Annotated in this window: 49 protein-coding genes (2 of these 49 cut by a window edge); 22 read left to right on the top strand and 27 right to left on the bottom strand. The window is 73.5% G+C overall.

Annotated elements, in window-relative coordinates; genetic code table 11:
- Together ABZ576_RS20610 and ABZ576_RS20605 are read left to right on the top strand one after the other, a co-directional pair.
- Positions 1-840 carry the 3' portion of an XdhC/CoxI family protein gene (locus ABZ576_RS20610; RefSeq protein ID WP_360742387.1) on the top strand. Its footprint begins 312 nt before the window's first position, so 840 of the gene's 1,152 nt are visible here — the last part of the coding sequence; the start codon falls outside the window, past its left edge; its stop codon occupies positions 838-840.
- A 163-nt stretch (positions 841-1,003) separates the two neighbouring features.
- On the top strand, positions 1,004-1,642 hold the full coding sequence (locus tag ABZ576_RS20605; protein ID WP_360742385.1) for a LysE family translocator: 639 nt from the start codon (positions 1,004-1,006) through the stop codon (positions 1,640-1,642).
- Between the two features lie 21 nt (positions 1,643-1,663).
- Here ABZ576_RS20605 and ABZ576_RS20600 read toward each other — a convergent pair whose 3' ends face one another.
- Positions 1,664-2,104, bottom strand: a complete 441-nt coding sequence (locus ABZ576_RS20600; protein ID WP_360742382.1) for an SRPBCC family protein — start codon at positions 2,102-2,104, stop codon at positions 1,664-1,666.
- A gap of 194 nt (positions 2,105-2,298) precedes the next feature.
- On the opposite strand from ABZ576_RS20600, the gene ABZ576_RS20595 reads away from it, so the two are divergent.
- Entirely contained in the window at positions 2,299-3,312 is a 1,014-nt protein-coding gene (locus ABZ576_RS20595; protein ID WP_360742379.1) for a DUF2278 family protein, read from the top strand.
- Positions 3,313-3,334: 22 nt separating this feature from the next.
- On the opposite strand, the gene ABZ576_RS20590 is transcribed toward ABZ576_RS20595, so the two are convergent.
- Positions 3,335-4,102, bottom strand: coding sequence for a polysaccharide deacetylase family protein (locus ABZ576_RS20590; RefSeq protein ID WP_360742700.1), 768 nt, complete (start codon positions 4,100-4,102; stop codon positions 3,335-3,337).
- 233 nt (positions 4,103-4,335) lie between these two features.
- On the opposite strand from ABZ576_RS20590, the gene ABZ576_RS20585 reads away from it, so the two are divergent.
- From ABZ576_RS20585 to ABZ576_RS20560, 6 genes are all read left to right on the top strand, one after another.
- Positions 4,336-6,027, top strand: coding sequence for a trypsin-like peptidase domain-containing protein (locus tag ABZ576_RS20585; protein ID WP_360742376.1), 1,692 nt, complete (start codon positions 4,336-4,338; stop codon positions 6,025-6,027).
- Positions 6,024-8,285, top strand: a complete 2,262-nt coding sequence (locus tag ABZ576_RS20580) for a tetratricopeptide repeat protein (RefSeq protein ID WP_360742373.1) — start codon at positions 6,024-6,026, stop codon at positions 8,283-8,285. The genes ABZ576_RS20585 and ABZ576_RS20580 overlap by 4 nt, the downstream gene beginning before the upstream one ends.
- Before the next feature lie 32 nt (positions 8,286-8,317).
- Positions 8,318-9,943, top strand: a complete 1,626-nt coding sequence (locus tag ABZ576_RS20575; protein ID WP_360742370.1) for a VWA domain-containing protein — start codon at positions 8,318-8,320, stop codon at positions 9,941-9,943.
- A complete protein-coding gene (locus tag ABZ576_RS20570) occupies positions 9,940-11,142 on the top strand; it encodes a hypothetical protein (RefSeq protein WP_360742367.1) in 1,203 nt (400 codons plus the stop codon). The genes ABZ576_RS20575 and ABZ576_RS20570 overlap by 4 nt, the downstream gene beginning before the upstream one ends.
- Complete coding sequence (locus ABZ576_RS20565) at positions 11,139-12,500, top strand: ABC transporter substrate-binding protein (RefSeq protein WP_360742365.1); 1,362 nt, start codon at positions 11,139-11,141, stop codon at positions 12,498-12,500. The genes ABZ576_RS20570 and ABZ576_RS20565 overlap by 4 nt, the downstream gene beginning before the upstream one ends.
- A 118-nt stretch (positions 12,501-12,618) precedes the next feature.
- The gene (locus ABZ576_RS20560; protein ID WP_360742362.1) at positions 12,619-13,308 is read left to right on the top strand and encodes a DUF5701 family protein; all 690 of its coding nucleotides are present in this window, start codon (positions 12,619-12,621) and stop codon (positions 13,306-13,308) included.
- Positions 13,309-13,386: 78 nt separating this feature from the next.
- Here the strand turns inward: ABZ576_RS20560 and ABZ576_RS20555 are convergent, their stop codons facing one another.
- The 3 genes from ABZ576_RS20555 to ABZ576_RS20545 form a co-directional block, all read right to left on the bottom strand.
- Entirely contained in the window at positions 13,387-14,178 is a 792-nt protein-coding gene (locus ABZ576_RS20555; RefSeq protein ID WP_360742359.1) for a serine protease, read from the bottom strand.
- Between the two features lie 234 nt (positions 14,179-14,412).
- Positions 14,413-17,232 carry an AAA family ATPase gene (locus tag ABZ576_RS20550; protein ID WP_360742357.1) on the bottom strand — a complete coding sequence of 940 codons (2,820 nt, stop codon included), beginning with the start codon at positions 17,230-17,232 and terminating at the stop codon, positions 14,413-14,415.
- Positions 17,233-17,383: 151 nt separating this feature from the next.
- Positions 17,384-18,214 carry a helix-turn-helix transcriptional regulator gene (locus tag ABZ576_RS20545; protein WP_360742354.1) on the bottom strand — a complete coding sequence of 277 codons (831 nt, stop codon included), beginning with the start codon at positions 18,212-18,214 and terminating at the stop codon, positions 17,384-17,386.
- Positions 18,215-18,383: 169 nt separating this feature from the next.
- Here ABZ576_RS20545 and ABZ576_RS20540 point away from each other — a divergent pair, with 169 nt between their 5' ends.
- Both ABZ576_RS20540 and ABZ576_RS20535 read left to right on the top strand, forming a co-directional pair.
- Positions 18,384-20,054: an AMP-binding protein gene (locus tag ABZ576_RS20540; RefSeq protein ID WP_360742351.1), complete on the top strand. Its 1,671-nt coding sequence runs from the start codon at positions 18,384-18,386 to the stop codon at positions 20,052-20,054.
- The gene (locus ABZ576_RS20535; protein ID WP_360742348.1) at positions 20,051-21,643 is read left to right on the top strand and encodes an AMP-binding protein; all 1,593 of its coding nucleotides are present in this window, start codon (positions 20,051-20,053) and stop codon (positions 21,641-21,643) included. Before ABZ576_RS20540 ends, ABZ576_RS20535 begins: the two co-directional genes overlap by 4 nt.
- A gap of 117 nt (positions 21,644-21,760) precedes the next feature.
- On the opposite strand, the gene ABZ576_RS20530 is transcribed toward ABZ576_RS20535, so the two are convergent.
- Complete coding sequence (locus ABZ576_RS20530; protein ID WP_360742345.1) at positions 21,761-22,552, bottom strand: hypothetical protein; 792 nt, start codon at positions 22,550-22,552, stop codon at positions 21,761-21,763.
- 246 nt (positions 22,553-22,798) lie between these two features.
- On the opposite strand from ABZ576_RS20530, the gene gcl reads away from it, so the two are divergent.
- Positions 22,799-24,586 carry a glyoxylate carboligase gene (gene gcl, locus ABZ576_RS20525; RefSeq protein WP_360742343.1) on the top strand — a complete coding sequence of 596 codons (1,788 nt, stop codon included), beginning with the start codon at positions 22,799-22,801 and terminating at the stop codon, positions 24,584-24,586.
- 69 nt (positions 24,587-24,655) lie between these two features.
- On the opposite strand, the gene ABZ576_RS20520 is transcribed toward gcl, so the two are convergent.
- The 5 genes from ABZ576_RS20520 to ABZ576_RS20500 all read right to left on the bottom strand — a co-directional run bounded on the left by ABZ576_RS20520 (position 24,656) and on the right by ABZ576_RS20500 (position 29,590).
- Positions 24,656-25,384 carry a TIGR04222 domain-containing membrane protein gene (locus tag ABZ576_RS20520; protein WP_360742340.1) on the bottom strand — a complete coding sequence of 243 codons (729 nt, stop codon included), beginning with the start codon at positions 25,382-25,384 and terminating at the stop codon, positions 24,656-24,658.
- 159 nt (positions 25,385-25,543) lie between these two features.
- Positions 25,544-25,777 (bottom strand): hypothetical protein, encoded by a 234-nt coding sequence (locus ABZ576_RS20515; RefSeq protein WP_360742337.1) that lies wholly within the window; start codon positions 25,775-25,777, stop codon positions 25,544-25,546.
- Between the two features lie 408 nt (positions 25,778-26,185).
- On the bottom strand, positions 26,186-27,649 hold the full coding sequence (locus ABZ576_RS20510) for a catalase (RefSeq protein WP_360742334.1): 1,464 nt from the start codon (positions 27,647-27,649) through the stop codon (positions 26,186-26,188).
- Between the two features lie 173 nt (positions 27,650-27,822).
- Positions 27,823-28,713 (bottom strand): 2-hydroxy-3-oxopropionate reductase, encoded by an 891-nt coding sequence (locus tag ABZ576_RS20505; protein WP_360742331.1) that lies wholly within the window; start codon positions 28,711-28,713, stop codon positions 27,823-27,825.
- Between the two features lie 46 nt (positions 28,714-28,759).
- A complete protein-coding gene (locus ABZ576_RS20500) occupies positions 28,760-29,590 on the bottom strand; it encodes a TIM barrel protein (RefSeq protein ID WP_360742327.1) in 831 nt (276 codons plus the stop codon).
- Between the two features lie 149 nt (positions 29,591-29,739).
- On the opposite strand from ABZ576_RS20500, the gene ABZ576_RS20495 reads away from it, so the two are divergent.
- From ABZ576_RS20495 to ABZ576_RS20460, 8 genes are all read left to right on the top strand, one after another.
- A complete protein-coding gene (locus tag ABZ576_RS20495; protein ID WP_360742324.1) occupies positions 29,740-30,003 on the top strand; it encodes a thiamine-binding protein in 264 nt (87 codons plus the stop codon).
- Positions 30,000-30,362: a helix-turn-helix domain-containing protein gene (locus tag ABZ576_RS20490; RefSeq protein WP_360742321.1), complete on the top strand. Its 363-nt coding sequence runs from the start codon at positions 30,000-30,002 to the stop codon at positions 30,360-30,362. The genes ABZ576_RS20495 and ABZ576_RS20490 overlap by 4 nt, the downstream gene beginning before the upstream one ends.
- Positions 30,363-30,644: 282 nt before the next feature.
- Entirely contained in the window at positions 30,645-31,157 is a 513-nt protein-coding gene (uraD, locus tag ABZ576_RS20485) for a 2-oxo-4-hydroxy-4-carboxy-5-ureidoimidazoline decarboxylase (RefSeq protein WP_360742318.1), read from the top strand.
- A gap of 4 nt (positions 31,158-31,161) precedes the next feature.
- The gene (uraH, locus tag ABZ576_RS20480) at positions 31,162-31,572 is read left to right on the top strand and encodes a hydroxyisourate hydrolase (protein WP_360742315.1); all 411 of its coding nucleotides are present in this window, start codon (positions 31,162-31,164) and stop codon (positions 31,570-31,572) included.
- 4 nt (positions 31,573-31,576) lie between these two features.
- Complete coding sequence (gene pucL, locus ABZ576_RS20475) at positions 31,577-32,524, top strand: factor-independent urate hydroxylase (RefSeq protein WP_360742312.1); 948 nt, start codon at positions 31,577-31,579, stop codon at positions 32,522-32,524.
- Between the two features lie 64 nt (positions 32,525-32,588).
- On the top strand, positions 32,589-34,001 hold the full coding sequence (locus tag ABZ576_RS20470) for a nucleobase:cation symporter-2 family protein (RefSeq protein WP_360742309.1): 1,413 nt from the start codon (positions 32,589-32,591) through the stop codon (positions 33,999-34,001).
- 78 nt (positions 34,002-34,079) lie between these two features.
- The gene (locus tag ABZ576_RS20465) at positions 34,080-35,465 is read left to right on the top strand and encodes an 8-oxoguanine deaminase (protein WP_360742306.1); all 1,386 of its coding nucleotides are present in this window, start codon (positions 34,080-34,082) and stop codon (positions 35,463-35,465) included.
- Positions 35,466-35,704: 239 nt separating this feature from the next.
- A complete protein-coding gene (locus tag ABZ576_RS20460) occupies positions 35,705-37,072 on the top strand; it encodes a nucleobase:cation symporter-2 family protein (protein WP_360742303.1) in 1,368 nt (455 codons plus the stop codon).
- Between the two features lie 176 nt (positions 37,073-37,248).
- Here the strand turns inward: ABZ576_RS20460 and ABZ576_RS20455 are convergent, their stop codons facing one another.
- The 5 genes from ABZ576_RS20455 to ABZ576_RS20435 form a co-directional block, all read right to left on the bottom strand.
- A complete protein-coding gene (locus ABZ576_RS20455) occupies positions 37,249-37,671 on the bottom strand; it encodes a thioesterase family protein (protein WP_360742300.1) in 423 nt (140 codons plus the stop codon).
- Positions 37,672-37,723: 52 nt separating this feature from the next.
- Positions 37,724-38,344, bottom strand: a complete 621-nt coding sequence (locus ABZ576_RS20450; protein WP_360742297.1) for a hypothetical protein — start codon at positions 38,342-38,344, stop codon at positions 37,724-37,726.
- Between the two features lie 184 nt (positions 38,345-38,528).
- A complete protein-coding gene (locus ABZ576_RS20445) occupies positions 38,529-39,128 on the bottom strand; it encodes a histidine phosphatase family protein (RefSeq protein WP_360742294.1) in 600 nt (199 codons plus the stop codon).
- Positions 39,129-39,243: 115 nt separating this feature from the next.
- Positions 39,244-40,944 carry a trypsin-like serine protease gene (locus ABZ576_RS20440; protein ID WP_360742291.1) on the bottom strand — a complete coding sequence of 567 codons (1,701 nt, stop codon included), beginning with the start codon at positions 40,942-40,944 and terminating at the stop codon, positions 39,244-39,246.
- A 352-nt stretch (positions 40,945-41,296) separates the two neighbouring features.
- Entirely contained in the window at positions 41,297-42,505 is a 1,209-nt protein-coding gene (locus ABZ576_RS20435) for a pyridoxal phosphate-dependent aminotransferase (RefSeq protein WP_360742288.1), read from the bottom strand.
- A gap of 81 nt (positions 42,506-42,586) precedes the next feature.
- On the opposite strand from ABZ576_RS20435, the gene ABZ576_RS20430 reads away from it, so the two are divergent.
- Entirely contained in the window at positions 42,587-43,213 is a 627-nt protein-coding gene (locus tag ABZ576_RS20430; protein ID WP_360742285.1) for a winged helix-turn-helix transcriptional regulator, read from the top strand.
- A gap of 298 nt (positions 43,214-43,511) precedes the next feature.
- Here ABZ576_RS20430 and ABZ576_RS20425 read toward each other — a convergent pair whose 3' ends face one another.
- Genes ABZ576_RS20425 through ABZ576_RS20415 form a run of 3 tightly spaced genes read right to left on the bottom strand, consistent with a single transcriptional unit; the run spans position 43,512 to position 47,143 of the window.
- On the bottom strand, positions 43,512-44,294 hold the full coding sequence (locus ABZ576_RS20425) for a hypothetical protein (RefSeq protein WP_360742282.1): 783 nt from the start codon (positions 44,292-44,294) through the stop codon (positions 43,512-43,514).
- Complete coding sequence (locus ABZ576_RS20420; RefSeq protein ID WP_360742279.1) at positions 44,294-45,556, bottom strand: VWA domain-containing protein; 1,263 nt, start codon at positions 45,554-45,556, stop codon at positions 44,294-44,296. Before ABZ576_RS20420 ends, ABZ576_RS20425 begins: the two co-directional genes overlap by 1 nt.
- A gap of 9 nt (positions 45,557-45,565) precedes the next feature.
- A complete protein-coding gene (locus ABZ576_RS20415; RefSeq protein WP_360742697.1) occupies positions 45,566-47,143 on the bottom strand; it encodes an IucA/IucC family siderophore biosynthesis protein in 1,578 nt (525 codons plus the stop codon).
- Between the two features lie 128 nt (positions 47,144-47,271).
- On the opposite strand from ABZ576_RS20415, the gene ABZ576_RS20410 reads away from it, so the two are divergent.
- The gene (locus tag ABZ576_RS20410; RefSeq protein ID WP_360742694.1) at positions 47,272-48,816 is read left to right on the top strand and encodes an IucA/IucC family protein; all 1,545 of its coding nucleotides are present in this window, start codon (positions 47,272-47,274) and stop codon (positions 48,814-48,816) included.
- Here ABZ576_RS20410 and ABZ576_RS20405 read toward each other — a convergent pair.
- The 8 genes from ABZ576_RS20405 to ABZ576_RS20370 form a co-directional block, all read right to left on the bottom strand.
- On the bottom strand, positions 48,783-49,565 hold the full coding sequence (locus tag ABZ576_RS20405; RefSeq protein WP_360742276.1) for a CAP domain-containing protein: 783 nt from the start codon (positions 49,563-49,565) through the stop codon (positions 48,783-48,785). The genes ABZ576_RS20410 and ABZ576_RS20405 overlap by 34 nt on opposite strands.
- Positions 49,566-49,997: 432 nt before the next feature.
- On the bottom strand, positions 49,998-51,269 hold the full coding sequence (ccrA, locus tag ABZ576_RS20400; RefSeq protein ID WP_360742273.1) for a crotonyl-CoA carboxylase/reductase: 1,272 nt from the start codon (positions 51,267-51,269) through the stop codon (positions 49,998-50,000).
- A gap of 94 nt (positions 51,270-51,363) precedes the next feature.
- Positions 51,364-54,018: an amino acid adenylation domain-containing protein gene (locus tag ABZ576_RS20395; protein ID WP_360742270.1), complete on the bottom strand. Its 2,655-nt coding sequence runs from the start codon at positions 54,016-54,018 to the stop codon at positions 51,364-51,366.
- A gap of 12 nt (positions 54,019-54,030) precedes the next feature.
- Positions 54,031-54,855, bottom strand: a complete 825-nt coding sequence (locus ABZ576_RS20390; protein ID WP_360742266.1) for an SDR family oxidoreductase — start codon at positions 54,853-54,855, stop codon at positions 54,031-54,033.
- A gap of 10 nt (positions 54,856-54,865) precedes the next feature.
- Positions 54,866-55,558, bottom strand: coding sequence for an alpha/beta fold hydrolase (locus tag ABZ576_RS20385; RefSeq protein ID WP_360742263.1), 693 nt, complete (start codon positions 55,556-55,558; stop codon positions 54,866-54,868).
- An 11-nt stretch (positions 55,559-55,569) separates the two neighbouring features.
- Positions 55,570-56,271 (bottom strand): SDR family oxidoreductase, encoded by a 702-nt coding sequence (locus ABZ576_RS20380; protein ID WP_360742260.1) that lies wholly within the window; start codon positions 56,269-56,271, stop codon positions 55,570-55,572.
- Positions 56,272-56,334: 63 nt separating this feature from the next.
- Positions 56,335-57,585 (bottom strand): cytochrome P450, encoded by a 1,251-nt coding sequence (locus ABZ576_RS20375; protein ID WP_360742257.1) that lies wholly within the window; start codon positions 57,583-57,585, stop codon positions 56,335-56,337.
- A 20-nt stretch (positions 57,586-57,605) separates the two neighbouring features.
- Positions 57,606-57,671 carry the 3' end of an MFS transporter gene (locus ABZ576_RS20370; protein WP_360742254.1) on the bottom strand. 1,302 nt of this gene lie beyond the right edge of the window, so the window shows 66 of its 1,368 coding nt (coding positions 1,303-1,368); its start codon lies beyond the right edge, outside the window — the gene reads right to left on this strand; its stop codon occupies positions 57,606-57,608.

The following is a 57,671-nucleotide window of genomic DNA, read 5'->3' as shown; positions in this document are numbered from 1 at the left end:
GACGGTCCCGCCCGGCCGGTGGTCGCGGCCGCGCTGGCCGCCGCCGCTCGTGGGGAGGCGGCGGCGGTCGCGCGGATCGCCGAGGGTCCGGCACAGCTGCGGGGCCGGGCCCTCCTCGTCCGCCCCGACGGGTCCTGCGCCGGCGGCTTCGGCGCCCACCCCGAGCTGGACCGCACGGTCGCCGCCGAGGCCGCCGCCCTCCTGGACGCGGGCCGTACCGGCACCGTGGAGATCGGCGAGCAGGGCTCCCGCTGCGGCGCGCCGCTCACCGTCCTGGTGGAGTCCTCGGTCCCCGCCCCCCGGATGATCGTCTTCGGCGCGATCGACTTCGCGTCGGCGCTGGTCCGGGTGGGCAAGTTCCTCGGCTACCACGTGACGGTGTGCGACGCCCGCCCGGTGTTCGCCACCGCGGCCCGCTTCCCCGAGGCCGACGAGATCGTCGTCGAGTGGCCCCACACGTACCTGGAGCGCACCGAGGTCGACGGCCGTACGGTTCTCTGCGTCCTCACCCACGACGCCAAGTTCGACGTGCCGCTGCTGCGGCTGGCGCTGCGGCTGCCGGTCGCCTACGTCGGTGCGATGGGCTCCCGCCGCACCCACCTGGACCGCAACGAGCGGCTCCGGGCGGTCGGTGTCACCGAGCTGGAGCTGGCCCGGCTGCGCTCCCCGATCGGCCTGGACCTGGGCGCCCGCACGCCCGAGGAGACGGCGCTGTCGATCGCGGCGGAGATCGTCGCCGCCCGGCGCGGCGGCAGCGGGGTGTCGCTGACCGGCGCGCACACGCCGATCCACCACGACCCGGCCACCCGGCCCGCGGGCCGCATCGACTCGGTGGCCTGAGGCCCGGAGCCCGCGGGAGGAGCGCCGGCCTGGGGCCCGGAGCCCGCGGGAGGAGCGCCGGCCTGGGGCCCGGGTCCGGGCGGGACGCGCGGCCCGGCCCGACGCCCGGCCCCGCCGGAAAAGCGGTTGCCGGCCGGTGGCGTGCGCGTGCTTGCATGGGGCCATGGTGTCGTCCGACCGGCTGGCCGCCTTCGCCCTGCTGTCCTTCCTGCTGATCCTCGTGCCCGGCCCCAGCGTGCTGTTCGTGATCGGACGGGCCCTGGCGCACGGGCGCCGGGCCGCGCTGACCACCGTCGTCGGCAACACGCTCGGCGCGTACCTGCTCGTCGTCGCCGTGGCGTTCGGCATCGGTCCGGTCGTCGAGCGCTCGGTCCTCCTCTTCACCGCGCTGAAGCTCGCGGGCGCCGGCTACCTGGTGTACCTCGGCGCCAAGGCGTGGCGGCAGCGCGGCTCGCTGCGGGCCGCGGCCGGGGAGTCCGGCCCCGCCCACGGCGGCCTGCGCACCCTCGGGGAGGGCTTCGCGGTCGGCGTGGCCAACCCCAAGACGATGGTGTTCTTCGCCGCGGTGCTGCCGCAGTTCGTGGACCGGGAGCAGGGCCACGTGCCGGTGCAGATGCTGCTGCTCGGGCTGGTCTTCAACGCCATCGCGGTGGTCTCCGACAGCGTCTGGGGCCTGGCCGCCTCGGCCGCCCGCGACTGGTTCGCCCGCTCGCCCCGGCGCCTGGCCGCGGTCGGCGGGGCGGGCGGCCTGACGATGATCGGCCTGGGCGTGACGGTCGCCGCGACCGGCCGCACGGACTGAAACACCGCCCGTGGCGGGCGCTCAGCCCTGCCTGAGCAGGCGGTTCGCCGCCCGCCCGAACATGCGGAGGGACACCGACCTCACGGCCCCGTCGAAGGCGCGGGGCAGGAAGCGGACGCGGAGTTCCTCCCGCCACACCACCCGGCTACGGCCCCCGGGCCCCGGCAGGACCTCGATCTCCGCCCAGCCCAGGATCACCCGGCCGCGCTTCTCCAGCCGGCACAGGCCGCCCTCGTCCCCGGCGGGCGGCCGCCAGACCGTCACCTCCATGACGTCGTCGAAGGCGAACGGACCCAGCCCGGAGCGGGCCACGAAGCGCGTGCCCTCGCGGGTCGGCGCGGGCGTGAGCACCCTGATCCGGGTCAGCGGGACGGCGTCGGCGTGGCGGGACCACTCCGTGAGCCGGCGCCATGTCTCGTCGAGCGGGAGAGGCGCCGTACGTGCGAAGGAGAAGGTGGGCACGGCCCGATCGTAGGCAATGAGCGCCGGTCACCTGCGCGTTCGGCGCTCCGTCTCACCCCGCTCGCGTAGCAGGCGTCCGTGAGGAGTCGTATCCTGAAACAGTCGGTGCGCGGGGCGGCGTGTCGGTCCTCCCACTTCTAGGCTTCCTGCCATGGGCCGGGCAACCCGCCCGCCTCCAGGGGGAGTTGATCGACATGCCGTTGAAGAACTACGGCGTCCTGATCGCCCGCGCCGTCGAAACCCGGCGTGAGGGCGCGAAAGACACACCGCACTACCAGATCCACCTCACGGATGACCAGGGCACCCACTACCGCGCCGCGGTCAACGTGCTCTCGCAGGAGCGCCCCTCCGAGCTGCTGTACCTGGTCGCCGACGACTTCCGGCACCCGCTGACCGCCCGCCTGGAGGGCCTGCCGAGCGGCTGGAACACCCTGCCGGCCGGTCCCGGCGGCCCCACCCTCGACTTCGTGCGCGGCAACCTCTTCGACCCGGCCGGGATGCGCCCGCTCCCGCCGGACGTCGCGGGCCCGGACAACGACCTGGCCGACCTCCTCGACCACTACGTGCAGCGCGCGGTCGCCGACCGCGACGCCCGGCTGTACATCTACGGCGCCCGTTTCGGCCCCGAACCCGCCCGCAAGGACAAGGTGTTCGGGTTCCTGCCCGGCAACGGCGTGCACGACGTCCACATGAACCAGGGCAACAGCCGCCGGTTCACCGGCGACGACGGCGTCTGGCAGGACGGCGGCCTGCTGCTGTACTTCCCCGCGCAGTCCCGCTGGGTCGGCATCTTCCTGGCCTTCCAGAGCCAGTCCTGGCACACCGACGACACCACCGGGCACAGCCTGGACGACGTCGACGGCAGCCGGCCCGAGCCCGGTACGCAGCCGGTGCGGATCGTCGCGGCGATGGTGAACCCGAAGGGACCGGCCCCCGAGGCGGAGACCGTGACCCTCATCAACGCCTCACCGGACCCGGTGGACCTGACCGGCTGGCGCGTCGTCGGCCGCCTCGGCGAGGGCTCGCCGGTCCCGGCCGCGGCACCGCTCGCGGCCGGCGCCTGGCTCACCGTGCCCCTCACCGCCGACGGACAGCTCGGCAATCAGGGCGGTGAGATCACACTGCTCGACGCGGCCGGTCTGAAGGTCCACGGCGTGTCGTACACCGGCGAACAGGCCGGGCGCGAGGGCTGGTCGGTGGTCTTCTGAGCGGCGCGCGGGCAGCGGTGCCTCAGGGGCGGTACACCTTGCCGGGCTCGGCCTTGCCGGGCGCCAGCAGCTGAGGCACCGTCACGAACACGTAGCCGCGGGCCTTGAGTGCGTCGATGATGCCGGGCACGGCCGGCACGGTCCCGGGATAGATGTCGTGCAGCAGGATGATCCCGTCCCGGGACGACTGGTCGAGGACGCGCTCGGTGATGAGCGCCGGGTCGTTCGTCGTGTAGTCCTTGGCGGTCACGCTCCACAGCACCTCCGCCAGGCCGAGCTCCTTGCAGATCTCGTGCACGTTGGCGTCGGTACGGCCCTGCGGCGGGCGCATCAGCGTCGGCTTGCGCCCGGTGAGCCGTTCGATCGCGTCGTTGGGCCGCGTCAGCTCCTCGCGTATCTCGGCGTCGGATATCCGGGTGAGGATCTTGTGGTCCCAGGTGTGGCTCGCGACCTCGTGGCCCTCGGCCGCCATCCGCTCGACCAGCTCCGGGTACTTCTCGATGTGCCGCTTGCCCAGGAGGAAGAAGGTGGCCGGGACCTTCTTCTCCTTGAGGATGTCGAGCAGCCGCGCCGAGTTCTCGCTGGGGCCCGCGTCGAAGGTCAGGGCGATGCACTTGGCCTTGCGGCAGTCGACGGAACCGAAGGCGGCCGGTGCCCCGTGGGCCGCCTCGGCACGCGCGGTGCTGGGCGTGGTCGTGTCGACCCGCGCGCACCCGGACAGCGTGAGCGTGAGGCAGGCCGCGGCGGCGGCGAGCGCCCAGCCGCGCAACCTTCGGCCCGTTCCAGGCATCTTCCTGGTCGCGGGCGTCGGCGTCGGGATCGTTTCCGTCGATGGAGGCATGCCGGGACTATACACTGAGTGTATAGCTCAGGTGTTCGGGACCTCGGGGGCGGCGGGACCGCGGTGCCGCCGGCGCGCCATCCCGCACCTCACCGCCCCCACGCGCCCCGGAGCCCGGCTCTCCGCAACAACACCGTGCACACCAGTGGTACCGGACGGGTACGCGGAGTAACCTCGCAACCATGACGCGCACGGGGGAGCGAGTCGGCACGGTGCGGTTACGGACACCGTCCTGGATCGCGCGCATCGAGACGCCGGACGGACAGGTCCTGGGCGCGGGCGTGCTGCTCGCGCCCGAGCGGGTGCTCACCGCGGCCCACGTCGTCCGTCCCGGCCACCGCTACGCCGTGCGCCTGGTCGGCGTCCCCGGCCTGGCCGCCGTGGCCGGCACCGTCCGCCCCGACGAGCACGTCCCCCAGCGCGAGGACGCCTTCGGCGACCGCAGCGGCGACCTCGCCCTGCTGCGCCTGGCCGCACCGCTGCCCGCGGAGCACGCCACCCGGCTCTACCGGCTCGCCGCCCCGCACGGCCCCGTCAGCATGTACGGCTTCCCGGACGGCGACGACGGCGGGCGCTGGCACGGCGCCACCCTGGTCGCGGCGCGCGGCCGGGACAGCCAGGTGCAGCTGCGCCCGCTCACCCCCGGCGAACTCGCCGCCCCCGGCTTCAGCGGCGGCGGGGTCGTGGACCACGCCACCGACCAGGTCATCGGCATCGTCCTCAGCGTCGACGAGGGGCCGGGCTCCGCGTTCAGCTACATGAGCCCCACCGAGACGATCCTCAGCCACCTGCCGCAGGTGGCAGCCTGGAGCGACGGCGCCGAGGCCGTCGACCCGCGGCTGCGCACCGGCACCGGCCCCGCCGCCGGCCGGCTCGACGTGCCGTTCGCCACCGAACTCGCCTCCTGGTTCCGCGGCGCCGGCTGGCCGGTCCTCGTCACGGTCGTCCCCGCCCGCGGCGACCGCGCCTGGACCCTCCAGCGGGCCGTCACCCTCGCCGACCGCGAGCTGCGCACCCACCGCAACACCAGCGCCGTCAGCCACGACCCGCCCGAGACCGTGCCGCCCGCGGGCGCACACGACCTCGCCCTGGACGTCAAGGGACTGACGTGCGCCGAGGTCATGGACCGGATCGCCGAACGCCTCGGCATCCGCGACGACCCCCGGCCCGAACGGCTGGGCGCCCTGCGCGTCCCGCTCGCCGCCGTCCTGGTCGCCGTGGACCAGGCGGCCGAACCCGAGGCGCTCCTCGGCCTCCTGGACCGGCTCGCCCGGCAGGGCGCCCGGCTGCTGCTGGTGTTCCGCGCTCCGGGCGAGCGCGCCGCCCAGGCCACCGAGACCCTCGTCCACCGCCCGCTGCGCGCCCGCTGGACCCGGCTGCACGGCCAGCTGCGGCACGTGACCGACGAGTTGGGGCCCGCCCTGGACGCCCGCCGGGACCGCGTACTGCCCGGGCCCGGCACCCGGCCGCTGCTGGACCGGGCCGAGGCCGGCGTACGGCGCACCCGCATGCTGCGCGCCTGGGTGGCCCACATCCCCGACCAGGAACGCGAACCGGGCCGGGCCGACCTGCTGTTCACCTTCGAGGACGCCGTCGGCCGGCGCCGGCGGCGGCTGGAGCGGGCCATCGGCATGCTCGACGCCCGGCTGCGCCGCCGCGAGGAGCTCCTCGGCCGGGTCGGTGCCGAGTGGCCGCTGTGCCGGCAGCGGGCGGCCGACCAGGGCGACCGGGTCATGGCCGCCTACCGGTTCTACGAGGAAGCCCTGTCGCTGCTGCGGCAGACCCCCTGCGACATCGAGCGGGCCGAGGCCGCCGTGGAGCGGTTCGTCGGCTTCTGCTCCGCCACCGCACCCGAAGAGGAGGGCGCGTCGTGACCTCGTGCATCCGCCCCGGCTGCGCGGGCCGCATCATGGGCACCGGCTACTGCGACACCTGCGGCCACCGGCACGCCGAGTCGCGCTCCGAACCGCGGGCCCGGCCCCCGGCCGCCGCCACCGAGGACACCCCGGGCCCCGCCGCCGTCCACGCCGTCGCCGGCATCGGCGGACTCGACCAGCACGGACTCGTCGTCCTGCCCGAGGTCCCGGTCCCCGACGACGTGGTGCTCGAGGACCCGCGACCGCCCACCGGCGGCCGCCGCTGCGGGGCGAACGGCTGCACCATGACCATCGGCATCGGCTACGGCGGCCAGCCCGCCCGCCCCACCGGACGCTGCCCCCGCTGCGGCACGCCCTACTCCTTTCTGCCCACCCTGGCCAAGGACGACGTCGTCGCCGACCACTACCGGGTCCTCGGCTGCATCGCCCACGGCGGTCTCGGCTGGATCCACCTCGCCGAGGACACCCGCGCCGACGGCCACCGGGTCGCCCTCAAGGGCCAGATCAACGTGCACGACGCGCTCGCCCGCCGCTCGGCCGTGGAGGAGCGCCGCTCGCTCACCGACCTGCACCACCCCGACATCGTCCGGATCATCACCTACGCCGAACACCGGGTCCCCGGCGGCCCGGCCACCGGCTACCTCGTCATGGACTACATCGGCGGACGCTCCCTCCAGCAGCTCTTCGACGCCGACGACGTCGAGCGGATCTTCCACGGCCGCCCCCGTCTCGACCACGTCCTCACCTACGGCTGCAAGATCCTCGGCGCCCTCCAGTACATGCACGAGCGCGGCCTGCTGTACTGCGACATGAAGCCCGCCAACGTCATCCACTTCGGCCGGGCGATCAAGGTCATCGACCTCGGTGCCGTCCGCGCCATCGGCGACCGCACCTCCGCCTACGTCTACACGGCCGGCTTCGCACCTCCCCAGGCGGAGATCGACGACCGGGGCTGGCACGTCGACAGCGACCTCTACACCGTCGGCACGACCCTCCAGTCCCTGGCCCGCGCCACCGAACCCGCCCGCGGACTCGCCTCCGACTCCTTCCGCCGCCTCATCGCCCGCGCCACCCACCCCGAACCCCGCGCCCGGTTCCGCTCGGCGGCCGAGATGTCCCGGCAACTGTGGGAGGTGCTGCGCGAGTTCCGCTCACTGCAGTTCGGCGAGCAGCTGCCGGAGAGCTCCACCCGGTTCCGCGCCTCCGGCGCCAGCCTGGACGCCGGACTCGGCGCGATCCCGGCCCTGGACCACTGGACGGGCCGCTCCGGCGAGCACCCCGCCGGCCTGGACGTCTCCCCGCCGGCCGCCGCCGAGGTGGCCGGCGCCCTGCCGGAGCCGGTCCCCGATCCCGACGACGGCGCCGCCCTGCTGCTGGACGCCTTCCCGCCCGACGCACCCGACCGGGTCGCCGAGGAGTGGCCCCGCGAGAACCGTCTCGCCACCCCCGAGACCGCGCTGTGGCTGTGCCGCGCCTATCTCAGGAAGGGCGAGCAGCGCGCGGCGGAGAGCTGGCTCGCCGAGGCCGAGACCCAGCTCGGCGAACGCGCCGCCGCCCACGACTGGCGCATCGCCTGGCACCGGGGCGTCCTCCTGCTCAGCATGGGCCGGGTGCGGGAGGCCGGCACCCGGTTCGACGCCGTCTACCGGGCCCTGCCCGGCGAGTACGTGCCCAAGCTCGCCCTCGGCTACTGCGCCGAACACACCACCGAACACACCACCGAGGCGGACCGGACCCGGGCCATGCGGTACTACGAAGCCGTGTGGCGACGGGACTCCGCGCACACCGCCGCCGCGTTCGGCCTGGCCCGGGGCCACCTGACCGCCGGCGACCGGGACGCCGCCGTCCACGTCCTCGACGAGGTGCCCGCCACCTCCCGGCACTACGACGCCGCCCGCACCGCGGCCGTACGCATCCGCGCCGGCATCCTGCACGGCGGCCCGCCCACCCCGGACGGGCTGCGGGACGCGGCCCGGCGGCTGCCCGAACTGCGCCTGGACGGCGGCGCCGCGGCCGGCGAGTCCCGGGCCCGGCTGGTCGCCGAGGTCCGCGAGAACGCCCTGCACAGCCGCCCCGCCCAGGGCTGGGGGCCCGGCCTCCCGGCCGGGGACCTCTTCGGGCCCGGGGACGAGGACGGCCTGCGCACCCGGCTGGAGAACTCCTTCCGGCAGCTGGCCGCGCAGGCCCGCACCGCCGGGGAGCACGGCCGGCTGCTCGACCTGGCCCACGCGGTCCGGCCGATGACCACCTTCTGACCAGATCACGACCCCCGGGGAAAGAGGCAGCGATGACCGTGGCCGAGGAGACCGAGGTGACGCTCGCGGTCGGCCAGCAGAAGGAACTGCCCGCCGTACCCGACGCGGCCGGGCGCCGCACCGAGCGGGAGATGCACGCCATCCTGGAGATCGGGGTCAGGAGCCGGGGCGGCGCGCACCACGCCGGCGCGCCCGCGCCCGGCACCGGGCCGGCGCTCGCCGAGGTGCTGATCGTCGACACCTCCCGCTCGATGCTGCACCCGGCCGCCAAACTGCACGCGGCCAAGGACGCCACCGCCGCGGCGGTACGGATGCTGCCCGACGGCACCGCCTTCGCCGTCCTCTCCGGGCGGTTCGACGCCACCGTGGTGCACCCCGGGCCGGGCCGCTCGGTGCTCGCCGTCGCCGGGCCCGGCGAGCGCGAGGCCGCCGAGCGCGCCGTACGCATCCTGGACGCCGACGGCGGCACCGCCATCGGTGCCTGGCTGGAACTCGCCCGGCGGCTCCTCAAGGACCAGCCCGCGCCCGTCAAGCACGTCCTGCTCCTCACCGACGGGCGCAACGAGCACGACCACCGCTCCCGGCGTCCGCTGGAGACCGTCCTGGACGCCTGCGCCGGCCAGTTCGTCTGCGACGCCTGGGGCATCGGCGACGACTGGGACGCCGAACTGCTGCTGAACATCACCCGGCGGCTGCACGGCCGCGCCCGGGCCGTCCGCGCCGAGTCCGAACTGACGGCGGCGTACGAGGAACTGGTCGCCGGGCTGGTCGGCACGGCGGTGCCCGAGCTGCGCATCCGGCTCACCCCCACCCCCGGTACGGCGATCCGCCAGGTCAAGCAGGTGGTGCCGAACGAGCAGGAGCTCCAGCCCGGCCCGGCCCTGTCCGGCGGCCGCGCCGCGGAGTACGTCACCCGCGCCTGGGGCGACGAGGTACGGCACTTCCAGGTCGTCCTCACCGCCGATCCGACCGGCCGGGAGACCGGCGAGGACCTCCAGCTGGCGGCCGTGGAGGTTGTCGTGCCCGACGTCCGGCGCCCGGTACGGCTGCCCGCGCCCCAGCCCATCCTGGTGCGCTGGACCGACAACCCGCTCGACGCATCCCGGCGGCATCCCGGCGTCCGCCGGCACGAGCTGTACCAGCAGGCGAGCGCCGCCGTCGCCAAGGCCTACCGGGCCTGGCTGCGCGGCGCGGACGGCCGCGAGGCCGCGGACCGCGAACTGGCCCGCGCCCTCGCCCTGGCCGCCGAACTGGCCGACGCCCAACTGCTCGGCGCGCTGCGGCTGATCGAGACCGCGCCGGGCTCCGGCCGGATCCGCTCCGGGCTGAAGGACGTCGACTGGCAGCACCTGATCCTCTCCAGCGCCCTGACGACCCCGCCGCGGCAGCAGGCGGGCCCCGGCGGGCCGGGGGCTTCTGCGCGAGGCGGTGCCTCCGGGGCGCCCGGCCCCGGTGGCTCGGCACCGGCCGGAACCGGATCCGCCGTGCCACCGGGGCCGGGCCCCGCCGGGCCGTCCGGCGCCGGGGCCGCAGGCCCCGCCCTGCCCGTGCGGCCCGACGGGCTGGTCGAGTGCCCGGACTGCAAGTGGCTCGGCCCGGCCGACTCCCTCTACTGCGGGGGCGACTGCGGGCGATTGCTGAGGGGGGCACCGGCGTGAACGCGGTCAACGGAGCGACGCCCGGGGGCGGCGGCACGCCCCCGGGCGCCGGCCGGGGTACGCCCGCAGGCCCGGCCACCGGTACCACCGCCGGAGCCGATCCCCGCACCGGCGCCGCCACCCGCACACAGGCCCGCAAGGGCACCGGCACCGGCACGCCCACCGTCCCGGCCGCCTCCCCGCCGCCGGAGCGCCCGGCGGATTCCCGCCCGCCGGGACGGGCGTCCCGCCGCCTCGCCGGCCTGCTCGCCCGGCTCCCCGGCGCCGGGCGGCGGCGCCCGTCCGGAGGCGGCAGTACGACCGCCCGCGACCTCGCCGTCCGCCGCCGCGTCCTGCTGACCCTGTCGGCACTGCTCACCCTGTCCCTGTTCGTGTCGTACCAGGGCGTGCACGGTGACGCGAACCCGCTGCGCACCTCCAGCGCGCCGGCCGTGCTGTCGCTCGACACCGCGCAGTACGCCCTGGTCCAGGCCCAGCGGGACGCCGGCGCGCCGGCCCCGACCAGCGACTTCCAGAAGCAGATCTCCGTCGCCGCGCAGAGCCTCGCGGCCGCCGCGGCGGACGACGACCTCGGCGGCCCGGCGGGCCGGCAGGCGCTCCAGACGATCGCCGGGCTCATCACCGTCTACGCCGTCAAGGTCCAGCAGTCCCAACTCCAGCCCGACGGCAGTGTGCTGCGGGAGGCGTACCTCAGCTACGCGACCAGCATCCTCACGGAGGAGGGCGCCGGGATACAGGCCCGGCTGGCGGCCCTCCAGCGGGAGCAGCGCGCCGCCGTGCAGCGGCAGACCTCGTTCGGCCCGCTGCTGTGGCTCGCCTGGAGCGTCACCCTGCTGCTGACCCTCGCCCTCGGCGCGGCCCTGCTGGAGACCCAGCTCTTCCTCCGCCGCCGGTTCCGGCGCCGCTTCAACCGCCAGCTCATCGCCGCGGCCGTCCTGTCGCTCGCCGGGGTCGGCATCGGCGTGCTGTTCACCGTGTGGACCCAGCAGGGGATGGCGGACACCCGGACCCTGCTCGACCGCCCGCTGCCCGGGCGGCTCATCCCCGACGCGGGGCGGGACACCGCCTCGTACCTGGCGCACACCGGTTTCCGCGCGGCGGCGGCGGTGTGGATCCTGATAGGAGGCGTCCTGCTCATGGCACTGGCCGAGACGGGCCTGCGGCGGCACATCGACGACTACCGGTTCAGGCCCCGGTGAGCGCCGAACCCGGCGGCGCGGCGGCGGCCGCCCCCGGCACCCGGTCCGGCCCCTCCCGCCGCCTGGTCCGCACCGTCACCGTGGTGGTGAGCTGCCTGGCCGTGCTGGCGGCGGCCGTCGTGGTCGGCGTACGCGCGCTCGGGCGGGAGCCGACCGTCACCCTGCTGGCCAACTGGACGGGTGACGACGAGCGGCACTTCCGGGAGGCGGTCATCGAGCCGTTCGAGCGGAAGTACCACATCAAGGTGGACTACCAGGGCAGCAACGCGGAGAGCCAGGTGCTCGGTGCCGACGTCGAGGCCGGCACGCCACCGGACGTGGTGGTGCTCACCGGCCCCGGCGAACTCGCCGAGTACGCCCGGCAGGACCACCTCCGTCCCCTCGAAGACCTGGTGGACACGGACGACTTCGGCACCCCCTGGGCCATGCCCCTGGCGGACCGGCACGTGTACTGGTTCCCGCTCAAGGCCGACCTGAAGAGCATCGTCTGGTACCCGGCCGGCGTCGGTGCGCGGCAGCTCGAACGAGAGGTGCGCCGGCCGGCCGCGTGGTGCGTCGGCATGGGCTCCGGTGCCACCAGCGGCTGGCCCGGCACCGACTGGATCGAGGACATCCTGCTCCAGCGGTACGGCCCCGAGGTGTATCGGGAGTGGGTGCGCGGCAAGCTGTCGTGGCGGTCGGACGAGGTGCGCAAGGCGTGGACCGAGTGGCGCGACCTGGTCGGCGCCGGCGGCGACCCGGACCTCGTCCGGCGGGCCCTGAAGACGCCGTACCAGCTCGCCTCGGAGCCGGTCACCGCGACCCCGCGGGGCTGCCTGCTGGAGCACCAGGCGTCCTTCATCCGCGGCCGGCCCGCCTGGCAGCGGGCCGACGGCCGCTACCAGCCCACCGCGCGGCTGCTCCACGGGGCCGCCGAACCCCCTGCCTGGGAGGTCTCCGGAGACCTGGTCGCCCTGCTGCACGCCACCCCGCAGGCGAAGAAGCTGATCCGCTACCTGGCCTCCGCCGACGCCCAGCGGGCCTGGAGCGAGAAGGAGTCCGGCTTCTCCGTGCACACCGGCGTCCGGCCCGCCGGCGGCGACGCGGGCTCCGCCTGGCACCGCTCCCTCGCGGCCACACTCCGCGACACCGGGCAGGTGCACTGCTTCGACGCCTCCGACGCGATGCCGCCGGCCGTACGCGACGCCTTCGCCGAGGCCACGATCGAATTCCTCGCCCATCCGTCCCACTTGGAGGACCTGCTGCGCTCCCTGGACACCCTCAGCGCCACCCCTGGCCTGACCTGGCTGCCGTCGGTGTGCGACGGCAAGGGGGGAGGCGGCCTCCGGCCCGGGAACGCCGGCACGAGGGAGAGGTGAGCGGCAGCCGGTGACGGTCAGTCGTACGCGGACGAGGAAGAGGCGGTGGGGCGGGAACATTCCGGCGGGGTGTTCCGTTGGCCGAGGGCCCGCCCACGTCACCGTTCCTGGGAGCATCGTGCCCGAAACCACGCCCGCGCCCGCCACCGTCCTGTCCTCACTCCCGGCCCCGAGCGCACAGGCCGAGCGACTGATCGAGCTGGGGGTGCACGAGGTGGCCGGAGTGTCCGCCACCGAGCTGCGCGCCTTCGCCGCGGCCGCCGGGGCCCCCGCGGACGGCGGGGGCGTCCTGCTCGCCGTCCACCCGGACCGCGCCCCGGCCTCCGCCCTCGCGCCCTTGCTCCGCCACGCCGGCAAGCCCGGCTTCGTCGTCACCGACATGGCCGACGTCGACCTGTTCGCGCCGCTCGCGACCGTGCCGCTGCCCGACGCGCCGCTCTACCTGCTCACCGGCCTCGACCGCGGCGACCGGATGGCCGGCTGGAGCCCCGACGAGGCGCTGCCCGCCCTCACCGCCGAGGACCGCACCCCGCTGCTGCTCACCGAGGGCATCCACTGGGTGCTCCAGCAGCCCGCCGTCCTGGAGCGCAACCACTGCTTCATGACCATCGGGTCCCGGCTGCGCAAGGCGGGCGGCGCGCTGGACGCGCGGACACCGGCGATCTGGATCAGCAACGGCACCGGACGGGACGGCCGCGAGCGCCGCAACGCGCCCAAGGTCGGCTGGTGCTGGGCGGGCAACCGGCACACGTGGCTGGGCTTCGCCTCCGCGACGGACCGCCGGACCGGGGGGCCGGACCTTGGATAGGGGGCGTTGCGGGCCGCTCGTGGTGGCCCGCAACGCCCCCCGGCAATCACCCGAGGGGTGCTCGGGAAGTCTTCCGGGTCACGAGTTGACCTGTGCGGTCACCAGGTCCGAGAAGGTGGTCAGCCGGGTGTAGACACCCGGGTAACCGGCCTCCGCGCACCCCTCGCCCCAGGAAGTGATCCCTGCCAGGACGCCCCCGATGAGCAGGGGACCGCCGCTGTCGCCCTGGCAGGTGTCCACGCCGCCGGAGGAGTATCCGGCGCACACCATGTCGGACTGGACGAAGTCCGAACCGTAGGAGGTACGGCAGCTCGCGTCGGACACGACCGGGACGGTCGCGGTCCGCAGCTGGTTGGAGGAACTGCCGTTCTCCGAGGTGGTTCCCCAGCCGAGGACGCGGGCCGTGGTGCCGGCCGCGTACACACCCGTCTGGGAGGAGGAGACGTACTTGGCCGCGGTGTACGGCATCGACGTCGAGAGGGTCAGCACGGCCACGTCGTCGCCGTTCGTGGCGTCCGTGTAGTCCGGGTTGATCCAGATCTTGCTGACCCGGCTCACCGTACCGTTGGTGCCGTTGAGGTAGGTCCGGCCACCGACCACACGGACGCTGCCGGTGGTCTCCCCGACCATGCAGTGCGCGGCCGTCACCACTTTCGTGGGCGCCACCAGGGTGCCGCCGCAGAACTGGTTCTGGGACGCGTCCGTGATCTGCATCATGAACGGGTAAGCGGTCGTCGTGGTGGTCGTACCGCCGACGATGGGCTGGGGTGCGGCGCTCGCCGTGGGGGAGGCGAGCAGCGCGGTCGCCGCGGCGGCGGCGGTGGCCACCAGGGTCGCGGCGGTCTGTCTGGCACGTCTTGGCCCGAACATGAGTCTCCTCAGTGGGGGTTGCACCGGTGGGGGGTCGCGCGGGTGTTGCACGGGGTGGGGTCCCCCCGGATCGAGCACGGTCGGAGCTCGGGGGAGGGACCGACCCCCATGTGCCCGGGCGAGCGGCACGCCCTTTACGCTAGGACCCGGAACCCTCGGCTCCCAATGAGGGAACCCCCTAGGGGGTTGGGTGAGGGAAAACCCTCGGTCCGGTTCAGTTAACCGGCCGGGTTCTCACTTCGCGCGCCGACCTGCCGCCAATCGGACGATGTCCACCCGCGATCGGATCCCCAGCTTGCGGTAGACCCGGGTCAGGGTGGCCTCCACCGTCTTCACGCTGATGAACAGCCGGGCCGCGATCTCCCGGTTGGTGGCGCCCTCCATCACCAGCGCGGCGACCTGACGCTCCATCGCGGCCAGCACGTCCAGGGCGTCCAGCGCCTCCGGCACGGCCGGCGCCGGTTCCGGCTCGGGGGTGGTGAGGGCTTCGTCCACCTGGCGCAGCCAGGGCAGCGCCCGGCACCGCCGGAACATCCGGGCGGCCTCGTCGTAGACCGCGGTCCCGGAGCGTCTGCCGCGCAACCGGGCCAGCGCGAACGCGGCCCGCGCCTCCTCCAGGCCGTAACCGAGCTTGCCCAGCCGGTCCTGAGCGGACGTCAGCTGCCCGACGGCGGCCTCCAGGTCGCCCTGGGCGGCGCGCACCAGCGCCTCGGACCGGTCGAGCACGCCGAGGACGCTCTCCCGGCCGAGCCGCAGCGCGTGTTCGCGGCTGACGCAGATGACGTCCTGTGCCTCGGCGGGTTCACCGATCCGGACCAGTGCCTCGGCGAGATCGCCCTGCCAGCGGCCGCGGGCCGGGTCGGTGATGCCCAGGGCCAGCTCCAGGCTGCGCACCCGGCGCAGCGAGCGGACGGTGCCCGCCGGGTCCCCGGCCACCAGCTGGGCGTGTCCCAGGGCGCCCAGTGCCCGGGAGAGGTACATCTGGTCGCCGTCCTCCTCGGCGTGCTCCACCGCCTCCCTGGCGAGGGCCAGCGCGCGGTCCACGTCACCGCCGGAGGCCTCCGCGAGCGAGGTGAGCATCGCCGAGGCGGTCTCCCCGATGCCCGAGTCCCGGGCCAGCCGCAGGCTCTCGCGGGCCAGCTCCAGGGCGCGCCCGCAGTGCCCGGCCCGCAGTTCGGTCTCGGCCAGGCCGCGCAGGAAGTGCACCTCGCTCTCCACCGAGCCGCGCCGGCGGACCTCGCGGAGCAGACCGGTGACCGTGGTCCGGGCCTCGGCCAGCTGGTCGCCCATGATCAGCCAGCGGAACCGGGCGCTGCCCGCGCCGTTGTGGTGCCAGGCGACCCGCGGGTCCTGCGGCTCCCGCAGGGCCCGCTTGATGGTGCGGGGCGCCTCCGGATGGCCCATCAGGGTCTCGGTCTGCGCCTGGAAGGCCAGGGCGAGCAGTTCGGTGCGCCGGTCCGCGCCGCGGGCGGCCAGTTCGGCGGCGTGCGCGGCGGCCTGTCGGGCCTCGGTGAAGTCGCCCTCCACGATGAGCGCCCGCCAGGCCAGCTGGTAGTGGACCAGGGCCAGCAGCCGCGGGTCGTCGCCGGCGTCGGCGAGGGCCTGCGGGAAGACCGCGTCGACCTCCGCCATGGTGTGGCCGGCGGTGTCGATGACGATGATCCAGGCCCGCACCCGGTCGGCGGGCACGGTCGCCCGGGTCAGCACCTCCCGGGCGATGTCCCGGGCCAGGTCCACCTCGCCGGCGGTGATCGCGTCCTCGGCGGCGGTCAGCCGGCGTTCCTCCTGGCCGGGCACGCCGTCGGCGGGGGTGTGCCGGGCGGCGAGCAACCCCAGCTGGGCGGCGACCGAGGGGGCTCCGCGGTCCCGGGCGAGGGTCGCGGCCTCGGCGAGCCGGGCGGCGACCTCCGGGTCGGTGCCGGTGGTGGCCAGGGCCAGGTGCCGGGCCCGTTCGATCGGGTCGGAGGCCGCGGTGGACAGCGCCGCGTGCGCGGCCCGCCGTTCGTGCGCGGGTGCCTCCGCGTACAGCGCGGCGGAGATGAGCGGGTGCGCGAACCGTACGGCCGGGGCGTCCGGTTCGGTGGCCAGCAGCCCGAGTTCGGCGGCCTGGGCGCACTCGGCCTCGGCGTTCTCCCGGCCGGCCGCGTGCAGCAGCGCCGGCGTGGGCCGGGCGCCGGCGCTGGCCACCAGCAGGGTGCGGCGGGCCTCCACCGACAGCATGTCCAGCCGGCTGAGGACCAGGGCGCGCAGCGAGGTCGGCACCGGCAGCGGATCGCCGGGCCGGGGCGGTGCCGGGCGCTCGGCGAGGGCGCGGCCGAGCTCCAGGGCGAACAGCGGGTTGCCGCCGCTGGTGCGGTGGATCTCGCGGACCGTGGAGCGGGGCAGGCCGCCGTGGCCGCGGTGGTCGAGCAGCTGGGCGGTCTGGGTGCGGGAGAGCGCGCCGAGCCGGACCGCGAGGGTGCCCGGCGGGCAGGCGCGCAGGTGGCGGTCGTACTCTTGGCCCTCCTGGCCCTCCGTGCGGACCGCGCACAGCAGTTGTACCGGGACTCCCTCCAGGCGACGGGCGGCGAAGCCGAGGAGTTCGGCGCTGGCCGGGTCCAGCCACTGGAGGTCGTCGGCGACGACCAGGACCGGGCCGTGGGCGGCGAGCGCGCGCAGCGCGGAGAGCACCGCCAGGCGCAGCGCCAGGCCGTCGCGCAGCAGGCTGGACTCGCCGCGGCCGGTGAGCGCCGACTCCAGGGCGGTGCGCTGGGCGGCGGGCAGGCGCGGCGCGACGTCGTCGAGGGCCAGGCCGAGGAGGTCGGCGAGGGCGAGGAAGGGGAGGTGGGATTCGGACTCGGTGGCGGAGCAGCGCAACACGGTGCGCGCGGTGGCGCCGTATTCCTCGGCCAATGCCCGCAGGACGGTGGATTTCCCTATTCCGGCGGGGCCGTGCAGCAGCACACTGCCCCCCGAGGCGAGTTGCTCACGGGCGCCGGCGAACAACTCCTCGCGGCCGATGACCAGGTCGGGGCGGCACCTGGCAGGCTCCTGGAAGTCCCGTCGCACGGTCACCGCTCCCCTCCTGTGTCGTGTCCGGGCCAAATTCTAGGCAACGATCCTTGAAATTCGGACGGAAGCCGTGGTGAGGGAAATAACAAACGCTCAAGCATAAGTAAATTCAAAGCGGCGCCCGATGAATGGGAAGGTATCCTCACCGCCGTCGCTACGGCAGCAGTCCCGCCCTGCGGGCCGCGGTCACCGCCTCCCCTCGGGTGTGCGCGCCCAGCTTCCGCATCGCCGAGCGCAGATAGCCCTTGACCGTCTCCGGGCGCAGACCCAGCCGTTCGGCCACCGCGGCGTTGCCGGCCCCTTCCGCCACCCAGGACAGCACGTCGAGCTCGCGTGGCGCCAGGGTCACGCCCCCGGCTCGCGGCGGCGCGGTCAGCAGCCCGCAGGCGGCGAGCAGTTCGGCCCGCAGGCCCGGGTCGGCGATCCGGGGCGCCAGGGCACGCAGCGCCGCGTGCGCCTCGCGCACCTGTTCCCAGGCGGCACCCCGGCCGGTGCCGGCCGGCTCCGGGCGGGCCGCCACCAGCAGCCCGCGCGCCTCGTCCCGCACCACCAGCGCCTGTTCCACGTCCCGGGCCACCGCCATCGCCGCGCCCAGCGCGCGGTCGCCGAGCGGCTGGGCCGAGCGCAGCGCGCCGTACAGCACCCCGCGCACCCGGCGCCGGACCACGACCGGCACGGCGAGCACCGAGCGGATGCCCTCGGCGGCCACCGGCACGTCGTACTCGTGGCTGATCTGCCGGGAGCTGGAGTAGTCCGTCACCGCGCACGGCCGGGCCAGCGCCACCGCCTTGCCGCCGAGCCCGCTGCCGGAGGTCACCGCCAGCGAGCGCAGCGCGGCCGTGTTCGTCCCGCTCAGCTCGCTGATCCTGATCCGCGGCCGGCCCGACTCCATCAGCCCGCCGAAGGCGACCGGGAGTCCCGTCGCACGCCGCAGCCGGGCCAGCGCGCCACCGATCTCCACCGCCCCCACCGCGTCTGCCGTCACCCTCTTCGCCCTTCCGGCCGCCCACACCCCCCGTTCGGGGGTGGTGAGACCCGTATCACGGATTAGACGATGCCAGAGAGCCGCCCGGCAATGGTCGGGAACAGGGGAGTGAGCCGGAGAGGCCGAGGGCGCCTCGGAGGTGAGCGACCGACGAGGTGGAGGAGGACGGATGACGACGGCGACCGAGTCTTTCAGGAACGCACGGGACTTCCTGCTGGAACACCGGGAGGACTACGCCACCGCCTACGCGGGCTTCCGCTGGCCGCGGCCGGACCACTTCAACTGGGCCCTCGACTGGTTCGACCGGATCGCCGACGGCAACGGCGCGACCGCGCTGCACATCGTCGAGGAGGACGGCCGGGAGACCCGGCTGTCCTTCGGCGAGTTGTCGGTCCGCTCCGCCCAGGCCGCCAACTGGCTGCGCGGCCTCGGCGTGGCCGCCGGGGACCGCGTCCTGGTCATGCTCGGCAACCAGGCCGAACTGTGGATCACGGCGCTGGCCGCGATGAAGCTGCGTGCCGTCGTCATCCCGGCCACCCCGCTGCTCGGTCCCGCCGACCTGCGCGACCGCGTCGACCGCGGACGCGTCCGGCACGTGATCGCGCGCTCCGCGGACACCGCCAAGTTCGCCGAGGTGCCCGGTGACTACACGCGCGTCGCGGCGGGCGAGCCGGTCGCGGGCTGGCTGCCGCTCAACGACCTGTACGGTGCCGACGCCGCGTTCACGCCGGACGGCCCCACCCGCTGCGACGACCCGCTGATGCTCTACTTCACCTCGGGCACGACCGCCCGCCCCAAGCTGGTCGAGCACACCCACACCTCGTACCCGATCGGCCATCTGGCCACCATGTACTGGATCGGTCTGCGGCTCGGTGACGTCCACCTGAACATCTCCTCGCCCGGCTGGGCCAAGCACGCCTGGTCCAATCTGTTCGCGCCGTGGAACGCGGAGGCGACCGTCTTCGTCTTCAACTACACCCGGTTCGACGCGGCCCGGCTGATGGCCGAGATGGACCGGGCCGGGGTGACGACGTTCTGCGCGCCGCCGACCGTGTGGCGGATGCTCATCCAGGCCGACCTGACCCAGCTGCGCACCGTGCCCCGCGAGGCCCTCGCCGCGGGCGAACCGCTGAACCCGGAGGTCATCCAGCGGGTGCGCCGGGCCTGGGGCGTCACCATCCGGGACGGCTTCGGGCAGACCGAGACCGCCGTACAGGTCTCCAACAGCCCCGGCCAGCCCCTGAAGACGGGGTCCATGGGCCGGCCCAGCCCCGGCTTCCGGGTGGAACTGCTCGACCCGGTCTCCGGCGCGCCCGGCGCCGACGAGGGCGAGATCGCGCTCGACCTCTCCGAGCGGCCGGTCGGCCTGATGACCGGGTACCACGGCGACCCCGAGCGCACGGCGGAGGCCATGGCGGGCGGCTACTACCGCACGGGCGACATCGCCGCCCGGGACGAGGAGGGGTACCTCACCTACATCGGGCGCGGCGACGACGTGTTCAAGGCGTCCGACTACAAGGTCAGCCCGTTCGAGCTGGAGAGCGCGCTGCTGGAGCACGAGGCGGTGGCCGAGGCGGCCGTCGTGCCCGCCCCGGACGCGCTGCGGCTCGCCGTGCCCAAGGCGTACGTCGTCCTCGCCGAGGGCTGGGAGCCCGGTCCCGGCACCGCCAAGGTCCTCTTCGAGCACTCCCGCGAGGTGCTCGCCCCCTACAAGCGCATCCGCCGCCTGGAGTTCGGCGCGCTGCCCAAGACCGTCTCCGGCAAGATCCGCCGGATCGAACTGCGCGAGGCCACGGCCGCGGGCTCGGGGAACGAGTACCGCGAGGAGGACTTCCGGTGACCGCGCAGCCGTCGTACACCCACGGGACGTCCGCGACCGTCCTGCTCGGCGACACCATCGGCGCCAACCTGGACCGGGCCGTGGCGGCGTGGCCGGACCGCGAGGCCCTGGTCGACGTGGGCTCGGGGCGGCGCTGGACGTACGCCCGGTTCGGCGCGGACGTCGACGAGCTGGCGCGGGCGCTGGTCGCGTCCGGCGTCGCCAAGGGCGACCGGGTGGGGATCTGGGCGGTCAACTGCCCGGAGTGGGTACTGGTCCAGTACGCCACCGCGCGCATCGGCGCCATCATGGTCAACATCAACCCGGCCTACCGCACCCACGAGGTCGAGTACGTCCTGGACCAGGCCGGGGTCTGCTTACTCTTCGCCTCGCTCGGCCACAAGAGCAGCGACTACCGGGCGATGGCCGAGGAAGTGCGGGGCAGGTGCCCCCGGCTGCGGGAGACCGTCTACTTCGGCGACCCGAGCTGGCAGGCGCTGCTCTCGCGCGCCGCCCCGGACGTCACGTTCGGGGAACTGTCCTGCGACGACCCCATCAACATCCAGTACACCTCGGGCACCACCGGCTTCCCGAAGGGCGCCACGCTCTCCCACCACAACATCCTCAACAACGGTTACTTCGTGGGGGAGTCGATCGCCTACACCGAGGAGGACCGGATCTGCATCCCGGTGCCCTTCTACCACTGCTTCGGCATGGTCATGGGGAACCTGGCGGCCACCTCGCACGGCGCCTGCATGGTCATCCCGGCCCCCTCCTTCGACCCGGCGGCCACGCTGGAGGCGGTGCAGCGGGAGCGCTGCACGTCCCTGTACGGCGTCCCGACCATGTTCATCGCGGAGCTGAACCTCCCGGACTTCGCCTCCTACGACCTCTCCACCCTGCGCACCGGCATCATGGCGGGCTCGCCCTGCCCGGTGGAGGTGATGAAGCGGGTGGTCGCCGAGATGCACATGGAACAGGTCTCCATCTGCTACGGCATGACCGAGACGTCACCGGTGTCCTTGCAGACGCGCATCGAGGACGACCTCGAACACCGCACCGCCACCGTCGGCCGCGTCCTGCCCCACCTGGAGGTCAAGGTCGTCGACCCGGCCACCGGTGTGACGCGACCGCGGGGCACGGCGGGAGAGTTGTGCACCCGCGGCTACAGCGTGATGCTCGGCTACTGGAACGAGCCGGAGAAGACGGCCGAGGCGGTCGACGCGGGCCGCTGGATGCACACCGGTGACCTCGCGGTGATGCGCGAGGACGGGTACGTCGAGATCGTCGGCCGGATCAAGGACATGATCATCCGGGGCGGCGAGAACATCTACCCGCGCGAGGTGGAGGAGTTCCTGCACGCCCACCCGAAGATCCGGGACGTCCAGGTGGTCGGGGTGCCGCACGAGAAGTACGGCGAGGAGGTCCTCGCCTGTGTCGTCCCGGACGATCCCGCGGACCCGCCGACACTGGAGGAGGTGCGGTCCTTCTGCGCGGACCGGCTCGCGCACTACAAGATCCCCAGCCGGCTCCAGGTGCTCGACTCCTTCCCGATGACGGTGTCCGGAAAGGTGCGCAAGGTGGAACTGCGCGAAAAGTACGGGGTGTGAAACGGTCGGAAGCGAGCATCCGGTGACTGCTCCACCGCGGGTCCCGGGCCAAGCGCGCTGTCGGCGGCGCACCGCGCCCGGGGCCCGTCGGACCGTCCGGCGGCGCGGCGCGCCCGGTCAGGTCCGCCCGTCCCGCGCCCGGCTGCCCGGCTCGGGCGCGCCCGTGGCGTGCAGGGTGCCGGCCGGGTCGTTCACCGGTTGCGGGACGCCCGTGGGCCCCAGTACGAACAGCGGGATGCCGAGCCTGTCCGCGCCCGCCCGGGCGGTGTCGGTGAACCCGGCGAGGGAGAAGTACACACAGTCCGCCGACTCCGTCATCGCGGTCAGCCACAGGCATTCCACGTCCCGCGGCGCGGCCGGGCGCGCGGTCGGGTCGACCTGGGCGACCAGCCGGCGGGCGGCCAGCCCTATGCCGTGCGGCGGCCGCTGGTCGGCCCGGCGGATGTCCCGGTAGCCGAGCCAGCGCAGATAGAGCGCGGCGGCGGTGACGGCGTCGCGCGCGGTGTGTACGGGCCGGGGCCGGAACGGGGGCCGCCGGCCGGCCGGTCCGTGCTCGCCGGACGGTTCCCCGGCGGCCGGGGCGGAGGCCCGCCCGTCCCGGCCGGCCGCCGGGGCGGCGGGCGCCCCGGGCGGCGCGCCCGCCGGGGCGGGTCCCGCCACCGGGATGCGCAGGACCGTGCCGCACGGGCAGCCCAGCTCCGGGTGGGGCCACTGGTTGCCGCGCCCGCAGGCCGTGCACGGCACGATGAGCCACTCGTCGTCCCAGGCGCGGTGCGCCGCCACGGCCGGCTCGGCCGCCGGATCCAGGCGCGGGCCGGCCGGCGCCCCGCACGCGCACGGATACGACGGCGCGGTGTAGACGTGCGCGCGCCGGCAGACCGGACAGCGCACGGGAACCCTCTCGGGCATGGCCCACTCCAAGGCGTCACGTCGGCACGGCGCTCCCATGGTGCTCCTCCCCGGCCGCTCCTGTCCGGCGCTTTCCGGGGATCGGACCGCTCTTGACGACCTTCGCGCACCCCCCTACATTGCTTCCAGATAGTAGAAGTTCATTTCCACAATGCGGAAGCATGTGGAAGCTTGGAACTCTGGAGACTGTGCTCACCGCGGGGCGCGACGGGAGTACGCATCCGACAGTCGAAGCAGGAGTACTCGATGGCTCGTATGACCGCTGCCCGCGCGGCAGTTGAGATCCTCAAGCGCGAGGGCGTCACCGACGCCTTCGGTGTGCCGGGGGCGGCGATCAACCCGTTCTACAAGGCCCTCGAAGAGGGCGGCGGCATCAACCACACCCTCGCCCGCCATGTCGAGGGCGCCTCGCACATGGCCGAGGGCTACACCCGCACCAAGCCGGGCAACATCGGCGTCTGCATCGGCACCTCGGGTCCGGCCGGCACCGACATGATCACCGGCCTGTACTCCGCCATCGGCGACTCCGTCCCGATCCTGTGCATCACGGGCCAGGCGCCCACCAGAGTGATCCACAAGGAGGACTTCCAGGCCGTCGACATCGCCTCCATCGCCAAGCCGGTCACCAAGATGGCGGTGACCGTCCTGGAGGCCGCGCAGGTCCCGGGCGTCTTCCAGCAGGCGTTCCACCTGATGCGCTCCGGCCGTCCCGGCCCGGTCCTCATCGACCTGCCGATCGACGTCCAGCTCACCGAGATCGAGTTCGACCCGGAGACCTACGAGCCGCTGCCGGTCTACAAGCCGGCCGCGACCCGCGCCCAGATCGAGAAGGCGATCTCCTTCCTGCTCGCCTCCGAGCGCCCGGTCATCGTCGCGGGCGGCGGCATCATCGGCGCCGACGCCTGCGACCTGCTGGTGGAGTTCGCCGAGCTGACCCAGACCCCGGTCATCCCGACCCTGATGGGCTGGGGCGCGCTGGCCGACGACCACGAGCTGAACGCCGGCATGGTCGGCGTCCAGACCTCGCACCGCTACGGCAACGCCAACTTCCTGGAGTCGGACTTCGTCCTCGGCATCGGCAACCGCTGGGCCAACCGCCACACCGGCTACAAGCTCGACGTCTACCGCGGCGACCGCACCTTCGTCCACGTCGACATCGAGCCCACCCAGATCGGCAAGATCTTCCCGCCGGACTACGGTGTCGTCTCCGACGCCAAGGCCGCCCTGGAGCTGTTCGTCGAGGTGGCGAAGGAGCTGAAGGCGGCGGGCAGGCTCCCCGACCGCACCGACTGGGTCGCCTCCACGCAGGAGCGCAAGGCCACCCTGCTGCGCCGTACGCACTTCGACAACGTGCCGATGAAGCCGCAGCGCGTGTACGAGGAGATGAACAAGGCCTTCGGCCCCGAGACGCGGTACGTCACCACCATCGGCCTCTCCCAGATCGCCGGCGCGCAGATGCTGCACGTCTACAAGCCGCGCCACTGGATCAACTGCGGCCAGGCCGGCCCGCTCGGCTGGACCATCCCGGCCGCGATCGGCGTCGCCAAGGCCGATCCGGACTCCCCGGTCGTCGCGCTCTCCGGCGACTACGACTTCCAGTTCCTCATCGAGGAGCTGGCGGTCGCCGCCCAGCACCGGATCCCCTACGTCCACGTCCTGGTGAACAACGCCTACCTGGGCCTGATCCGCCAGGCGCAGATCGGCCTGGACATCAACTTCCAGGTCAACCTGGAGTTCGAGAACATCAACTCGCCGGAGATCGGCGTCTACGGCGTCGACCACGTCAAGGTCGCCGAGGGCCTGGGCTGCAAGGCGATCCGGGTCACCGAACCCGACCAGCTGGGCGCCGCCTTCGAGCAGGCGAAGAAACTGGCCGCCGAGTACCGGGTGCCGGTCGTCGTCGAGGCGATCCTGGAGCGGATCACCAACATCTCGATGAGCCGCACCATGGACATCAGCGACATCTCCGAGTTCGAGGACCTGGCCACCGAGCCCGGCCACGCGCCCACGTCGATCAAGACGCTGAAGGTCTGACACGCCCGACGCGGCAGGGGCGGCCCGTCCAGGGGAGACGGGCCGCCCCTTCGGCGTGCCCGGGGTTCCTCAGCCGTACCCGCCGCCCCCGCACCCGCCGCCGTAGTCGTGGCCGCCGTGATCGTGGCCGCCGAACGAGCCGCCGTGGTCGTGCCCGCCGTACGTGCCGCCGCCGCCCTCGCGGTCGTCGTCGCCGGACCAGCCGTCCCGGCCGGCCTCGCCCTCGTCGCCGGCGATGCCGCGCAGGCCGATGCCCCGGCCGAACGGGAAGAGCCCCTCGTCCGCGAGCGCGCCCCGGCCGGTGAGCCCGGACTCACGGGCGAAACGCGGCACCAGCACGGTCAGGGCCCGCTCGCCGTGGAGCGCGACGGCGAGCAGCACCTCCTCCTCCGGCAGCCCCTCGGGGCCGTCGGGGAGCGGACGGCGCTCGCGCAGGTCGGCGAGGAGGCGGCGGGCGGCGGCGGTACGGCGCGGCGGCAGGACGCGCAGCAGCCCCTGGGCCGCCAGCTCCGCCCGCATCCGGGCCAGCGCCCGCCGCACCACCGCCCGGCCCGGCAGCTCCCCGGGCCCCGCGGGCCGGTAGAGGCCGGTCCGTACGGCCTTCTCCAGTGGGTGGCGGAAGGGTTCCGCCCCGCCCGCCCCGGTCTTGCGCAGCGTGCCCGGCCGGCCCGCCTCGACCGCGCCGCGCAGGTGCAGCCCGAGTACGGCGACCGTGATGGCGGCGCGGTCGCCCCCGCGCAGCAGGGCGAGCGCGCACGGGCCCGGCGCGTGCGGCGCGAACGACGTCGTACGGTCCATGAGACACCCCCGCACGGGACCCGCCGCCCCCGTGCCGGCGGGCCCCGTGTGCCGATGATGTGCCCTGGCGCAGGGGTGGTTGAAGCCTCCGCGGCGGTCTTCAGAGGTTGATTTGAGCTTGGCGCGCCCACCCCGCGTCCGCCGCCGCGTCCGCCGCCGTCACCGTTCGTGCTCCGACAGCCCGGGCCAGTCGTCCGGACCGCCGCCCTGCCACTCGATCAGGTCGCTCTCCTCCACTTCGATCCGGTCCAGGTCGGCGAGCCGGAGGATCTCCACGACGTCGTCCAGGTGGGAGGCGAGTCCCAGGGTCACGTCCCCCTCGGTGACCCGCCGGGAGCCGTCCAGGGCGGGCGCGTGGACCACGATGTGCGGGTGGTGTGTCGGATTGCCCATGGCATCAGCGTGCTGCGGATCCGGCACAGCCGCACGCCGGAGCCGGAACAGCACGAAGCGCCCCCTGGTCAGGGAGCGCTTCGCCGTCGCCTGGTTGCCGTCCGACGGCGCGAGGCTGGGCGCGACAGGTCGTTCGCGCCGCCGGACGGGGCGGGTGGCCCCCGTGGCCGGGGGCTGGGTGGGACCGCGGTGGCTGCGACGGGGCCGGACGTCCTTCCCTCTGGTCGAGAAGGCGACCCGGACCCTTCACCACCGCACTGGCTCGCATACCGCCGCGGTCCTCGCCCTGCCCGCGCGCTCCGCCCGGCGGCCACCCCTCATCCGGGCCGTCCGGCGTACTGCGCGGGCCGCGTACGAAGGTCCTGACCTCCCGTCATACTCCGTACGCTGCTTGCGGGTCCTGGCCGCTCAGTCCTCGCGCAGGGCGCGGACCGCCTCCTCCACGCGCTTGCCGTACTCCGGGTCGGCGGCGTGGAAGTGGGCCAGGTTCTTCTCGATCACGTCGTCGCGGGAGACCTGCGAGAGGCCGCCGGCGATGTTGGCGATCAGGCGGGACTTCTCCTCCTCCGACATCAGGCGGTACAGCTCGCCCGCCTGGAAGAAGTCGTCGTCCTTGGTGTGCAGCGGGGCCTCGTGGGTGCCGGTGTGGCCGTTGACCGCCAGCGGTGCCGAGAGCGGGCGGCCGGTCTCGACCGGGCCGTCGTAGGAGTTCGGCTCGTAGTTCTTGGCGCCGCGGCCCTGCGCGTTGAGCGCCATCAAGCCGTCCCGGCCGTAGTTCAGGGCGCCGCCCGGGACCGCCTTCGGGGCGTTCACGGGGAGCTGGGTGTGGTTCACGCCGAGGCGGTAGCGGTGGGCGTCCGCGTAGGCGAACAGGCGGCCCTGGAGCATCTTGTCCGGGGACGGACCGATGCCGGGCACGAAGTTGTTCGGGGAGAACGCGGCCTGCTCGACCTCGGCGAAGACGTTGTCCGGGTTGCGGTCGAGGACCAGGCGGCCCACGCGCTTGAGCGGGTAGTCCTTGTGCGGCCAGACCTTGGTCAGGTCGAACGGGTTGAAGCGGTAGTCCGCCGCCTCGGCCGCCGGCATGACCTGGACGTAGAGGGTCCAGGACGGGTGCACGCCGCGCTCGATCGCCTGGAGCAGGTCGGTCTGGTGGGAGTTGGCGTCCTTGCCCGCCAGCTCCTGCGCCTGCTCGGTGGACAGGCAGCGGATGCCCTGGTTCGTCTTGAAGTGGTACTTGACGAAGAAGGCCTCGCCCCGGGCGTTCGTCCACTGGTAGGTGTGCGAGCCGTAGCCGTTCATGTGCCGGTACGAGGCCGGGATGCCGCGGTCGCCCATCAGCCAGGTCACCTGGTGCGTGGCCTCGGGGGCGTGCGCCCAGAAGTCCCAGACGTTGTCCGGCTCCTGCTTGCCGGTGAACGGGTCCCGCTTCTGCGAGTGGATGAAGTCCGGGAACTTGATCGGGTCCTTGATGAAGAACACCGGGGTGTTGTTGCCGACGAGGTCGTAGTTGCCCTCCTCGGTGTAGAACTTCACCGCGAAGCCGCGCGGGTCACGCACCGCGTCGGCGCCGCCGAGGGAGTCGGCGACGGTCGAGAAGCGCAGGAAGACCTCGGTGCGCTTGCCGATCTCGCCGAGGAAGTCCGCGTGGGTGTAGGCGGTGACGTCGTCGGTCACCTCGAAGTGGCCGTAGGCGCCGGAGCCACGGGCGTGCACCACACGCTCCGGGATCCGCTCGCGGTTGAAGCGCGCGAGCTTCTCCAGGAGGTGCTGGTCCTGGATCAGGAGCGGGCCTCCGATGCCGGCGGAGGCTGAGTTCTGGTTGTCGGCGACCGGGGCGCCGGACTCTGTCGTGAGCACGCGCTTCGACATCGTGGACCTTCCGTGCGGGATTCAGCGGAAACCTGTTTCCGCTTCGTGGAGCCTAGGAGTGGGGCGATCTGAGCGTCAACAGTTTGTTGAAGTCGATTCCGGGCCGCGGCGACGCCTGGGCGCGACAGGACAGGTGTCGGCGGCGCCGCGGCCCGGAAGCTTGGCGGGGGTCGTCAGACCTGGGCGCCGGACAGGCGCTCGACGGCCCGCAGCAGGGCCGAGTGGTCCAGGCCGCCGTCGCCCTGGGCGCGCAGCGAGGCCACCAGCTGGGCGACCACGGCGCCGACCGGCAGGGCCGCGCCGACGTTGCGGGCGGCGTCGGTGACGATTCCCATGTCCTTGTGGTGCAGGTCGATCCGGAAGCCCGGCTTGAAGTCGCGGTTCAGGAAGTTGTCCTTCTTCCGCGTCAGCACGGTGGACCCGGCCAGGCCGCCGTTGAGGACGTCCAGCGCGGCCGCCAGGTCAACGCCCGACTTCTCCAGGAAGACCACGGCCTCGGCGCACGCCTGGATGTTCACGGCGACGATCAGCTGGTTGGCCGCCTTCACGGTCTGACCGGAGCCGTGCGGGCCGCACAGCACGATGGTCTTGCCGAGGGCGTCGAAGATCGGCTTGGCCTGGTCGAAGTCGGCCCGCTCGCCGCCGACCATGATCGACAGTACCGCCTCGATGGCGCCGGCCTCACCGCCGGACACCGGGGCGTCCAGCACCCGGATGCCCTTGTCCTTGGCGGCGGCGGCCAGGTCCACGGAGGTCTGCGGGGTGATCGAGGACATGTCGATCAGCAGGGCGCCGGACCGGGCGTTCTCCAGGATGCCGTCCGGGCCGTAGGCGATGGCCTCGACCTGCGGGGACGCGGGCACCATGGTGATCACCACGTCGGCGTCCCGCACGGCCTCGGCGATCGAGGGGGCGGCCGTGCCGCCGGCGGCGGCCAGCCGGTCCAGCTTCTCCTGTTCCAGGGTGAAGCCGGTCACCTGGTAACCCGCCTTGATCAGGTTCTCGGACATGGGGGAGCCCATGATGCCGAGGCCGATCCAGGCGATCTTGGGAAGGTTGCTCATCAGGGTGCCTCTCTCACTGCTGTGCGAAGTCGGGGGCGCGGCGCGGTCAGCGCGCTTCGCGCGGGAGCCACTCGAAGGCCTCGGCGCTCGGGCGGTCGCCCGGCTTGTACTCCAGGCCGACCCAGCCGTCGTAACCGGCCTTCCGCAGCTGGTCGAGCAGCTCCTCCAGCGGCAGCGAGCCCGTGCCCGGGGCGCCGCGGCCGGGATTGTCGGCGATCTGGACGTGGCCGGTCTTCGCCGAGTACCGCTCGATGACCGAGGGCAGGTCCTCGCCGTTCATGGACAAGTGGTACAGGTCCATGAGGAACTTGGCGTTGCCGAGCCCGGTGGCCGCGTTGACCTTGTCGGCCACTCCCACCGCCGCCGGCGCCGACACCAGCGGGTACAGCGGCGACTCGGGCCGGTTGAGGGCCTCGATCAGCAGGACGGCGCCGATCCGGTCGGCCGCCCGGGCCGCGAGGGCCAGGTTCTCCAGGGCGAGCGCGTCCTGCTCGGCCGGGTCCACGCCCTCGACGCGGTTGCCGTAGAGCGCGTTGAGCGCCTTGCAGCCGAGCGACGCCGCGAAGCCGGCGGCGACGTCGATGTTGGCGCGGAACCTCTCCGACTCGGCGCCGGGCACCGACAGGGCGCCGCGGTCCGGGCCGGGCAGCTGTCCGGCGTAGAAGTTCAGCCCGGTCAGCTGGACGCCCGCGTCCTCGATCGCCTTCTTCAGGGCGTCCAGCTCGGACTGGGCGGGGGTGGGGGAGTCGATCCAGGGCCACCACAGCTCGACCGCGGAGAAGCCCGCCGCGGCGGCGGCCGCGGGACGCTCCAGGAGCGGGAGTTCCGTGAAGAGGATCGACAGGTTGACGTTGAAGCGCTGGTCTGCGAATCCCATTCGGGCCGCGCTCCCTTCCGTGGTTCGTATTTCCGCATTACGGAAGTTCGTTTCTGCTTAATGGAAGATTGCCGTCGTGTGTCGCCGCTTGTCAAGGGGGGTCCGTCACCGGCCGCCCGAAAAGCCCCGCCGCGCGTTAGGTTGTGCGCGTGCGATTGAGAGTGGAGTTCACGACCGAACCCTTCGACCTGGACGAGGCGCCCGCGCACGCCCTGGTGGCGCGGGAGGTCATCGAGACGGCCGGGCTGGACGCCGTCGACGTCGGCCCGTTCGGCAACACGGCCGAAGGCGGTGCCGACCACGTGCTCAGCGCGGTGGACGCGCTGCTGCGCAAGACCCTCCAGGCCGGTGCCACCCGGGTCTCGCTCCAGGTCAACGTGGTCGACGACGGCATCGGGGAGGCCGGCAGATGACCGGGGACGAGCCGTTCATCGCGGCCGTGAAGCCGCTGGTCGACGCCATGGGCGGGGAGATGCTCCCGCCGGACGAGGCCGCCGACGAGGACGTCGTCCTCGCCTGGGAGGGGGTGGACGTCGTCGCCGTGCGCCTGCCCCAGCTCGCCGACTCCCTCGACCACATCCTCGCCGCGATGGAGCGCAGGCGGGGCCGGCCGCTGGCCGACCTGGACCGCAAGGGCAAGCAGGAGGTCGTACGGATCCTGGAGGCGCGCGGCGCCTTCGCCGTGCGGCACGGTGTGGAGACGGTGGCGAGCGCGCTCGGCGTCAGCCGCTTCACGGTCTACAACTACCTCAACCGGGAGAAGGGCGCGTAGCGCTTCGCCGGGGGCGGCGGAGGGTGCGGCCAGGGGTTTCGAGGGCCGCCGTCACGCGTCTGCCGTGCCGCTCGTGGCCGGTCGGGCGGTTCCCCGGGGCCCGTCCGCGGCGCGCCGGCCCCTCCCGCGCCGGCGTGGCCGGTCGTACCGTTACCGGTGTCGCTACGGGGGTACCGCTTGTTACGCGGAATTTTCAACAAAGTGTTGACGTGATGTTTCCGAGGGCGTTAGCTATCGGCAGCCCGTTCAGCACGACGGCCCATCGTGGCCACGGAGGCTCCCGTGACGTCGACTTCCACGCCCCCGGGCCTGGCCCGGTTCAACGACCTGGAGGAGAGCGCGGCCTCCGCCGCCCTCCACGAGGCGTGCGCCTCCACCGAGTGGGCCCGCCGACTGCTCGCCGGCCGCCCGTACACCACCGCGGAGGACCTCTACACCGCCAGTGACGCCGCCATGGCCGAGCTGACCGCCGCGGACCTCCAGGAGGCGATGGCCGGCCACCCGCCGATCGGGCGCCCCAAGCCCGGCGACCCGGCCTCCGCCCGCGAACAGCGTGGCATGGCCGGCGCCTCCGAGGAGCTCAAGACGGAGATGCTCGAACTGAACCTGGCCTACCAGGAGAAGTTCGGCCATGTCTTCCTCATCTGCGCCACCGGCCGGACCGGCGAGCAGATGCGCGACGCGGTCAAGGAGCGGATCGGGAACTCGCCGGATCAGGAGCGGGAGATCGTCCGCACCGAGCTGGGCAAGATCAACCGCATCCGACTGGCCCGACTCGTCGAAGAGGACGCCTGACACCATGAGCACCAGCACCACCGCCTCCGTGTCCACGCACATCCTGGACACCTCGATCGGCCGCCCCGCCGAGGGCGTCGCCGTCCGGCTCTCCGCCCGCGGCGGCGGAGAAGCGGACTGGCGGGAGCTCGGCGGCTCCGCGACCGACGCCGACGGCCGGTGCAAGGACCTGCCGGCTCTGCCGGAAGGGACGACCCACGTACGGCTGGACTTCGCCGTCGAGCCGTACTTCGAAGGAAAAACTGCGAAGAAGCAAGCCGATGCGCAGCAGGACGCCCCCGCGAATCGGGACAGCGGTGCGCCGTCCGTGTTCTTCCCGGAGGTGGCGATCACGTTCGCCGTCGTCCCGGGCGAGCACTACCACGTACCGCTGCTGCTCAACCCGTTCGGCTACTCCGTTTACCGAGGGAGCTAGCTAAATGACTGTCAATTCCCGCCCTGCCCGCCCGGTCATCCTGGGACAGAACCAGTACGGCAAGGCCGAGAACCGAGTCGTAAAGATCACGCGGGACGGCGCCACCCACCACATCAAGGACCTCAACGTATCCGTGGCGCTCAGCGGCGACATGGACGAGGTCCACTACTCCGGCTCCAACGCCAACGTCCTGCCGACCGACACCACCAAGAACACGGTTTTCGCGTTCGCCAAGGAGCACGGAATCGAGTCCGCCGAGCAGTTCGGCATCCACCTCGCCCGGCACTTCGTCACCAGCCAGGAGCCGATCCACCGGGCGCGCATCCGCATCGAGGAGTACGCCTGGGAGCGGATCGCGACCTCCGACGCCAACTCCAGGTTCATCGGCGCGGACGAGGTCAAGCACTCCTTCGTCCGCAAGGGCCAGGAGACCCGCCTCACCCAGATCACCTACGACGGTGAGCGCTGGGAGGTCGTCTCCGGCCTGAAGGACCTGGTCGTGATGAACTCGACCAACTCCGAGTTCTGGGGCTACGTCAAGGACAAGTACACCACCCTCCAGGAGGCGTACGACCGGATCCTGGCCACCCAGGTCTCCGCCCGCTGGCGGTTCAACTGGACCGACGACGAGCAGAAGGCGCCCAACTGGGAGAAGTCCTACGAGCAGACCAGGAAGCACATGCTCCAGGCCTTCGCCGAGACGTACTCCCTCTCGCTGCAGCAGACGCTGTACCAGATGGGCGCGCGCATCATCAACAACCGCAGCGAGATAGACGAGGTCCGCTTCTCGCTGCCGAACAAGCACCACTTCCTGGTGGACCTGGAGCCGTTCGGACTGAAGAACGACAACGAGGTCTACTTCGCCGCCGACCGCCCCTACGGCCTCATCGAGGCCACCATCCTGCGGGACGGCTGTGAGGCCCGTATCCCGGTCGACATGACCAACCTCTGACGCGGGACGCGCGCCCCCGGCCCGGCCACCCGGGCCGGGGGCCCGCGACACCGGAGGGAACGAAATGGCACAGCCTGCGAAGGGGCCCGCCACAGCCCCGTGTTCCACCCCACCGGTGCACACCGAGGACGCCGTCACGTCCGTGCACCCGGTGGACGAGAAGCTCCGCTTCCCGCGGCTCGTCCCCGCCGCGCTCCAGCACATCGCCGCGATGTACGCGGGCGTTGTCACTCCTCCGCTCATCATCGGCCAGGCCTGCGGACTCGACATCGCGGCCCGCACCCGGCTCATCGCCGCGAGCCTGCTCATCGCGGGCGTCGCCACCGTCCTCCAGACCATCGGCGTCAAGGGCCTCGTCGGCAACCGGCTGCCCTTCGTCAACGCGGCCTCCTCCGCCGGCATCGCGCCGATCCTCGCGATCGCCGAGACCAACGGCGCGGGCCACCAACTCCCCGCGATCTACGGCGCGGTGATGGTCGCCGGCGCCTTCTGCCTGGCCCTCGGCCCGTTCTTCGGCCGGCTGCTCCGCTTCTTCCCGCCCCTGGTCACCGGCGTCGTCATCACCCTGATCGGCGTCACCCTGATGCCCGTCCCGGTGGGCTGGGCACAGGGCGGCGACAAGACCGCCGCCGACTTCGGGGCCATGCGGCACCTGGCGCTCGCCGGCTTCACCCTCGCCGTCATCCTGCTGATCCAGCGCTTCGGACGCGGCTTCGTCAAACAGATCGCCCTGCTGTTCGGACTGCTCGTCGGCACCCTGGCCGCGATCCCCTTCGGCATGGCCGACTTCAGCGGCCTGCGGTCCGCCCCCGTGGCCGCGCTGCCCACCCCCTTCGCCTTCGGCACCCCCGAGTTCCAGCCCGCGGCCATCCTGTCGCTGTGCATCGTGATGCTGGTGCTGATGACCGAGTCCTCGGCCGGCATGCTCGCCCTGGGCGAGATCTGCGACCGCCGCGCCGACGCGAGGACCATCACCCGCGGACTGCGCACCGACGGCATCGCCACCCTGCTCGGACCGGTCTTCGGCGGCTTCCCCACCTCCGCCTTCGCCCAGAACGTCGGCGTCGTCTCGCTCACCCGGGTACGCAGCCGGTACGTCGTCGCCGTCGCCGGCGCGGCCCTGCTGGTCCTCGGCGCCTTCCCGGTGCTCGGCGCGGTCGTCTCCCTGGTCCCCATGCCGGTCCTCGGCGGCGCGGGCATCGTGCTCTTCGGCTCGATCGCCGTCAGCGGCATCCGTACGCTGTCGGAGGCGGGACTGGACGACAGCTCCAACATCATCCTGGTGGCGGTGGCCCTGGGCGCCGGCATCATCCCGCTCGCCGCACCGACGTTCTACGCGGACTTCCCGGCCTGGGCGCAGACCGTGCTCGGCTCCGGCATCAGCGCGGGCGCGCTCGTCGCGGTCCTGCTCAATCTGTTCTTCCACCACCTCGGCACCCGGAGCCGGCAACCGGCCCCGGCACTCAAATCCTCCTAGGGTCCTGCCGTGCCCTCCCCGTGGACGCTTCCCCCTCCCCCTGTCCACGGGTCCGCCACTGAAAGACAAGGAAGCACGATGGCACCATCGGCAGCCCAGCGCATCGTCATCGAGAACTGTGCGATCGCGACCGTGGACGCGGGCGACACCGAGTACGCCTCCGGACACCTCGTCCTCGCCGGCAACCGCATCGAATCGGTGGGCGCGGGCAAGGCCCCCGAGGGCCTGGAGAACGTGGTGCGCCGGATCGACGCGAGCGGCCACCTGGCCACGCCCGGTCTGGTCAACACCCACCACCACTTCTACCAGTGGATCACGCGGGGCCTGGCCACCGACCACAACCTGTTCAACTGGCTGGTCGCGCTCTACCCCACCTGGGCGCGCATCGACGAGCAGATGACGTACGCCGCCGCCCAGGGATCCCTCGCCATGATGGCCCGCGGTGGCGTCACCACCGCCATGGACCACCACTACGTCTTCCCGCACGGCTCCGGCGACCTGTCCGGTTCGATCATCCGGGCCGCCGCCGAGATGGGCGTCCGCTTCACGCTGGCCCGCGGCTCGATGGACCGCAGCGAGAAGGACGGCGGCCTGCCGCCGGATTTCGCCGTGGAGACGCTGGAGGGCGCGCTCGCCGCCACCGAGGAGACCGTCAAGAAGCACCACGACGCCTCCTTCGACGCCATGACCCAGGTGGCGGTCGCCCCGTGCTCGCCGTTCTCCGTCTCCACCGAACTCCTGCGCCAGGGCGCCGAGCTGGCCCGCCGGCTCGGGGTGCGGATGCACACCCACGGTTCGGAGACGGTGGAGGAGGAGAAGTTCTGCCACGAGCTGTTCGGCATGGGCCCGACGGACTACTTCGAGTCCACCGGCTGGCTCGGCGAGGACGTGTGGATGGCGCACTGCGTCCACATGAACGACTCCGACATCGCCGCGTTCGGCCGCACGCGGACCGGCGTCGCCCACTGCCCGTCGTCCAACGCCCGGCTCGCGGCCGGCATCGCCCGCGTCCCCGACATGCTGAAGGCGGGCGTCCCGGTCGGCCTCGGGGTCGACGGCACCGCCTCCAACGAGTCCGGCGAACTCCACACCGAGCTGCGCAACGCCCTGCTGATCAACCGTCTCGGCGCCCACCGCGAGGCCGCGCTGAACGCCCGCCAGGCGCTGCGCCTCGGCACCCACGGCGGCGCCCGGGTCCTCGGCCGCGCCGAGCAGATCGGCTCCCTGGAGCCGGGCAAGCTCGCCGACGTGGTGCTGTGGAAGATGGACACGCTCGCCCACGCCTCCATCGCCGACCCGGTCACCGCGCTGGTCTTCGGCGCGGCGGCCCCGGTCACCGCGTCCTTCGTCAACGGCCGGCAGATCGTCGACAACGGCCGCCTGGTCGCCGTCGACGAGGACGCCATCGCCGCCTCCACCCGGGCCGAGGCGCAGCGCCTGGCCCGGATCGCCGCCCAGGCCTGACCCGGGCCGCACAGACTCCGGCCGGGAGGGACGGCTCCCGGCCGGGACCCGTGGATCCGAGCGGGATCCACGGCAAGCCGTCTCCGGGGCGCGTGCCCATGCGCGCGCCCCGGTGACGGTCACCCCCCACCGCTCACCCGCCGCTCGTTTCCATCCCCCCGTCACGGTCCCGCACGACCCGCACCACCTCCAAGAAACCCACGTCGACCGCGACGTGTTACCCGACCGGAGGAGCCGCCGTGGCCGCCCATCCCGTAGACGAGAAACTCCCCGCCCTGAAAATGGCGACCAGCGGCCTGCAGCACGTGGCCGCCATGTACGCCGGGGTCGTCGCCCCACCGCTCATCGTCGGCGCAGCCATTGGGCTGTCCGCCACCGACCTGACCTTCCTGACCGGCGCCTGCCTGTTCACCGCGGGTCTCGCCACCTTCCTCCAGACGCTCGGCATCTGGAAGATCGGCGCCCGCCTGCCCTTCGTCAACGGCGTCACCTTCGCCGGTGTCGCCCCCATGACCGCCATCGTCGCCTCGACCGAGGACAAGTCCGACGCCCTGCCGATCATCTTCGGCGCGGTCATCGTCGCCGGACTCCTCGGTTTCCTCGCCGCTCCCTTCTTCAGCAAGGCGATCCGCTTCTTCCCGCCGGTCGTCACCGGCTCGGTCATCACCCTGATCGGCGTCTCCCTCCTCCCGGTCGCCTTCGGCTGGGCGCAGGGCCCCGATCCCCGAGCGGACGACTACGGCTCCACGACCTACCTCACCCTCGCGGGCGTCACCCTGCTGATCGTCCTGCTGCTGCGCCGCTTCACCCGCGGCTTCGTCAAGCAGATCGCCGTGCTGCTCGGCCTGATCGCCGGCACCCTCGTCGCGATACCGTTCGGCGTGACGGACTTCGGTCCCGTCGCCGACGCCGACGTGGTCGGCTTCCCCACCCCGTTCCACTTCGGCGCGCCGCAGTTCCAGCTCGCCGCGATCCTCTCGCTGTGTGTCGTGATGGTCGTCTCGATGACCGAGTCGACCGCCGACATGCTCGCGCTCGGCGAGATCGTCGAACGCCCCGCGGACGAGAAGACCATCGCGGCCGGTCTGCGCGCCGACACCCTCGGCTCGGCGCTCAGCCCGCTGTTCAACGGCTTCATGTGCAGCGCCTTCGCCCAGAACATCGGCCTCGTCGCGATGACACGCATCCGCAGCCGGTACGTCGTCGCCACCGGCGGAGCCTTCCTCGTGCTGATGGGCCTGTGTCCCATGGCGGCCTCGCTCATCGCGGTGGTGCCCCGCCCGGTGCTCGGCGGCGCCGGCGTCGTGCTGTTCGGCTCGGTCGCCGCGAGCGGCATCCAGACCCTGGTCCGGGCCGGCCTGGACAAGGACAACAACGTGCTGATCGTCGCCGTGTCCCTCGCCGTCGGCATCATTCCGATCACCGCGCCCGAGTTCTACCACGCGTTCCCCGAGACCGCGAAGATCGTGCTGGACTCGGGCATCTCCACGGGCTGTCTCACGGCCGTGGTGCTCAACCTCCTCTTCAACCACCTCGGCAAGGGCCGCGAGGCCCATGACGTCACCCATCCGATGGAGGCGGGGGAGGAGATCGCCGCTGTCCACTGAGACCGACGTCCGGCACTTAAGCAGGCCGGGGGCCACGGGTGGGAATCCGTGACCCCCGGCCCTGTCACGTCGCGGCCGCGGCCGCGCGTCCCGACCGCGCCCCGGCGGGCGGGGTGAACCACCGGGCCGGCCGTTCCGCGGCTCCGCCCGCCCGGCCAGAGCGCTCGCGGCACCCTTCAGAGGCCCAGCAGGGCCGGGTCCGTCGCCAGCTCCTTGAACACCTCCCGGGGGTCGGCGACCAGCTTGCGCTCCTTCAGCTTCAGCATGCCGCCCACCGCGGTGACCTCGGCCGCGACGGTGCCGTCCGTCTTGCGTATCTCCTGGCGGATGCGGAAGACCTTGCCGTCGCCCCATTCGAACACGCAGGTCACTTCGGCCTCGTCACCGGCGAGCAGCTCCCGCAGGTAGCGGATGTTCGTCTCCAGCGCCACCGGCCCCACGCCCTGGCCGATGATCCGGGACTGGCTGATCCCGGCCGCCTGGAGCAGCGACCAGCGGGCGTGCTCCGCGTAGTTGAGGTACACCGCCTGGTTGAGGTGTCCCTGTACGTCGGTCTCGTAGCCGCGCACGGTCACGCGGACGGAAAACGGTTCGGCCACTGCTTGCCCTTCTCGCGTCGTGTTCTCCGGTCGACCGATCCTGACACGCGGCTCACACCCGGCGTGGCGAGGCGAGCAGATAACGCGCTCCCGACCGCGGCTCGGTGTACTCGCCCGCCTGCCAGCCCGCACGCTCCAGCGTGGCCGCGCAGGCCGCCAGCGTCTCCGCGTCCGGCGCGTACACCGCGACCGCCTCCGGCTGCGGGGTCGCCCGGACCCGGTACCCGTCGGCGCCGCCGCCCGCCGGAGGGTGCCCGGCCGCCTCGAGTGCCAGTGCCGCGGCCCGCACCAGGTGCGCGCGCTCCCACCCGCACGGCCGGTCCACCGCACCGTCCGGATGCGTCATCCGGCGCAGCTCCAGCAGCCCCTGCCAGGCGCTGTGCACCTCCCGCCGCCGGCCGGGACCGGACGCGGGCGGATCCTCCTCACCGCCGACACGGGCCGCGAACACCCCGGTGTCCGGCTCCGGTTCCCCGGGCTCTTCGGGCACCGCCTCACGTATCCGGTGGCCCGCCGGGGTGAGGAAGTGGTCGTGCGGCGGCCGCGGGTGCCGGAAGGCCAGCCCCCGCTTCACCAGCGCCGCGAGCTGGGCCTGCGTACCGCGCAGCCGGCCGGTGACCGGGTCGGCGGCCTCGATCATCCGCCGCTGCGCGGCGGTCGGCGGTCGGGTCACGGGACGCTCCCTCCGGCGCGGACTTCACACGGGACCGCCGGTCGGGCGGCTGCTTCGCAGCGTACGGCCCGGGTGTGACAACACCTGCCGCCTCCGGCGCGGGCCCCGGGCGGGCCGGCGCTCCGCCTCTTCCGCGGGCGGCCCAGTGCCGCACACGGCCCGCCGGCATCCGGTGGCGGCCCCGTCAGCCGCGTGGCCGGATGTTCCAGCCCGCCACCACCGGCCGTCCGTGTTCCGTGCCGAGGCGGCACAGTGTTCCCGTCGCGAGCTGGAAGAGCGCCCCGTGCCGGGGCGCCAGGCCCAGGCGGCGGGCGGTGAGGACCCGGAGGAAGTGGCCGTGGGCGATCAGCACGACGGCGCCGTCGGTGCCGGCGAGCGCGGCGTCCGCCTTGGCCAGCATCCGGTCGGCGCGCTCGCCGACCTGCTCCGCGCTCTCGCCCGGGTGGTCCGGCGGACCGGGCTCGACGCCGTCCGTGAAGAGGAACCAGCCGGGCCGGCCGCGCTGGATCTCCGGCGTGGTCACGCCCTCGTACCCGCCGTAGTCCCACTCGCGCAGGTCGGCGTCGACCCGCGCGTCCGGCATCCCGATGAGCCGCGCGGTCTCCCGCGCCCGCCGGAGGGGGCTGACGAAGGCCGCCCCGATGCGGTGCGAGCGGATCAGCGGGACCAGCCGGCGTGCCTCCTCCCGCCCGTGCTCGGTGAGCGGGACGTCGGTCGAGCCGGTGTGCCGCCCGGACCGCGACCACTCGGTCTCACCGTGCCGGACGAGGAAGAGGTCACCCATGACGGCACGGTGCCACAGGGCCGCCGCCGCCCGCAGGGGGGACTGCGCCAGACGGCCGCTCCCCGCCCGGCCGCGGGGGCGGGGGCGTCCGCCCGGCGGCGGCATCCGCCGGCGGTCAGGTGCCGGGGTGGACCAGCGTGTACTCGGTGCCGAGGGCCTTGGCGCCGGTGTCGGCGTACAAGGTGGTCTCCCCGTCCGACCAGCGCACGACGAGGTCGTCGGCGGCACCGCCGTGGTGGAAGGCGCCCGCCGTCAGCACCTGCGCGTGCCGCCACGGGCCGTTCGGGCCCCGCAGCCGCGACCGGGTGCCGAGCCCCGCCGCCGAGGTGTCCGGGTAGGTGTCGAGCGCGCCGTCCGCCCAGCGCACGAGCAGGTCACCGGTGGCCGTACCGCCGAAGTCGCCGCCGGCCAGCAGGGCCGTCCTGGTCCAGGTGGGGTTCGCGGCCATGAGCGCCGTGCCGGTGCCGAAGCCGTCGGCCCCCACCCCGGTGTACAGGGTGAGCGCCCCGCCGGCCCAGCGGACGAGCAGACCGGTGCCCTGGCCGTCCCGGAACGCCCCGGAGGTGAACTGGACGGCGTTCTTCCACGTGGAGCCGGCCGGTGCCATCCGGATCTCCCGGCCCAGCCCGGAGGCGCCGGGCCGCGGGTAGAGCGTGACCTCGCCGTCGGACCAGCGCACCAGCAGGCCGGACCGGTCGCCTCCGGTGAAGGCGCCGCCGGTCACCGTCCGTGCGTGCGTCCAGGTGGAGTTGGCCTTGCGCAGCGTTTTCCCGGCACCGAAGCCGCCCTTGCCGTCCCCGGGGTACAGGGTGACGGCGCCGTCGGACCGGACCACGAGCAGGTCGCCGCGCCGGTCGCCGGTGTAGTCCCCGGAGGCCATCAGCGCGGCCTCGCGCCAGCGGGCCGCGCCGCCCGGCAGGGTGCCCTTCAGGCCCCGGTACGGGGGCGCGTCGGTGGGCGGGGTCCGGTCGGCGACGGCGTTCGCGAGGAGGTTCGCGGCGTCGGCGCCGAAGGCCGTGCCGTAGCTGATGTAGTCGACGTTGGCGTCGTTGCCGCCGCCGTTGTAGCCGCCGAGGTTGGCGATGACGTGCCCGGTGCGGGCGTCGTCCTCGTAGTCGGTGATCCACGGGCTGCCGGACACCCCGCCGTAGTAGCCGCCGCAGGTCATCGACAGCTGCCGGTAGCCGCGCAGCTGCTTCGTGGGGACCGTGCACTTGACGGCGCGTCCGGCGCTGTTGTGCCGGTGGGAGGGGTAGCCGACGACCGTGACCTTCCGGTGGGTGTAGCCGGAGGGCCGGGTGAAGGTCAGTCCGCCGCCCACCGCGTCCTGGAGGGACTTGCCGCGCTGGTTGGCCGAGACCCGGACGAAGGCCGTGTCCAGGTCGGACGACGGCTTCTTCGTGGTCGTCGAGCCCCGGTCGGGTGCGTACCGCGGGTCGATGAAGACACGCTGGACGTGGAAGATGCCGTACGGCTGCCGGTCCGGCCCCGCGCCTTTGGCGAATTTCGGGACGAAGACGTAGTCGCCCTTCATGTTCAGCGCGCAGTGCGCCGCGGTGAGGACGATGTTCCGGGCCGGGGTGTCGATCACGCTGCCGGTGCAGTGCCAGGTGGTGCCGCCCGGTCCGTCGGAGCCGAAGAACGTCCCCACCAGCCGGGTGCCCTTGAAGAGGGTGCCCTTCGGCCGGGCCGCCGCCGCGGCCGGCGAGCCGGGCCCCGACGGCTGCCGCCGCTCCGCGTCCAGCGGCCGGGCCCCGGCCATGCGCTCCGCGGTCCAGAACCGCGCGGCCCGCCGCGCTTCCTGCCCGGCGGACACGCTCGGTGCGGTGGGTGCGGTGGGTGCGGTGGGTGCGGGTGGCGCAAGTGGTGCGGGTGCCGCGGGTGTCGCAGGTGGTGCCGGCGGTCCCGGCGCCCCGGCGTGGGCGGCCGGCGCCGCCAGTGTGAGCAGCGCCGCGCACAGCACGGCGACGGTCGCACGGCGTTGTCCGTACGAGAACACGGGAACTCCCCCTGGTCATCGGCTGGAGACCGGCCGGGGGCGACGGCGCGGCGCTGGTCGGACGCGCACCGGCGGCTGTGTGCCCGCCCCGCCTCGTGCGGGCCCCCGGGGTCGTTGCCGGGTGATCTTCGCACGAACGAACGAAACGGGCCGCACGGGCGCCACGGGCCTACTGCCGGTACCCGCTGAGGAACCGCCCGATCCGGCCGATCGCCGCCTCCAGGTCGTCCGCGTGCGGCAGGGTCAGGATGCGGAAGTGGTCGGGGTGCGGCCAGTTGAAGCCGGTGCCCTGGACCACCTGGATCTTCTCGCGCAGCAGCAGGTCCAGGACGAACTTCTCGTCGTCGTGGATGCGGTGCACCTTGGGATCGATGCGCGGGAACGCGTACAGCGCGCCCTTGGGCTTGACGCAGGACACGCCCGGGATCTCGTTCAGCTTCTCCCAGGCCACGTTCCGCTGCTCGTACAGCCGGCCGCCGGGCACGGTCAGGTCGCGGATGGACTGGCGTCCGCCGAGCGCGGCCTGGATGGCGAACTGCGCGGGCGCGTTGGCGCACAGCCGCATGGAGGCCAGCATGGTCAGGCCCTCCAGGTAGTCCTTGGCGTGCTGCTTCGGCCCGGTGACCACCAGCCAGCCGGAACGGAAGCCCGCCACCCGGTAGGTCTTGGACAGCCCGCAGAAGGTGAGGACGACCAGGTCGGGGGCGAGGGCCGCGGCCGAGTGGTGCACGGCGTCGTCGTACAGGATCTGGTCGTAGATCTCGTCGGCGAAGACCATCAGGCCGTGCCGGCGGGCGAGATCGAGGATGCCCTCCACGACCTCCTTCGGGTACACCGCGCCGGTCGGGTTGTTGGGGTTGATGATGACCACGGCCTTGGTGCGGTCCGTGATCTTCGACGCCATGTCGGCCAGGTCCGGGCTCCAGTCGGCCTGTTCGTCGCACAGGTAGTGGACGGCCTTGCCGCCGGCCAGGGTGGTGACGGCCGTCCAGAGGGGGAAGTCCGGGGCGGGGATGAGGATCTCGTCGCCGTCCTCGACCAGTGCCTGGACCGCCATGGAGACCAGCTCGGAGACGCCGTTGCCCAGGTAGACGTCGTCGACGTCGACTTCCAGGCCCAGGGTCTGGTACCGCTGGGCGACCGCGCGGCGGGCCGAGAGCACGCCGCGGGAATCCGTGTAGCCGTGCGCCCGCGGCAGCATCCGGATCATGTCCTGGAGGATCTCCTCCGGCGCCTCGAAGCCGAAGGCCGCGGGGTTGCCGGTGTTCAGGCGCAGCACACTGTGCCCCGCTTCCTCCAGCGCGTTGGCGTGCTCGATCACCGGGCCGCGGATCTCGTAGCACACCTCGCTGAGCTTGTTGGACTGCCGGAACTCCATGCGCCCCTCCGGGAACTCGTGTTACTTGGTTTTACCAAGTGAGAGCTTGGAAAGTCCAACAACGCGTCTAGACTGCGTCGCATGCCACCTCGCCGAAGCTACGACCAGTACTGCTCCGCAGCCCGCGCCCTCGACCTCGTCGGCGACCGCTGGACCCTGCTGATCGTCCGGGAGCTGCTCGCCGGCCCCCGCCGCTACACGGACCTGCACGCGGACCTTCCCGGTGTGAGCACGGACGTACTCGCCTCCCGGCTGAAGGACATGGAGCGCGACGGGCTGGCGACGCGGCGGCGGCTTCCCCCGCCTGGAGCGGCATACGTCTACGAACTCAGCGCGCGTGGGCGCGAGTTGCTGCCGGTGCTGCAGGCTCTGGGGAAGTGGGGCGAGGCCGAGCTGGGGGAGCGGAGGCCCACCGACGCGGTGCGCGCCCACTGGTTCGCGCTGCCGCTGCTGCGCGCACTGGAGGGCGAGGGCGTCGTCGAAGTCCGCCTGGAGGAGGGTGAGTTCCACGTGAACGTCGGCGCCGACGGCGGGCCGGTGTACGGCGACGGGCCCGCGCCCGGCGTGGCCGACGCCCACCTGGTGATGGACGCGGCGACGTGCGAGGCCCTCGCCCGGGGCGCATCGGACCTGCCGGAGGCGGTGCGGGACGGGCGGGTGACGGTGACCGGGGACGGCGCGGTGGCCAAGGCACTGCGGGAGGCGTGAGAGGGCCGTCGCGTCGCCCCGGAAGCCGGCCGTATCGGTCCTGAAGCCCTGGCCGCGTCGCCCCGGAAGCCGGCCGCGTCGCCCCGGAAGCCCCGGCCGCGTCGCCCCGGAAGCCGGCTGCTTCGCCCTGGAAGCCGGCCGTCCGGCCGCTCTCGTCGGCCGCGGCGGTCCGCGGGTGGCTCGGCCCGATGGGTGGACCCGATGGGTGGGCCCGATGGGTGGACCGTCCGGGCGGGTGGGCCCTCCGGACGGGTGGGCGAGAAAGGAAGAAGGCCCGCCGGGAAGGCGGGCCTTCGCGTTACACCGGTCGCCCGGATCCCCGCGTCAGCGCGTACCCGCCGATCCCGGCGAGCGCCGCGAGGACGGCGCCGATCCCGGTCCACACCCAGCGGTCGGACCACCAGCCGGAGGACCAGCCGTCGTCCGAGCCGAAGCTGGACAGCACGGCCGCCTTGCCGTCCTCCTCGTCCTGCGCGGACGTGACGGCGATGCCGGGGACGAGCGGCCTGCCCAGCGAGCCGTCCACCGCCGCCGCGCCACCGATGTCCTTGGAGCCGACGCGCACCTCGGCGCCCACCGGCTGCCCGAGGTCGGCGGCGCCGAGCTCCACCACGGTCAGCCGGATGTAGTAGGTGCCCGGCAGCGGGTCGTTGGCCCACGGCTCCGCCCAGCCGCGCACGGTGCGCAGCACACAGGCCAGCTCGACGGAGGAGGTGCCCTGCGCGACGGTACGGGTCGCCGCCCCGTACTGGCAGGACTGCCGGCGCCGCAGCCCGTCGTACACGTCGATCTGCCAGGTCTGCGCGCCGTGCGTGGCGGGAAGCTTCACCGTCGCCTCGACGGTGGGCCGCTGCCCGGTGTCCGCCGGGAACGACCAGTACAGGTAGTCGCCGGTGGAGCCGGAGGCGGTGGCCCGCTGTCCCTGCTCGATCTCCGTGGCCGTACGGAAGGACGTGCCCGCCCGGGTGGGCGCCCGGTCGTCCCCGGAGGCGCTCGGGGAGGGCGAGGAATCGGCGGCGGCCGGCCCGGCGGCCAGCCCCAGCGCCAGCAGGGCGGCGCCGAACACACGGGTGATACGCATCAGTTCGTCCTCCAGACCGCGACCCGCCAGCGCGACAGCCAGCCCCACAGCAGACCGGCCAGGAAGCCGATCAGTACCAGAGCGCCCAGCAGCCACCAGCCACGGCCGAGGCCGAAGGCGGCCACGTCGTGGTGGCCCGACGGCCCGTCCACGACGTCGACGGTCAGCTCCAGCGGCAGACCGGGCGTGGTCTTGACCCCCGCCGCGGCCGAGAAGGAGCTGGTGACCTGGAGGCACACCGTCTCGGCGGTCGCCGTGTCGTCGTCGCCGTCCGGCTTCGGATAGCGCAGACCCGTGGAGACGACGTCCGTACGGCCGGTGCCGGCGGCCTCGCCGCGCACGATCTCCCGGCCGTGCACCGTCACCGCCCGCAGCAGCACGCCGTAGTCCGGGTCGACGGCCCGGTCGTCCGCCACGCTCACCGCGGCGCGCAGCTCCTGGCCGGGCTCGACGTCGACCTTGTACCAGCGCTGCCGGCCGAACTCGACGCGGTCGGTGTACAGGCCGGACTTCACAGCCGGTGCCTTCTCGCACCGGTCGGCGCCCTCGGTGGCCACCGGCGTGACCACCGGATCGGCGGCCCGGTCCACCAACTCGCCGACCCGGTCGCTCAGTTCCTCCTTGTGCCGCACGTCGGTGTAGGTGCCGCCGGTCGCGTCCGCGATGCAGCTGAGCTGGTCGCGGGTCTTGGCGTCCGGCACCAGTCCGAGGGTGTCGATGGTCAGCCCGATGCCCTTGGCGGCTATCTCGCGGGCCACCTCGCACGGGTCGAGCGGCTGACAGGTGTCCTCGCCGTCACTGATCAGCACGATGCGGCGGGTGCCGGAACCGCCGTCCAGGTCGTCCGCCGCCTTCAGCAGCGCGGGCCCGATCGGCGTCCAGCCGGTCGGTGCCAGCGTGGCCACGGCCGCCTTCGCCTCGGTCCGGTCCAGCGGTCCCACCGGGTAGAGCTGCGCGGTGTCCTTGCAGCCCTCCTTGCGGTCGTTGCCGCGGTAGTTGGCACCGAGCGTGCGGATGCCGAGCCGGACCTCCTCCGGGGTCGCGTCGAGCACCTCGTTGAACGCCTGCTTCGCCGCCGCCATCCGGCTGCCGCCGTCTATGTCGCGGGCGCGCATGGACCCGCTGACGTCCAGCACGAGTTCGACCTTGGGAGCGGCCTGCTCCGTCTCGTCGGCGACCGCTGCGGCGGGACACGCGATCCCGGCCGTCAGGGCGGCGAGCAGGGCGCAGACTCCCGCCGCCAGCCGTTGTCTTGTGATCATCGCCGGATCTTATTGATCAGACGCGCCGCGCTCCAAAACGAACGGATTCGGCAGGAAGGCCCACTGGTCGCCGGGTGTGGCCGGGGACAGTCTCATGAGGGTCAGGGCCTTGGCCGGCAGCGGTTCACGGCGAAGGGACGTGAGGTCATGGGAGTCGTGCAGGTCCACGACGGCGGTGGACAGGGCCGCGGCCAGTGCCGGGGCCGAGCCCGCCGTGCCGGCGAGCGCTCCGGCCACCAGGGAGCCGAAGAGCTTGCGGCGCAGGGTGGCCACGTCGTCGGTGACCAGGCGGCCGGTGAGGGCCGGTGGCGCGATGCCGTGACGGGCCAGGCGGGCCGGGCTGATCCGGATGTCGGCGAGGTCGCGGTAGACCAGGCGCCGGGGAGTACCGTCGGCCGCGAGGACGACCAGCAGGTTCTGGCCGTGGGCCTCCAGTGCCACACCGAGGTCGAGCACGCGCAGGCCCACCGTGAGCGCCAGCCGGGTGAACGCGGCCAGCCAGCCGGGGGATTGGGGCAGGGGGGTGGTGGCGAGCGCGGCCACCGGCAGCACCCGCTCATCCGGTCCCGCGTACACCTCGGGCGACTCCCGCAGCAGCGCGGCCACGTCGGGGGAGTGGGCCGTGACCGCGCCCAGTGTGCGGGTGACGTGCAGCAGGCCGTCCGAGCGCGCCACCAGCTCCTCGGCGAGCGAGGACAGCGCCGCCGCGGACCGCACCGAGTACGGCGAGATGGTCCGCACCGACGACGTCAGCCGGGCGCTGAGCGCGGTCTTCACGTGCGGGCCGCCGGGCAGTGCCAGCGTGCGCAGGGACATCAGCGGCCGGGCCGCACGCCAGACGTCGTACGGACGGCGCAGCACATGGACGGCCTGCCAGGGGTGCACCGGCACCAACAGCCGGTCGCCGTCCCGCAGTTCCGCCGGCCAGTCCCCGGCGACCAGGCACCGGTCCGCCGGCATCGCCACCGTGCCCAGCTCCACCACCGGCCCGTGCTCGGGGCCGTACGCCAGCTGGTCCGCCACCGAGAAACCGGGCCGGGAACGGCAGTTGGGGTGGAACGGGTGCCCGTCGACCACCCGCTGCTCCCACTCCCAGTCCTCCCCCCGACCGCCGGACTCCTCCCGGCCGCCGGCCTCCCCCCGACCGCCGGCCGGCGAGCCCCCCGCCGGCCACTCCTTCGGGTGATCCGCTCCGGCCCGCGAGAGCGCCAGCGAGGCCACGCTGTCCGCCAGCTCCGCGGCGAAGGCGTCCGCGTGCGGCACGCCGAGGGCACCGATCAGACGCGCCGGATCGTCGTACCGCTCCCGGTCCAGGCGGACCGCGGTGACGTACGCGTGCGTGGCGTACGGATCCGCGTGCGGCCCGTGCAGCGTCCGGCCGTCGGCCAGGCGCAGCGCGAGACCGTCCGCCCCGCGCGCCCGGTCCGTGACGAACGGCAGCGGCTCGTGGGCCAGCGCCCGCCACAGCCGGGTCAGCACGGCGGCGCGGGCACCGGGCAGCTCCGTCGCGTACCGGGACAGCAGGCCGGGGCGGACGGTGGCCAGTTCCTCGGCGATCCGGGCCTCGGCGGCGGGGGGACGGTGCACGATCGGCTCCTCGGGTACACGGCGCACGGCACGATTGTCGGGCACGACAGCCATACTGATCACGATCGGCCGCCGGCCGGCGCACCGGGTGCGCGCAACGGGCGGCGGACCGCATGAACGACGGACGAATGGAACGCGTGGACCACACACCACCCAACGGCGAGGCCGGCCGCCGCGCCGACGCGTACGCGGCGGCCCCCCTGCTCAACTGCCTGCTGCGGGAGGTGGCCGAGCCGCTCCCGGAGGCCGGCGACCACCGCGTCCACCGGCTGCCGGGCGGCCGGCTGCTGCGGGTGCGGTCCGGGCGGCGCCCGACGGACCCCGAGGTGTTCACGGCCGGCTCCTGGCACCGCATCGGCCACCCGGAACTGGTCAAACTGGTCGCCGAGGAACTGCGCCGGCACACCGGGCTGTCCGGCGGCGACCTGCCCGCCGAGATGATCGACAGCCGGGACGCGGTCGCCGCGCTGCTCGCCGCCCGCGCCCGGGCGGCGGCGCCCGAGGACCCGTACCTGCGGTCCGAGCAGTCGCTGCTCACCGGCCACCCCTACCACCCGGCCCCCAAGGCGCGCGGCGGCGGCCCGGTCGCGTCCTGGCTGCCGTACGCCCCCGAGGCGCACGCCCGCTTCCCGCTGGTGCTGCTCGGTGTCCGGGAGGACCAGGTGGCCGAGGAGGGCGACACCCGCGCCCTGGACGCCCTCGGCACGGCCCCGCCCGGCTACCGGCTGCTGCCCGCCCACCCCTGGCAGCTCGGCCTGACCGCCCGCGACCTCGCCCCCGCCTTCGCCGACGGCCGGCTGCTGCGGCTCGGCACGACCGCCTTCGACACCTGGCCCACGGCGGCGGTCCGCACGGTGTACGAACCCCGGCGCGATCTGTTCGTCAAGTTCAGCCTGGACGTCCGCATCACCAACGACGTCCGCCGGCTGTGGCGACACGACCTGCGCCGGCTGCGCCGTACCGACACCGCCGCCGGGCACGCGTTCGCGGCGATGGGCCCGCCCGCGGCCTGGCTGAGCGACCGGGGCTACCGCACGGCGGCGTTCGCCTTCGAGGAGCTCGCCGTGCTCGTCCGGGACGGCCTGCGCGGCCACCTGCTGCCGGGCGCCACCCCGCTGCTCGCGGCCGGCCTCGCCGAGGGTTTCGACGGCAGCCCGCTGGCCGCCACGGCCGATCCGGCGGGCTGGTGGCAGGCGTACCTGCGGCAGGTCGTGCCGCCCGCGCTGACCGCGTTCGACGACCACGGCGTCGTCCTGGAGGCCCACCTCCAGAACACCCTCGTCGGCGTGGACGCGTCCGGTACGCCCGTGCAGGCGCTGTTCCGGGATGCGGAGGGCGCCAAGCTGCTCCCGGACGTCTCCCGGGAGGCCGGCTGGGAGCGGCTGGTGTACTGCCTGGTCGTCAACCACCTGACCGAGATCGCCGGCGCCCTGGCCGACCACCACCCGGGCTTCGACCCGTGGCCCGCCGTCCGCCGCGAACTCGCCCGGCACGCCCTGCCGGAGATCCCGGCGCTGCTCACCGCGCCCACTCTGCCCGGCAAGACCAACCTGCTGCTGCGCTGGACCGGCGCGGACGGCGCGGACGCCCGCTACCTGCCCCTGCCGAACCCGCTGGCCGGCGTCCGGCCCGGCTCAGCTCACCGGGCGGTGCCGAAGTCCTGGGTCCAGTAGCTGCCGGGCTGCGCGAGACCGACGCCGATCTCCTCGAACCCGCAGTTGAGGATGTTGGCCCGGTGGCCGGGGCTGGACATCCAGCCCGCCATGACCGCCTCCGGGGTGCTGTAGCCGTAGGCGACGTTCTCGCCGTAGCTGCTCCAGGTGTAGCCGGCGGCGGTGATGCGGTCGCCCGGTCCGGAGCCGTCGGAACCGGTGTGGGACATGTTCCGGTGAGCCGCCATGTCCGCGCTGTGCGCCTGCGCGGCCTTGGTGAGCGTGGAGTTCAGGGTGAGCGGCCGGCAGCCGGCCTTGGCGCGTTCGGCGTTGACGAGCTGGACGACCCGAGCGGTGACCGTGGACGCCGTGGCGGTGGGCGGCGGGGTGCTCGGCGCGGCGGCGGCCGTGGAGGCGGCGGGTGCCGGGGGCGCGGTGGGGGTGGACGCGGGGGTGCTGGGCGCGGGCGCGTGGGTCGTGGGCTTCGGCGCGGGCTTGCTCGGCGCGGCCGGCTGCGTGGCGCGCGGGTGCGCGGTCGCCGACGGCGTGGCCGTCGTGCCGCGGAAGGCGCCGTCGTTGCGGTGGTGATGCCGGTGGACGTGGTGCCACCGGGCCGTGGGCGTGCTCGTCGCGGTGACATACGACTGCTCTTCCGTGCCGTACGGCCAGTCGGAGCAGGCCAGGGCGACGGACGGTACGCCCACGACGCCGATGGCGCCGACGGCGACGGCTATCCGCCGGTAGTGCTGCGTCTTGCGGTGCTTGCCCATGCGTGAACCCCATTCGGTGATCGCCGGGCGCTCATTCTCGGGAGGGCCTCACAGGGAGCGCAAAGGGCTTCGCCACTAGCTCGCCTAGTAGTCCCGGACGCCTCTTGTCAGACGGCCGCTTTGCTGCCGACTTCGCGTCCGCGATGTTTGCTGAGGGCTGCCGGGCCGTCAGGTGAGCGGCGCGCGCGGCAAATGCGGGCCGGTGCCGAGTGGGGAGGGCGCCCGCGGGTGAAGGGCCGCCCGGCGCACCGTCAAGCCGGACAAATCCCTTTTGTCGGCGGGGTGCCGCCTACTACCGTCCCCGCCTAGTAGGGGCTCGATGCGTGAGGGATGTCACACCGTACGGGTGGAACCGGTCGGGAAAGCGCCCGGGGCGGGGGAGGCGCGGCCCGTCACGACCGACCGGTCCCCCTCCCGCCCCCGGGGAGCCGCTCAGGCCGGGGTGAGCGCGGCGAGCGTGGACTCCAGGTCGCGCAGTCCGGTCCGCGGCGCGTTGACGAGCACGGCCATGTTGCCCGGCGGGTGGGCGTTGTCGTGCATGAGCTGGTGCGCCTTGCCCACCTCGGTCAGGTCGCCGCACCACGACAGGCAGGGGTCCAGCCGGCCCGATCCGACCAGTTCGGTCACCTCACGGCACTCGCGCGAGTTGGCGTAGTGCGAGCCCTGGAGCCGCTTCTGGCGCATCCAGAAGTGCCGCAGGTCCGTGTCGGCGTTGTAGCCGCTGGTGCCGCCGCAGATCACCACCATGCCGCCCGAGTCGCACACGTACATGGAGGTGGGGATGGTGTCCTGGCCCACGTGCTCCAGCACGATGCGCGGCGACCGGCGCTCGCCGAGGATGTCCCAGATACGGCGGCCGAAGGCGCGCGCGCCGTGCGTCCACCGCGCCATCGCCTCGTCGTCCGTGGTGTCGGGCAGCCTGCCCCAGTGGTCGAACTCCTTGCGGTTGATGACGCCCTCGGCGCCCAGCCGCATGCAGTGCTCGGCGCGGGACTCGTCGGAGATGACCGCGATCGGGACACCGCCGTACATCCGGACGATCTGGATGGCCATGGAGCCGAGCCCGCCCGCGCCGCCCCAGATGAGCACCGGGTCGCCGGGCTGGACGACGTGCGGGGGCCAGCCGCGCAGCTGCCGGTAGGCCGTGACGCCGGTCAGCATGAAGCAGGCCGCCTCCTCCCACGTGAGGCTCGCCGGCTTGGGGTGGCACTGGTACTCGTCGACGACGGTGAACTGCGCGAAGGAGCCGTAGTTGTTCTCGTAGCCCCACACGGCCTGCGTCGAGGACAGGACCGGGTCGGCGCCCAGCCTGATGTCGGCGGCCGTCTCGTCCCACTGGAGCCCGGACAGCACGACCTCGGAGCCGACCTTGACGTCGCGGACCCCCTCGCCGACCGCCCACACCACACCGGCGCCCTCGGACCCGCCGATGTGGAACCCGCTCTGGTCGCCGGCCTTCGCACGGGCGGCGATGACGTCGAGCGGGTAACCGAGCGCCGACCAGACGTTGTTGTAGTTGATCCCGGCGGCCATCATCAGCACCAGGACCTGACCGCGGCCCACCTCGGGCACGGGCAGCCGTTCGATCTCGAAGGCGCTGCTCGGCGGTCCGTACCGCTCCGGGCGGATCACCGAGGCGTACATCTGCTCGGGCACGGTGCCCAAGGGCGGTACCTCGCCCAGTTCGTAGAACGACTTCACCATCACCGGCATCCTTTCCAGTAACCCGCCTCCGCTGAACACGGCGACGATCAGTCGGGCGCCCCCCGGGTTCGGGTGGCTGTCCGTCCCGTGGCGCTCAGCTCGCCTGGAGAGCCGAGACCACCGAACGGATGGTGGGGTGGCGGTACAGCTCGCGCAGCGGCAGCGGCGGCAGGCCGTCGGCCCGCAGGCGCGCCCCGATGCGCACCGCGAACAGGGAGTTGCCGCCCAGCTCGAAGAAGTCGTCGTCCAGCCCCACCGGGACGCCCAGCACCGACCCCCACACCTCGCGCAGCCGGGACGCCAGGTCGTCGCCGTCCGCGGGCGGGGCGAGCGGCTGGGCCGGGGCCGCCGGCCGCGGCAGCCTCGACGCGTCCAGCTTGCCGTTCGTGGTCAGCGGCAGGGAGTCCAGGGCGGTGACCGTGGTCGGCACCATGTAGTCGGGCAGGATCTCGGCGGCCCGCTTGCGCACACCCGACGTCTCACCGCCGGGCGCCGCCACCACGTACGCGTCGATCCGGGCGGTGGCCGCGTCGTCCGGGTCGTCGCGGTGCACCACGACGGCCGCCGCGCGCACGTCCGGGTCCTCCAGCAGCACCGCGCGGATCTCGTCCAGCTCGATGCGGAAGCCGCGCACCTTCACCTGGCTGTCGATGCGCCCCAGGTGTTCCAGCGCGCCGTCCGGCCGCAGCCGGCCCAGGTCGCCGGAGTGGTAGACCCGGGCGCCCGGCACGTGCGGGTCCTCGGTGAAGCGCCGCGCGGTCAGGTCCTCCCGGCCGAGGTAGCCGGACGCCACCCCGGCCCCGCCCACCCAGATCTCCCCGGGCACGCCCGGGGGGAGCAGCCGCCCGGACGGGTCCACCACGTACAGGTGCCAGCCGGGCAGGGCCGGTCCCACCGACCGCGACCCGGCCAGCGCGTGCCGCCGGGTCACCGTCTGGTGCGTGACGTGCACGGTCGTCTCGGTGATGCCGAACATGTTCACCACCCGGCAGGCCGACTCGGGGTGCGTGTCGAACCACGGCAGCAGCGCCCGCTGGTCCAGCGGCTCGCCGCCGAACACCACCAACCGCACCACCAGGTCCGCGTGCGCCACTTCGAGCAGCTGCGCGAACGCCGACGGGGTCTGGCTGAGCACGGTGACCCGTTGCGCCGCCAGCAGGTCGCGGAACCGCTCCGGTTCACGGGAGACGAAGTACGGCACCACGACCAGCCGGCCGCCGGTGAGCAGACAGCCCCAGATCTCCCACACCGAGAAGTCGAAGGCGCTGGAGTGGAACAGGGTCCACACGTCGGACGGTCCCAGCCGGTACTCGTCGCGGGCCGCGTCGACCAGCGCGACGACGTTGCGGTGCGGCACCACGACACCCTTGGGCCGGCCCGTCGACCCGGACGTGTAGATCACGTACGCGGGGTCGTCCGGCGATACCGGGCCGCCGGGCGGTTCGTTCCCGGCCGCCGTCACGTCGTCCGGTGTCACCAGGGCCGCGCCGCCGGGCAGCCGGGGCAGCCGCGTGACCACCAGGCGCAGGCCGGCGTCCTGCGCGGTGTAGGCCAGCCGCTCGGCCGGGTAGGCGGGGTCGCTGGGCACGTAGGCGGCGCCCGCCTTGAGCACGCCCAGCAGGGTGACGACGAGTTCCGCGGTGCGCTCCAGGCACACTCCGACGCGGTCGCCGTCCGAGACGCCGAGCGCGCGCAGCCCGCCGGCCACCGCGTCCGAGCGCGCGTCCAGCTCGGCGTAGGTGAGGGACACCTCGCCGTCGGTGAGCGCCACCGCGTCGGGGGTGCGGGCCGCGACCGCGCGGAACGCCGCGTCGATGCGCGTCGGCGTGGTGGTGAGCGCCCGGGCCGGCCGGCCCAGCGCGGCCACCCGCTCGCGCTCGGCCGCGTCCAGCAGCTCGACCGCGTCGGCGTCCACGTCCGGGTCCGCCACCACCTGGCGGTGCACGTGCGCCAAGTGCCGGGTGAACTGCTCGACCTGCGCCGAGGAGACGGGCCCGGCCTGGTGGTCGCAGCGCAACCGGACCGTGGCCCCCTCTCGCCACGTGGAGAACGTCAGCGGGAACGGCGGTGTCAGGCAGGGCCGGTACTCGGTCGTCCCGAGGTCCGCCCCGAGGTCCGCCCCGAGGTCCGCTTCGGACACGAGCAGTCCGGCCGCGGCCGGTTCACCGGTCGGTTCGGCGGCGGCCCCCGGTGTCACCCGGAGCGCGCCCGCGTCGGTGCCGATGACCGCCCAGCCGGGCGAGTCGACCGAGGCGTAGCGCACCAGCGTGATCGCCAGCGCGGTGCGCCAGCTGTCCGAGGTCCCGGCCTCGGAGCCCGGCAGCACCAGTTCGCAGGAGCCCGCGGGCACCGGGTCGGGGGCCGCGGCCCAGTCCGGCACCGCCGCCGCCGCTGCCGCCGGCGCGCCGGCGGCCGGCCCCGCGGGCTTCGCGGACCGCGCGGACTGCGCCGGTTCCGCACCGCTCAGCACGGCCGCCGCGGTGCGCAGTCCGGCCGCGTCCAGGAATCCCCGGTCCGCCACCAGCACCAGGTCCTCGACGCCGTCCCGGTAGCGCAGCAGGGTGCACCGCAGACCGGACGCCGGCCGGGCCGTCTCGGCCTCGCGCCGCCGCAGCGCGAGCGGCTCGGCCGACCCGGCGGGCACGTCCTCCACCCACAGCCGGGACCAGCCGGGCACGGCCGGCGCCTCCGGGCGGACGGCCCCGGCGAGCCGGACGGCCAGCGCGTGGCATCGGGCACCTGAAAACACTTGTCCTCCTGGTCAGTGAGCGGTGAAGCCGCCGTCGACGGTCAGCACCGAGCCGGTCACCTGCGCCGAGTCGTCCGACACGAGGAACACCACGGCCCCGGCGACGTCGTCGGGTTCGACCAGCCGGTTCATCGGCTGCGACTGGGTGAACGCCGCCACGTGTTCGTCCGCCGGTACGTCCAGCGCGCGGGCGATCTCCCGCAGCATCCGGCCCTCGCCCCCGGCGGTGTCCCGCACGTTGCCCGGGCTCACCGCGTTCACCCGCACCTTCATCGGCGCGTAGTCCAGCGCCGCGGCCTTGGTCAGGCCGATCAGCCCGTGTTTGGCCGCCACGTACCCGGCGAAGTGCCGGTAGCCGACCAGCCCCGCGGTGGACGCGATGTTCACGATGCTGCCCGAGCGCTGCTCGCACATGGCCTTGCCGACCTCGCGGATCAGCCGCCACGCGCCGGTCAGGTCCACGTCGATCATCAGCGCCCACTCGTCCTCGCTGATCTCGTGCACCTGCTTGCCCGAAGGCGCGGCGATGCCCGCGTTGTTCACCACCGCGTCGATCCGGCCGTAGCGCTCGCGCGCCAGCTCCACCGCGTCGCGCACCGACGCGGTGTCGCGCACGTCCGCCTTCACGGTGAGCACCGACGCGCCCCGGTCCCGGCACAGCGCCCCGGTGTGCTCCAGCTGGCCGGCCGACCCCAGCGGGTACGGCACGCCCGGCAGGTCCGCGCACACGTCCAGCAGCACGACGTCCGCGCCCTCGGCGGCGCAGGCGACCGCGGTGGCGCGGCCGATGCCGCGGGCCGCCCCGGTGATGACGACGACTTTCCCGGTCAACCGCATCGACTGTCTCCTAGACCGTGGTGTCGATCAGCTTGAGCAGGTCGGGGGCCGCGTCGGTCAGGTACATGTGCCCGCCGGGCGTCTCCACGTACTCGAACCCGGCACCGGCCACCTCGGACCAGCGGGCGCTCTCCGCCGCGGTCACCAGCGTGTCGTCCGACCCGCGCAGCGACGTGATGGGGGCGGGCAGCCGGTCGTTCGTGCTCGGACGGTAGTTCTCGTGCATCTCCACGTCGGCGCGGAGCGTCGGCAGGATCAGCTCGCGCATCTCCGGGTCCTCCAGCGCCTCGTGGCTGAACCCGGCGAACTGCGACACCTGTGCCAGGAACGCGTCGTCGCCGAGTCCGGTGGCGCGCCCGGCCCGCTGAGTGTGCGGCTCCGGCGACCCGCTGACGAACAGGTGACGCAGTACCAGGTCCGGGTGGGCCGCCACCCGGTGCGCCAGCTCGTAGGCGAGCACCGCGCCCATGCTGTGTCCGAACAGCACCACGTCGGTCAGGCCGTCGAGCTGCCGCACCAGCTCCGGCAGCAGCTCGTCCGCCGCGACCACGGCGTCCCGGTACGGCTCGACGTCGATCCGCCGCTCCCGGCCGGGCAGTTGTACCGGTACGACGACGAGCCGGTCGCCCGCGTGCGCCGACCACGGATGGAAGAACGAGGCACCCGCCCCGGCGAACGGCAGGCACACCAGTGCGATCTTCATTACGCGTCCCCTCAGACGGGCTGGCCGATGGGCCTGACGATGATGGTGTTGACGTCCACGGTGGACGGCTGGTCCAGCGCGAAGACGATCGAGGAGGCGACCTGGTCCGCCGAGAGCAGCACGCCGTCCGGCAGGCCGCCGAAGTCGTCCCAGAACGGCGTCTCGGTGCGGCCCGGCGACACCAGCGTCACCCCGACGCCGTCGGCGGTGACCTGGCGCCGGGTGTTCTCGGCCAGGCCGGTGACCGCCCACTTGGTGATGCCGTAGATGTTGCCCGCCGCGTACGCGTGCCCGGCGACACTGCCCACCAGCACGATCCGCCCCTTGGACTCCTTCAGCGCGGGCAGCGCCGCCCGCACCAGCAGCGCCGGGCCCAGCACGTTGGTCAGGACCATCTCCCGCCAGCCGGCCGGGTCGCCCTCCGCGATGTCGTCGTGCGTGGCCCAGCCGGCGTTCGCGACCGCGGCGTCCAGCCGGCCGAACCGCTTCAGCGTCGCGGCCACCGCCGACCGGACCTCGTCCCACTCGCCGGCGTCGCCCTGCAGCGTCAGGAGCCGGTCCGGGTCGCCGACCTCCTTCGCGAACCGGTCCAGCCGCTGCCGGCCGCGCCCGAGGACGGCCACCCGCTGCCCCTTGCCGAGCAGTTGCCGGGCGGTGGCGGCTCCGATGCCGCTGCCACCACCGGTGATCAGCGTGACGGGGGTGTCGGTCATGTGTTGCTCCAAGGGGGTTCTCCGTCCGGGACCGTCTGCGTCCCGGACCGTCTGCGTCCCGGACTAGCGGGGCAGCTTCGTGGTGTAGGTGATCGGCAGGCTGGAGACACCGCGGCCGACGGAGTTGTCGTACAGCCACGGCAGTTCCTCGCGCGGCACCGCGAGCGCGATGTCCGGCAGCCGGCGCAGCAGGGTGTTGAACGCGATCTCGCCCTCCAGGCGGGACAGCGGGGACCCCGGGCAGAAGTGCGCGCCGTGGCCGAAGGAGAAGTGCCGGTTGCCGGTGCGCGTGATGTCCAGCCGGTCCGGGTCCTCGAACACCTTCGGGTCGCGGTTCGCGGAGCCGATCATCAGGTGTACGAACGCCTCCTTGCCGATGGGCACCCCGGCCAGCTCCATGTCCTCGGCCGCGACGCGCAGCGTGCCCCGGTAGACGGGCGGCTCGTACCGCAGGAACTCCTCGATCGCGGTGGGCGCGAGGTTCGGGTCGTTGCGCAGCATCTCCAGCTGGTCCGGGTGGGCGAACAGCGCCTCCATACCGCTGGAGATCATGTACGCGGTCGTCTTGTGCCCGGCGTTGATCAGCAGGATGAGGGTGGAGACCAGCTCGTCGTTGGTGAACCGGCCGTCCTCGTCGGCGGCCCGGATCAGCGTGCTGACCAGGTCGTCGCCCAGTTCCATGGTGCGGCGCACGGCCAGCAGCTCGTTCAGGTACTCCTCGATGCCGTCGCTGGCCCACTTCAGCTTGCGGTTCATCTCGTCGTCCGCGTACGGCGCCCCGCTGAGCAGCAGGCCCCACTCGTGCAGCTTGTCCCGGTCCTCGAACGGGACGCCGAGGAACTCGCAGATCACCTTCAGCGGCAGGGTGAGCGCGAACTCCTCGAACAGGTCGGCCTTGCCGTCGCTGAAGGCGTCGATCAGGTCGTCGGTGGTCTCCTGGATCTTCGGCCGCAGCGCCTGCATCTTGCGCGGGGTGAAGGCCTGCGCCACCAGCTTGCGCAGCCGGGTGTGCTCCGGGGCGTCCGCGGTGAGCATGTTGCGGATCAGGATCGGGCTGGAGTCCTTCAGCAGGTTCTGCCACCAGGCCGGCGCCTTGTCCACGCTCTTGGACAGCCGCGGGTCGCCGAACAGGCCGCTGACCGTCTCGTAGTCCATGACGACGTACGCCTCGGCGCCGACCGGGTGGTCGATCCGGTGCACCGGGCACTTCGAGCGCAGCGCCGCCATGTCGGCGTGCCGGTTGGGGTTGGGCTCGGTGAAGAACTCCGGGGGCAGCTGCTCGTAGTGGAGGCCCGGCTGCGCTTCGGTGCTCATTCCTTCTCCTTGGATCGTGGTCATACAGCCACTGATTCGGGGGCGGGCAAGTGGCGGATCTGCTTGCTGAGGGTGGGCAGCGCGGC

The organism is Streptomyces sp. NPDC013455 (assembly GCF_040632975.1).
GTDB lineage: Bacteria > Actinomycetota > Actinomycetes > Streptomycetales > Streptomycetaceae > Streptomyces.
Note: the sequence above shows the minus strand (reverse complement) of the source record. Positions and strands in the feature narration are given on the sequence as shown.

Coding starts and splice junctions, on each gene's coding strand:
- ABZ576_RS20575 (WP_360742370.1), top strand. CDS start 8,318: ATGACCGTGGCCGAGGAGACCGAGGTGACGCTCGCGGTCGGCCAGCAG.
- ABZ576_RS20390 (WP_360742266.1), bottom strand. CDS start 54,855: ATGCGGTTGACCGGGAAAGTCGTCGTCATCACCGGGGCGGCCCGCGGC.
- ABZ576_RS20500 (WP_360742327.1), bottom strand. CDS start 29,590: ATGGGATTCGCAGACCAGCGCTTCAACGTCAACCTGTCGATCCTCTTC.
- ccrA (WP_360742273.1), bottom strand. CDS start 51,269: ATGGTGAAGTCGTTCTACGAACTGGGCGAGGTACCGCCCTTGGGCACC.
- ABZ576_RS20405 (WP_360742276.1), bottom strand. CDS start 49,565: ATGGGCAAGCACCGCAAGACGCAGCACTACCGGCGGATAGCCGTCGCC.
- ABZ576_RS20420 (WP_360742279.1), bottom strand. CDS start 45,556: ATGATCACAAGACAACGGCTGGCGGCGGGAGTCTGCGCCCTGCTCGCC.
- ABZ576_RS20595 (WP_360742379.1), top strand. CDS start 2,299: ATGCCGTTGAAGAACTACGGCGTCCTGATCGCCCGCGCCGTCGAAACC.
- ABZ576_RS20510 (WP_360742334.1), bottom strand. CDS start 27,649: ATGTCGAAGCGCGTGCTCACGACAGAGTCCGGCGCCCCGGTCGCCGAC.
- ABZ576_RS20385 (WP_360742263.1), bottom strand. CDS start 55,558: ATGAAGATCGCACTGGTGTGCCTGCCGTTCGCCGGGGCGGGTGCCTCG.
- ABZ576_RS20375 (WP_360742257.1), bottom strand. CDS start 57,585: ATGAGCACCGAAGCGCAGCCGGGCCTCCACTACGAGCAGCTGCCCCCG.
- uraH (WP_360742315.1), top strand. CDS start 31,162: ATGAGCACCAGCACCACCGCCTCCGTGTCCACGCACATCCTGGACACC.
- ABZ576_RS20465 (WP_360742306.1), top strand. CDS start 34,080: ATGGCACCATCGGCAGCCCAGCGCATCGTCATCGAGAACTGTGCGATC.
- pucL (WP_360742312.1), top strand. CDS start 31,577: ATGACTGTCAATTCCCGCCCTGCCCGCCCGGTCATCCTGGGACAGAAC.
- gcl (WP_360742343.1), top strand. CDS start 22,799: ATGGCTCGTATGACCGCTGCCCGCGCGGCAGTTGAGATCCTCAAGCGC.
- ABZ576_RS20520 (WP_360742340.1), bottom strand. CDS start 25,384: ATGGACCGTACGACGTCGTTCGCGCCGCACGCGCCGGGCCCGTGCGCG.
- ABZ576_RS20425 (WP_360742282.1), bottom strand. CDS start 44,294: ATGCGTATCACCCGTGTGTTCGGCGCCGCCCTGCTGGCGCTGGGGCTG.
- ABZ576_RS20410 (WP_360742694.1), top strand. CDS start 47,272: ATGGAACGCGTGGACCACACACCACCCAACGGCGAGGCCGGCCGCCGC.
- ABZ576_RS20380 (WP_360742260.1), bottom strand. CDS start 56,271: ATGACCGACACCCCCGTCACGCTGATCACCGGTGGTGGCAGCGGCATC.
- ABZ576_RS20435 (WP_360742288.1), bottom strand. CDS start 42,505: ATGGAGTTCCGGCAGTCCAACAAGCTCAGCGAGGTGTGCTACGAGATC.
- ABZ576_RS20555 (WP_360742359.1), bottom strand. CDS start 14,178: ATGTTCGGGCCAAGACGTGCCAGACAGACCGCCGCGACCCTGGTGGCC.
- ABZ576_RS20445 (WP_360742294.1), bottom strand. CDS start 39,128: ATGGGTGACCTCTTCCTCGTCCGGCACGGTGAGACCGAGTGGTCGCGG.
- ABZ576_RS20430 (WP_360742285.1), top strand. CDS start 42,587: ATGCCACCTCGCCGAAGCTACGACCAGTACTGCTCCGCAGCCCGCGCC.
- ABZ576_RS20590 (WP_360742700.1), bottom strand. CDS start 4,102: ATGCCTGGAACGGGCCGAAGGTTGCGCGGCTGGGCGCTCGCCGCCGCC.
- ABZ576_RS20515 (WP_360742337.1), bottom strand. CDS start 25,777: ATGGGCAATCCGACACACCACCCGCACATCGTGGTCCACGCGCCCGCC.
- ABZ576_RS20470 (WP_360742309.1), top strand. CDS start 32,589: ATGGCACAGCCTGCGAAGGGGCCCGCCACAGCCCCGTGTTCCACCCCA.
- ABZ576_RS20605 (WP_360742385.1), top strand. CDS start 1,004: ATGGTGTCGTCCGACCGGCTGGCCGCCTTCGCCCTGCTGTCCTTCCTG.
- ABZ576_RS20505 (WP_360742331.1), bottom strand. CDS start 28,713: ATGAGCAACCTTCCCAAGATCGCCTGGATCGGCCTCGGCATCATGGGC.
- ABZ576_RS20540 (WP_360742351.1), top strand. CDS start 18,384: ATGACGACGGCGACCGAGTCTTTCAGGAACGCACGGGACTTCCTGCTG.
- ABZ576_RS20530 (WP_360742345.1), bottom strand. CDS start 22,552: ATGCCCGAGAGGGTTCCCGTGCGCTGTCCGGTCTGCCGGCGCGCGCAC.
- ABZ576_RS20490 (WP_360742321.1), top strand. CDS start 30,000: ATGACCGGGGACGAGCCGTTCATCGCGGCCGTGAAGCCGCTGGTCGAC.
- ABZ576_RS20585 (WP_360742376.1), top strand. CDS start 4,336: ATGACGCGCACGGGGGAGCGAGTCGGCACGGTGCGGTTACGGACACCG.